The following is a 57274-nucleotide window of genomic DNA, read 5'->3' as shown; positions in this document are numbered from 1 at the left end:
TGCGGTTCGTGCAGCGCACCCCGGCCAACGCCGGGCAGTTCCCGGACTTCGTCCGGTTCGTGTCGGGCGGCGGCTGTTCGTCGTTCGTGGGCCGGCAGGGCGGGTCGCAGGACATCACCCTCGGCGGCGGCTGCACGACGGGCAACTGCATCCATGAGATCGGGCACGCGGTCGGGCTCTGGCACGAGCAGAGCCGCGAGGACCGGGACCACTTCGTGACGATCGTCTGGGCCAACATCACGGCGGGTTTCGAGCACAACTTCGACCAGCACATCAGTGACGGCGACGACGTCGGCCCGTACGACTACGGCTCGATCATGCACTACCCGCGCGACGCCTTCTCCTCGAACGGCCAGGACACCATCGTGCCGACCGTGCAGGGCGTCACCATCGGCCAGCGCACCGGCCTGAGCACGGACGACATCGCCGCCGTGCACGCGATGTACGGGCCTTCGGCGGCGTCCGGGCCTGTCGTGTCGTGGGAGTCGGACCGGCTCGACGTGTTCGGGATCGGCACCGACTCGGCCATGTTCCACAAGTGGTGGGACGGCAAGACGTGGGGGCCCGGGGTGAAGGGCTGGGAGTCCCTCGGCGGCATCTGCACGAGCCCGCCGACGACCGTCTCCTGGGCGCACGACCGGCTGGACGCCTTCGTCGTCGGCACCGACTCCGCCCTGTTCCACAAGTGGTGGAACGGGAGCTCCTGGGGTCCGAGCGTCAAGGGCTGGGAGTCCCTCGGCGGCATCTGCACGAGCCCGCCCGAGGCGGTCTCCTGGGGTCCTGACCGGCTCGATCTCTTCGTCGTCGGGACGGACTCGGCCACGTACCACAAGTGGTGGAACGGCAGTTCCTGGGGCCCGAGCGTCAAGGGCTGGGAATCCCTCGGCGGTATCTGCATGACCAAGCCGAAAGCCGTGTCATGGGGTGGCAATCGCCTTGATCTCTTCGTGGTCGGGACGGATTCCGCGCTTTACCACAAGTGGTGGGACGGGAATTCCTGGGGCCCGAGCGTCAAGGGCTGGGAATCCCTGGGCGGCATCTGCATGAGTGAGCCCGTCGCCGTTTCGTGGGGGCAGAACCGGCTGGACCTGTTCGTGGTCGGGACGGATTCCGCGCTTTACCACAAGTGGTGGGACGGGAATTCCTGGGGCCCGAGCGTCAAGGGCTGGGAATCCCTCGGCGGCATCTGTGAGCGGACGCCCGCCGCCGTGTCCTGGGGGCCCGACCGGCTCGACCTGTTCGTGGTCGGCACGGACTCGGCGCTGTTCCACAAGTGGTGGGACGGGAAGGCGTGGGGGCCGAGCGTCAAGGGCTGGGAATCCCTCGGTGGCATCTGCACGGGCTCGCCCGCGGCGGTCTCGTGGGAGCAGAACCGGCTCGACGTGTTCGTCCGGGGCACGGACTCGGCGCTGTTCCACAAGTGGTGGGACGGGAAGGCGTGGGGGCCGAGCGTCACCGGTTACGAGTCCCTCGGCGGCATCCTGACCGCCTTCACCGACTGACCGTCCCTCCGCCTCCCCGCTGCCGGGTCAGGTCCCGTGCCTGGCCCGGCTCGGCTGCACCCGCTTGGGCTCCCCCGGCATCTTCGGGTACTCGGGCGGGTACGGCAGGTCGGTGTGGCCGCGGTCCTTCTCGTCCTTGTCGGCGAGTTCGAGGAGCGCGTCCAGTGTGTAGCGCTCCTCGTCCATGTCCGCGTGCACGTCGCCGAGTTCGGCGAACCGCTTCGGCATGGTGACGATGTCGAAGTCGCCGGGTACCGCGTCGTCGAGCTCGTCCCAGGTGAGCGGGGCGGAGACGGGTGCGGCGGGGCGGGCGCGGACGGAGTAGGCGGAGGCGATGGTGCGGTCGCGGGCCGTCTGGTTGTAGTCGACGAAGATGCGCTCGCCGCGCTCCTCCTTCCACCAGGCGGTGGTGACGGCCTTCGGCATGCGGCGCTCCAGCTCCCGGCCGCAGGCGATGGCCGCGCGGCGCACCTGGGTGAAGGTCCAGCGCGGCTCGATGGGCACGAAGACGTGCAGCCCACGGCCGCCGGAGGTCTTGGGCCAGCCGCGAAGCGAGCCGAACTCCGCCAGCACGTGGCGCAGTTCGTGCGCGGCGCGGACGGCGTCGGCGTAGTCGGTGCCGGGCTGCGGGTCGAGGTCGATGCGGAGTTCGTCGGGGTGGTCGAGGTCGGCGCGGCGCACGGGCCACGGGTGGAAGGTGAGCGTGCCGTACTGCGCGGCCCACAGGACGGCGCCGACCTCGGTGGGGCACATCTCGTCGGCGGTGCGCCCGGAGGGGAAGCCGATGGTGGCGGTGGGGGTCCAGTCGGGCAGGTTCTTGGGGGCCCGCTTCTGGTAGAAGAACTCGCCGGTGATGCCCTCGGGGTAGCGCTCCAGGGTCGTGGGGCGGTCGCGCAGCGCACGCAGGATGCCGTCGCCGACGGCCAGGAAGTAGCGCGCGACGTCCAGCTTGGTGTACCCGCGCGAGCCGCCCTCGGGGAAGTACACCTTGTCGGGGCTGGACAGCCGCACCGTCCGGCCACCCGCTTCCAGTTCCACTGCCGCGCCCTTGCTGCCCATGGACCCACGCTAGGCCGAAGGGGCAAGACGCGCATACCGGGCGATGTCGCTCCCTACGGGACAGAATCGGCGTATGGATCTTCCCGTGATGCCGCCGGTCCGCCCGATGCTCGCCAAGTCCGCCGCCAAGCTCCCCGCCGGGATGCACTACGAGGCGAAGTGGGACGGCTTCCGGGCGATCGTCTTTCGCGACGGCGCGGAGATCGAGCTGGGCAGCCGCTCCACCAAGTCGCTGACCAGGTACTTTCCCGATCTGGTGGCGGCCCTCGCCGAGCGGCTTCCCCAGCGCTGCGTCCTGGACGGGGAGATCGTCGTCGCGCGCGACGGGCGGCTCGACTTCGACGCGCTCAGCGAGCGGATCCATCCGGCCGCGTCCCGCGTGCGGACCCTGGCGGAGCGCACCCCGGCATCGTTCGTGGCGTTCGACGTCCTGGCCCTCGGCGACGAGTCGCTGCTCGCCGCGCCGCTGACCGAGCGGCGGCGCCGACTGGAGGAGGCCCTCGCGGACGTCACGGCGCCGGTGCACGTGGCACCCGCGACGACCGATGCCGGGCTGGCGCGGCGCTGGTTCGACCAGTACGAGGGGGCGGGCCTGGACGGCGTCGTGGCCAAGCCCCTTGACCTGCGCTACCGGCAGGACGAACGCGCCATGATCAAGGTCAAGCACGAGCGGACGGCGGACTGCGTGGTCGCCGGGTACCGCCTGCACAAGAGCGGCCCCGTCGTCGGCTCGCTGCTGCTCGGGCTGTACGACGACGCGGGCACCCTCCAGCACGTCGGGGTCTGCGCGGCGTTCACCATGAAGCGGCGCGCCGAGCTGATCGCCGAGCTCGAACCGCTGCGCATGGACTCCGCCGAGGACCATCCGTGGGCGGCGTGGACGGACGGCGCCGCACACGAGGCGTCCCGGATGCCGGGCGCGCCCAGCCGCTGGACCGGCAAGAAGGACCTGTCGTGGGTGGCGCTGCGCCCGGAGCTGGTGGCCGAGGTGGCGTACGACCACATGGAGAACGGGACACGCTTCCGGCACACCGCGCGTTTTCGCCGCTGGCGCCCGGACCGGGAGGCCGAGAGCTGTACGTACGCGCAGTTGGCGGAGCCGATGAAGTTCGACCTGGCGGACGTCCTGCGCTGAGTGTGCGCACCGCGCGCGCCGGCGCGGGAGTTGAGGGGGGCGCCGGGCGGGTATGCAGGGGCCGTGGACAGCAACGGAATGCGTAGGCGTGGGTTCGTCGCCGGTGTGCTCGCGGTGGCCGCCGCGGCCTGCAAGCCCGGCGTGGCGCCCGACGCGAAGGACTCCGGGCCCGCGGGCGCCGCGGTGCTGGCGGTGAAGATCGACAACGTGGGGGCGGCGCGGCCCCAGACGGGGATCGAGGACGCGGACATCGTCTACGCGGAGCAGGTGGAGGGCGGGCTCAGTCGGCTGATGGCGGTCTTCGGTTCGCGGCTGCCCGACGTCGTCGGGCCGGTGCGCAGCGCGCGCGAGACCGATCTGGAGCTCCTGGGCCAGTTCCACCGGCCGACGCTCGCGTACTCGGGCGCCCAGGGCAGACTGCGGCCCCTGATCGACGCGGCGCCGCTGCGGGCGAAGCCGGCGGGCGAGGGCGGCAGGGCCTACTTCCGGGGCGGCGGGAAGCCCGCCCCGCACAACCTCTTCCTGCGGCCCGCGGCCCTGGGCGGGGTGCGGGCAGGTGCGGGCGCCGGGGCGGCGGCCGGGTTCCGGTTCGCCGCGCGGGTGCCCGCGGGCGGACGGCCCGAGACGGCGCGGACGGTGCGCTTCCCCTCGGCCCGGTTCACCTTCGACTGGTCGGCGGGGCGGCGGCGTTGGCTGGTGAGCATGGACGGGAACGCGGCGGTGACGGCGGGCGGGACGCGGCTCGCGGCGGCGACGGTCGTCGTGCAGTACGTCGACGTCCAGGCCTCCCGCTTCCACGACAAGCTGGGCAACACGTCCCCGCTGTCGCGCACCGTCGGTGCGGGGAAGGCGGTGGTGCTGCGGGACGGGCGGGCCTACGAGGCGCGGTGGGAGCGGCCGGGCGCCGCGGACGGCACCGCCTTCACGGTGGACGGGCAGCCTCTGCCGTTCGCGCCGGGACCGGTGTGGGTGGTGTTCGCGAAGAAGTAGCCTCCGGCCCTGACCGGCTCAGGCGTGCGGGGCCACCACCGGTTCGCCGGGGTTGCGCAGCCCCTCCGCCGCGTCGGCGACCCGCTGGATCAGGTCGAAGAAGACCTGCTGCTCGTCGCTGGTCAGCGGGGCCAGGAAGATCTGGTTCATCCGCGCGGTGCGCACCGTCAGCTTCTTGTGCGTGCGCAGACCCTCGGGGGTCAGCCGCAGCAGCCAGCGGCGGCCGTCGTCGGGGTCCCTGGCCTTGTCGACCAGGTCGCGCCGGGTGAGGCGGCTGATCACCTCGGCGATGGTGGACCGGTCGAGGCCGACGCGCTCGCCGACCGTGCGCTGGTCGAGGCCCGGCTCGGCCACGAGGGTGTTGAGGACCGCGAACTGCGGCGACGTGATCTCCTCGGAGACCATGGTGTTCCACAGCAGGTAGTGCGCCTGCTGGAGTCGCCGGGCGAGGTGCCCGGGATGGGTGGTCAGATCCACCGCGGCCATCACGGTCCTCCGGTCTGTGTACGCAGGTGTTACGTAGGTGTACTGAGCGATATTAGACCCTTGACGACCCGGTTGACTGGTGGCAACGTGAAGGCCGCTCAACAAATGCTCAGTGCGCTGAGCAATTCCTAGAGACGGGTCCCGGACACATGGACAAGGTGGTCGCCACGGCCGCGCAGGCGGTCGCCGACGTGGGGGACGGCGCGTCCCTCGCGGTCGGCGGCTTCGGACTCAGCGGTGTGCCGAACGTACTGATCGAGGCGTTGTACGCGCAGGGGACCACCGGCCTGTCCGTGGTGTCGAACAACTGCGGCGCCCTGGAGTCGGGGCTCGCGGTCCTGCTCTCCGCGGGCCGCATCGCCCGGGTCACCGGCTCGTACATCGGGGCGAACAAGGAGTTCGCCCGGCAGTACCTGGCCGGTGAGATCGAGGTCGAGATGATCCCGCAGGGCACGCTCGCCGAGCGGCTGCGGGCCGGTGGCGCCGGCATCCCCGCGTTCTACACCCCGGCCGGTGTGGGCACTCAGGTCGCGGACGGCGGGCTGCCGTGGCGCTACGACGGCTCCGGTGGGGTCGCGAAGGCGTCGCCGCCCAAGGAGGTCCGGGAGTTCGACGGTGTCGAGTACGTCCTGGAGCGCGCTATCCGCACCGACTTCGCCCTGGTCAGGGCCGCCAGGGGCGACCGGCACGGGAACCTGGTGTTCAACAAGTCGGCCCGGAACTTCAACCCCCTCGCGGCGACGGCCGGAAGGATCACCGTCGCCGAGGTGGAGGAGCTGGTGGAGCCCGGCGAGATCGAGCCGGACCAGGTGCACCTGCCGGGCGTCTTCGTGCAGCGCGTCGTCGCCCTCACCCCCGAGCAGGCCGCCCACAAGCAGATCGAGAAGCGGACGGTGAGCTCCTGATGTCCTGGACCCGCGAGGAGATGGCCGCACGCGCGGCGCGTGAGCTGCGCGACGGCCAGTACGTCAACCTCGGCATCGGCCTGCCGACGCTGATCCCCAACTACCTCCCCCGCGACGTGGAGGTGATCCTGGAGTCGGAGAACGGCATCCTGGGCACCGGCCCGTACCCGGCGGAGGAGGCCGTCGACCCGGATCTGATCAACGCGGGCAAGGAGACGGTGACCGTCCTGCCCGGCGCCGCGTTCTTCGACTCGGCGCTCTCCTTCGGGATGATCCGCGGCGGCCACATCGACGTCGCCGTCCTCGGCGCCATGCAGGTCTCCGCCCGCGGCGACCTCGCCAACTGGGCGGTGCCCGGCAAGATGATCACGGGGATCGGCGGTGCCATGGACCTCGTCCACGGCGCCCGGACCGTCCTCGTCACCATGACCCACACCGCGAAGGACGGCTCGCCGAAGCTGGTCGAGGAGTGCGATCTGCCGCTGACCGGAAAGGGCTGCGTCGACCGGGTCATCACCGACCTCGCGGTCCTCGACATCACCGAACAGGGCCTGGAGCTCGTCGAGTTGGCGCCCGGTGTCGAGGTCGGGGAACTGATCGCCAAGACCGCGGCGAAGGTCCGCATCCCGGAGGCCGGACGATGACCCAGGTCAGGGACGTCTACATCGTCGACGCCGTACGCACCCCGGTCGGCCGCTACGGCGGCGCGCTCGCCGCCGTCCGCCCGGACGACCTCGCCGCGCACGCCATCCGCGCACTCATGGCCCGCACCCCCGGGCTCGACCCCGCGCGGGTGGACGACGTCTACTTCGGCAACGCCAACGGCGCGGGCGAGGAGAACCGCAACGTGGCCCGCATGGCCGCTCTCCTCGCGGGCCTGCCGACCTCCGTGCCCGGCGTGACCGTGAACCGGCTGTGCGCCTCCGGCCTCGAAGCCGTCGTCCAGGCGGCCCGCGCCGTCGCGCTCGGCGACGCCTCCGTGGCGGTGGCGGGCGGCGTCGAGTCCATGACCCGCGCCCCCTATGTGCTGCCCAAGAACGACAGGCCCTTCCCCGCCGCGCACACCGAGCTGTACTCCACCACCCTGGGCTGGCGCATGGTCAACCCGCGGATGGAGCCGCAGTGGACGGTGCCGCTCGGCGAATCGGCCGAGCTGATCGCCGACAAGCACGGCATCACGCGCGAGCAGCAGGACGCGTACGCCCTGGACAGCCACCGCAAGGCCGCCGCCGCCCAGAAGGACGGGCTGTTCGACGCGGAGATCGTGCCGGTCACGATCCCGCGGCGCAAGGGCGGCCCGCTCGTCGTCGACACCGACGAGAGTGTGCGCCCCACGGCGTCCCTGGAGGCGATGGCCCAGCTCAAGCCCTCGTTCAGGACGGACGGCGGCACGGTGACCGCGGGGAACGCCTCGCCGCTCAACGACGGCGCCGCCGCGCTGCTCCTCGTCGACGAGGAGGGCCTGAGGGCCACGGGCCGTGAACCGCTCGCCCGGATCTCCGCCTCCGGCGTCTGCGCGCTCGACCCGCACTACTTCGGGCTCGCGCCCGTCGAGGCCGTCCACCGGGCCCTCGCCAAGGCAGGCAGGGGATTTGACGATCTGTCGACTCTGGAGCTGAACGAGGCGTTCGCCGCCCAGGTCCTCGGCTGCGTCGCCGAATGGCCCGAGTTCGACCCGGCCGTCCTCAACCCGCAGGGCGGTGCCATCGCCCTCGGCCACCCGCTCGGCGCGTCCGGCGCCCGGCTCGCCGGCACCGTCGCGCACCAACTCGCCCGCAAGGGCTCCGGCGTCGGCGTCGCCACGCTCTGCATCGGCGTGGGCCAGGGCCTCGCCCTCGTCCTGGAACGATAGGGAAACGGTAGAAGGACCATGACTCTCACCCAGCACGACATCGACGCGGAGATGGCCGCCGCGCGCGCCGCGTACGAGAAGCGGCTCGCCGACGGCGCGCCCGCCGAGCACCACCCGCGCCGCGACTACGCGCCCTACCGCTCGTCCGTCCTGCGCCACCCCAAGCAGCCGCCGGTCAACATCGACGTGACCAAGGACCCGGAGCTGGTGGAGCTGGCCTCGCCCGCCTTCGGCGAGCGGGACATCACCGAGGTCGACAACGACCTCACCAGGCAGCACGTCGGTGAGCCCCTCGGCGAGCGGATCACCGTCTCCGGCCGCCTCCTCGACCGCGCCGGGCGCCCGGTGCGCGGCCAGCTCATCGAGATATGGCAGGCCAACGCGGCGGGCCGCTACGCGCACCGGCGCGAGCAGCACGACGCCCCGCTGGACCCCAACTTCACCGGGGTGGGGCGGACGCTGACCGACGCCGAGGGCCGCTACCGCTTCACCACGATCCAGCCGGGCCCCTACCCGTGGGGCCAGCACGTCAACGCCTGGCGCCCCGCGCACATCCACTTCTCGATGTTCGGCTCGGCGTTCACCCAGCGCCTGGTGACGCAGATGTACTTCCCCGCCGACCCGCTGTTCCCGTACGACCCGATCATCCAGTCCGTCACCGACGACGCCGCCCGGCAGCGGCTGGTCGCGACCTACGACCACAGCCTGTCCGTGCCTGAGTTCTCGATGGGCTACCACTGGGACATCGTGCTCGACGGGCCGTCCGCCACCTGGCTCGAAGAAGGGCGCTGACCAGCCATGACGAAGATCGACACGAGCAGCCCCGAGAGCGTGCTGCCCACCCCGTCGCACACGGTCGGGCCGTTCTACGGGTACGCGCTGCCGTTCCCCGGCGGCGGTGACATCGCGCCCGTCGGCCACCCGGACACCGTCACCGTGCGCGGGTACGTGTACGACGGCGCGGGCAACCCGGTCCCCGACGCGTTCGTCGAGGTGTGGGGCGCCGGTCCCGACGGCGCGATCCCACGGGTCGACGGTTCCATCCGGCGCGATCCGGCGAACGGCGGCTATCTCGGCCGCAACGGCGTGGAGTTCACCGGCTGGGGCCGCGTCCAGACCGACGCGAACGGCCATTGGTACGTGCGCACGCTACGGCCCGGCGCGCGCGGGGCGGCGGCGCCGTACCTCAGTCTCTGCGTGTTCGCGCGCGGCCTGCTCGTCCATCTCTTCACCCGGATCTACCTGCCCGGCGACGACGCGGCCCTCGCCGCGGACCCGCTCCTGTCGGAGCTGGCGCCCGCGCGCCGCGACACGCTGGTCGCACGGGAGGAGCCGGGCGGCACGTACCGTTTCGACATCCGCCTTCAGGGCGAGGGCGAGACGGTCTTCCTGGAGTACACGTGAGTCTGTTCGACCCCGGCAGTGCGGACGCGCCCACCGAGCGCACCACGTCCGAAGAGGCCTTCCTCCAGGCCCTGTTGGACGCGGAGGCGGGCCTGACCCGGGCCCAGGCGGCGCTCGGGCTCGCCCCCGCCGCCGCGGCCGACGCCGTGACGGCCGCGGCGGACGCGGGGTCCTTCGACGTGAGGAACCTCGCCCGGCGGGCCCGCGCCGGCGGCAATCCGGTGATCCCGCTGGTCGCCGACCTGACAGCGGCCGTATCCCCGGAGCACCAGCCGTACGTCCACCGGGGCGCGACCAGTCAGGACATCCTGGACTCGGCGCTGATGCTGATGGCGGCGCGCACACTGGACGCGACCCTTGCCGAACTTGCGCGCATCGAGAGCGAGTTGGCGCGGATCGCCGCCGCACACCGGGACACCGTGCTGCCCGGGCGCACGCTCACGCAGCACGCGGTGCCGACGACGTTCGGCCTGAAGGCGGCCGGCTGGCGCGCGCTCGTGCTCGACGCGCGCGACCGTCTGCGGGCCGTCCGGGAAACGCTGCCCGCGCAACTGGGCGGCGCGGCCGGGACGCTGGCGGCCTTCGAGGCGTACGGGGCGAGCGACCCCTTGGCGCTGGCGGCGGCGTACGCGCGGGAACTCGGCCTGGCCGAACCCGCGTTGCCGTGGCACGTGCTGCGGACACCGGTGGCGGATCTGGCGGGGGCGTCGGCGTTCACGGCCGGGGCGCTCGGCAAGCTCGCCACCGACGTGCTGACGCTCTCCCGGACCGAGATCGGCGAGGTGGCGGAGGGCGCGGGCGGCGGCTCGTCCGCCATGCCGCACAAGGCCAATCCGGTGCGGGCCACGCTCATCGACGCGGCGGCCCGTCGCGCGCCCGGACTCGCGGCGACGCTGTACGGGTCGATGTGCGCGCAGGACGAGCGGCCCGCCGGGGCCTGGCACGCCGAATGGACCACGCTGCGGGAGCTGCTGCGGCTGGTCGGCGGCGCGGCCAGGGACGCCGCGGAGCTGACCGGAGGCCTGGTGGTGCGCGCCGACGTGATGCGCGAGCACCTGGCGCTGACCGGCGGGGCGATCGTCTCGGAGCGGCTGTCGGCGGAGCTGGCCGGAGTGCTCGGGCGCGCCCGCGCCAAGGAACTGCTCGGCTCGGCGACGCGCCGCGCGCTCTCCGAGGGCCGCTCGCCGGCCGACGTCCTGTCCGAGGAACCGGAACTGAAGAACACCGACCTGATCGACCTGTCCGACCTGACGGACCCGGAGCGGTACACGGGTGCGGCCGGGGCCCTGACGGACCGGGCCCTCGCCCGCCGGTAGCGCCTCCTCCCGACCCGGCCACCACGGCACCTGCCCCTCCCCCTTGCGACCGTCACCCCCAGGAGCCCTCATGACCTCCTCCTCGCCCCTCCTCCACCACCGCGTCGAGGGGTCCCCGTCCGCTCCCCCGCTGCTGCTCGGGCCCTCCCTCGGCACCTCGATGGCCCTGTGGGACCAGGTCGCTCCCGAGGTGTCGAGCGCGCACCGGGTCGTGCGCTGGGACCTGCCGGGGCACGGGGGCTCCGCGCCGGAACTGATCGCCGAGGGGGCCACCGTGGCGGACCTCGCCGCGCTGGTCCTCGACCTCGCCGACGCGCTCGGCATCGAACGGTTCGCGTACGCGGGGGTGTCCTTGGGCGGCGCCGTCGGCCTGCATCTGGCCGTGCACCACCCGGAGCGGATCGACCGCCTCGCCGTCCTGTGCTCCTCCGCCCACTTCGGCGGCGACCGGCCGTGGCGGGAGCGGGCCGCGCGCGTGCGCGAGGAAGGGACGGGGGGTGTCGCGGATTCGGCGCCCACCCGCTGGTTCACACCCGGCTTCACCGTGCCGCGGCTGGTCCGGGACCACCGGGCGGCCGACGCGGGGGCGTACGCCGCGTGCTGCGACGCGCTCGCCGCCTTCGACCTGCGCGACCGCCTCGGCGAGATCACCGCGCCCACCCTCCTGGTCGCCGGACGCGACGACCCCGCGACACCGCCCGCGCATCTGCGGGAGATCGCCGACGCCGTGCCGGGCGCCGAACTCGTCGAACTGGCCGGCGCCTCCCACCTGGCCGTCGCCGAACGGCCGGAGGCGGTGCTCGCACTGCTGCGGACCCACCTCGGGCAGGGCGCCCGGCGCGGCATGGAGGTGCGGCGGCAGGTGCTCGGCGACGCGCACGTGGACCGGGCGCAGGAGCGGCAGACACCGTTCACCGCCCGGTTCCAGGACTTCATCTCCCGGTACGCGTGGGGCGAGATCTGGACCGACCCGACCCTGTCCCGGCGCGAGCGCAGCATGGTGACGCTCACCGCGCTCGTCGCCCACGGCCACCTCGACGAACTGGCCATGCACGTACGGGCGGCCCGCCGCAACGGCCTGACCCCCGACGAGATCGGCGCGGTGCTGCACCAGTGCGCCGTGTACGTGGGCGTGCCCGCCGCCAACTCCGCGTTCGCCGTCGCGCAGCGCGTCCTCGCCGAGGAGGACCAGGCCCGGTGAGGGGCTAACGCAGGCCGCGCCCCGTGTCCAGGACCTCCCTGGCGCGCGCCGCGAGGCCGTCGGCGCCGCAGGCGCGGGCCAGGGTGAGGCCGCGGTTGAGCTCGGAGATCGAGCGGGCCGCCATGCCGTACTCGACGCGGGCGAGGGCGTGTTCGTACGCGCAGGGCGACGCTTCGAGGTAGGTGACCGCCTTCGCGTACAGGGTGAGCTGCTTCTGGCCGGTCTCCAGGGCGGCCGCGCAGCGCAGTGCCTCACCGATCGCCGTGTCCGTGCCGAAGCGCTCGGCCTGGACGCGGGCTTCGGCGACGAGTTCGGCCGCGCGGCGCGGGTCGGTGGGGGCGAGGGCGCGGGCCAGGTCGCAGGCCCACGGCGCCATGATCGTGTTGTGCCCGCCGCGGGCCGTGGCGGCCTTGGCGGCGGTCTCCAGCTCGTTGATCCCCTCCTCGACGCGGCCGGTCGCCAGAAGCAGACGGCCGCGGACCGAGTGGGCGTCGGGCAGCACGATCGTGGAGGGGTAGGGCGGGCCGAACGCGTACCGGTCGGCGATCGTCTCCGCCTCCTCGGCCTTGCCGCGGGCGAGCAGCGTCTCGATGAGCATGCAGGCCGCGTCCCAGTGCATGGGCAGTCCGTGTCCGACGCGGTCGGCGAGGCGCAGCGACTCACGCAGGAACGCCTCGGCGTCGGTGAGCCGCCCGCGCCTGCGGTGCACGTAGCCGACGAAGGCGTGGGCGATGGCGAGGTGGCCGCCGCTCCAGCCGGCCGTCTCGTACTCGCGGACCGCCCCGGCGAACAGGGACTCGGCGCGGTCGAGCCGGTCGGCGAAGAGGTAGGCGCTGCCGAGCATGGCCAGCACCTCGAAGCCCCACTCGGGGTCGCGCCAGCCGAGCCCGGGCGCGAGGCGGCCGTTGACCAGGGCGCGGTCGCAGCGCTCGACGACCTCCTCCGCGTTCTCCCCGCGGGCCATCGCGTCGAACGCCCGCAGGATCAGCAGGACCCGCTCGGGATTGTCCCGGCCGGTGAGCTGGTCGGCGATCGCCGCCAGGTTGCGGGAGCGGCCCGGGGAGTCCTCCTCGCCCGCGTGGATGCCCTCCCACATGAAGTGGACGGCTTGCAGGCGCAGCCGGGCGGGGCCGGGGTCGAGGAGGTCGGCCTCGGAGTCGATGAGGCGCAGCGCCTCCTCCAGTTGGTCGTTGTGGACGAGCGCCTGAGAGAGCCGGCACACCGCGTCGACGCGCAGGTCGCCGACGAGTCCGGGCGTCGTGTCGAGCGCGGCGTCCAGGTGCTTGATGGTGGTGGCGGGCGAGGTGAGCAGTGTGGCGCAGCCCAGCTCGTAGAGGAGCTGCGGGCGGATGTCGGGCAGCGGCGGTTCCTGGAGGGCGCGCTCCAGGCAGCGCCGGGCGGCGTCGGGCGCGCCGACGGCCAGGTGTTCGCGGGCGGCGGCGCGCATCTGCTCGACGAGTTCCGGATCGTCGTCCGGGTGCACCTCCAGGAGGTGCCGGGAGGCGGCGGCCGGGCCGTGTCCCGACGCGGTGACGGCCCAGGCGGCCTGGCCGTGCATGGCGGTGCGGGTGGCCGGCGGGATCGCGTCGTAGACGGCGGAGGCGATCAGCGGGTGGACGAACTCCAGGGCGGTCTCGGCGCCGTAGCCGCCGTCGGTGAGGATGCGGGCGGCGCGCAGTCGCTCGGCGCAGCGGCCGGCCTGCTCGGGGTTGAGTCCGGCGAGCAGCGCGGCGAGTCCGGGGTCGATCCGGGTGCCGAGGATGGCGGCGGCCCAGGCGAACCTGGTCGCCTCGCTGCCGAGTCCTTCGAGGCGGGCGACGAGGCCGCGGCCGCGCGCCGACTTGTTCAGTGCGCGCAGTTCGGCGGCCGATTCCTCCTCGGGGCTCAGGTCGCTGTCCTGCACCTTGGCGAGCAACTCGACGGTCTCGTAGGGGTTTCCGCCGGTGACCGCCCACACCTCGCGGCAGAACGGGTCGTCGGCGTGCTCGCCGAGCGTGGCGCGGGTCAGGCCCGCGGTGGCGTCGGGGGTGAGGGCGCGCAGCCGGGCGGTGCCGGGCCTGGCGGCGGCGGCGACGGCCTCCAGGCAGACGGCGGCGGCCTCCTGCTCGGGGTCGCGCTGTGCCACGACGACGAGCACCGGCAGGTCGTCGAGGCGTTCGGCGAACGCGGCCAGCCACTCCAGGGTCTCCAGGTCGGCCCAGTGCGCGTCGTCGATGAGGATGACCAACGGCCAGTGCAGGCGGGCCAGTCGGGACACGGCGGCGACGAGTCCGTCGCGCACGCCCTGCGGGTCGGCCTGGCGTCCGGTGGGCTCGGATATGCCGAGTGCGGGGCCCGCGATGTCGTACCAGTCGCCGAAGTACTCGCGGGTCTCCTCCTCGGAGAGGGCGAGCAGGGCGGGGTGCAGGAGTTGGCGTACGACGTTGAAGGGGACGGAGGTGACGGTCTCGCCGCCGCGCGCGGACCACACGGTGGCGCGGCCCGACGCGATCTCGCGCACCCGGCCGAGCAGGGCGGTCTTGCCGATGCCCGCCTCGCCCTTGTACACGACGAGACTCCCCGACGAGGCGGCGTCGCCGCACAGGTCGTCCAACGCCCGCAGGGACACGTCGAGTTCGGACTCGCGCTCCCACAGCGGCGGGCCGGCGGAGGCGGCGTCGGTGTGCCGTCCCTGAGTCATCCCGCACCCTCCCGGTGTCGTTCTCCTCGGTCCATCGATGTGCTGGTCACGAGAGTAGTGCGCCGGTGCGCGCCGTGGTGGCGGCTCCCGGGAGCCGGTCACAATCGGCCGCGCCACGAGGGTCACCGGCCAGAGGTGGGCGCGTGGGGCATGGTTGCGTAACGAATCCGACCGCAATGCGGACCCTCTCATGTCCTTTTCAGGCACGCCTCATACTGTTCCGTTCATGACGTCGCAGACTCCCGCAGGCTGGTACCCCGACCCCGGTCAGGTCCCCGACGGCCCGCGCACCGAACGCTGGTGGGACGGCAGCCGCTGGACGGACCAGACCCGGCCCGCCACGACCCCGCCGCCGCAGCCGGCACAGCAGCCGACCACTTCCGGGACGGTTCCGCCGTACCCCGCCCACCCGGGATATCCCGGCTATCCGACCGCGTTGCCGCCGAAGCCGCGCAACCGCGCCAGGATCGCGGTCGCGGCCGGTGTCGCGGTGGTGGTGCTCGCCGGGGTCGCCGGTGGTGTCTACGCGCTGACGACGGACGGCGGCGACGGCAGGAGCGACACCGTGGGCGCCGAGTCGCGGCGGCCCGAGGACCGGCAGCGGTCCGACGGGCCGGGCGGCGGGTCCGCCTCGCCCGAGGCCCCGGACTCGGCGCGGCCCCCGCTCGACGAGGGCTTCGCCACCGACGTGGTGAACGGGGTGGCGCTGCCGGTCCTCGACGGCTGGACGGGCTCGGACGGCGCGGGCATCGCCGGGGTGCAGACCGGGCCGTACAAGTGCCCCGACGACGTGGAGCAGACCTGTGTGAAGGGCGGCGCCTCCACCTCGTCGGCGAAGCGGCTCAAGCTCGACGCGACGACCGCGGAGGCGGCGGCGAAGGAGGACATCCTCAAGAACGCGAAGGCGTCCTACGGCGGCAAGGTCTACGGCGGCATCCTCCAGCACGACGAGTTGCTGTCGGAGAAGGTCACGGTGGCCGGGCAGCCGGGCTACCGGGTCCGCTGGAACGTGGACACCAAGTCGCGGATCGACGCCTGGGTGGAGTCGGTCGTGTTCCCCTCGCCGTCCGACGCCAAGACGCTCGTCGTCATACGGATCGGGGTCGACATCCCGCAGACCGCGAAGGAGAAGGCCGCGGGGCCGGACAACACCGCGATCGACAAGCTCGTCAAGGGCGTCAAGAAGGCCTCGGTCACCGGCGGCTCCGGCAACGGCCAGGACGTCTGAGCCATGGCGGGGCGGCCCGAGGTGGAGGTGGCCGTCGTCGGCGCGGGCTTGATGGGCGCGGCGACGGCCTGGGCGGCGACCCGCGAGGGCCTGGACGTGACGCTCCTCGAACGCTACGAGGTGGGGCATGCGCGGGGCAGTTCGCACGGCAGCGCCCGGATCGTGCGGCGCGCCTACGCCGACCGGCTCTACGTGCGGATGACCGGCGAGGCGCTGCGGCTGTGGCGGGAGCTGGAGGACGACGCGGGGACGCGGCTGCTGCGCATGACGGGCGCCGCCGACCAGGGCGTCGTACGCGCGCCCGAGCGGATCGCCGCGGTCCTCGCGGACCAGGGGGTGCCGCACGAGGTGATCCCCGCGACGGAGGCGGAACGCCGGTGGTCCGGGCTCCGGTTCGAGGGTCCGGTGCTGTACCACCCGGACGCGGGGACGGTCGACGCCGCCGCGGCGGTGAGCGCGTTCGTCGAGCGGGCTCGCGCGCGCGGCGCCGAGGTGCGTGAGCGCACGCCGGTACGCCGGATCGAGGTGCTCGGACCGGAAGCGGTCCGGCTCGTGACGGACGGCGGTTCCGTGACGGCGCGCCGTGCCGTGGTGGCCGCGGGGGCGTGGGCGGGCGAGCTGCTGGGCGGTCTGGTGCCGCTGCCGGAACTGACGGTCACGCAGCAGCAGATCTTTCACTTCCCGCCGCGGGACCGGTCGGTGACCGATGGCTGGCCGGTCCTCGTGCACGACGCGAAGCTGCTGGTGTACGGGCTGCCGGGCGGCGCCGACGGCGGCCCGCGGGGCGGCTGGAAGCTCGCCGAGCACGACGCGGGACGGCGGACGACGGCGCGGACCCGGGACGGTGTCGTGGATCCGGCGGCCCGTGAGCGGATCACCGCGTACGTACGCGACTGGCTGCCGGGCCTCGTCCCGGAGCCCTTCAACGAGGCGACCTGTCTGTACACCTCCGCCCCGCGGGACGACTTCGTGCTCGATCGGCGCGGGCCGCTGGTGGTGTGCTCGCCGTGCTCGGGCCACGGAGCCAAGTTCGCGCCGCTGATCGGGGCGTGGACGGCCGCGCTGGCGACGGGCGGCGCGGCACCGGTCGACCGGTTCCGGCTGCCCTCGACCCCGGCCTGAGACATCCGCCCGGAGACACACACAGGGCCGGGCGGTTCCTCTCCGCTCAAGAGGAACCGCCCGGCCCGGGGGTGCGCGCCGCCCCCGTCCCCACGGTGCGGCGCGGGCAGACCACCGGTCGGTCATCCCTGCGACCGGTGGCCTCCCGTTCAGGTGGCCTGATCCGAAGCGGTCAGGCCGAGCCCCGGAATGAGCACGCTCTCGACGAAGCCGACCAGGTAGTCGGCGTCGGCGTCGCGCCCTTCCAGGAGGGGCCGGCTGCGCATCACTCCGAAGAGCTGCGCGGCCAGATAAGGCAGTGCGGGGTGGTCGGCGGCGATCTCACCGCGCGCCACGGCCCGCTCGATCATGCCGTCGAGCGAGGCGAGCTCGGGCTCGACCAGCGCTTCGCGCAGGGCGACCTTCAGCTCCCCGTCCTCGCGGACCGCGTGCCCGAGGGCCTGCATGAGCGCCGTGTCGGGCAGCGCCTGCGACGCCGCGTTGCGCGCCGCGGCCACGAGGTCCCCGGCGAGGCTCCCCGTGTCGGTGGCGGAGAACTTCGTACAGCGTCCTGCCCGCAGCGCCGCCGCCACGAGCTGGGGTTTCGTCCGCCACTGACGGTACAGGGTGGATTTGCTGCAACAGGCCTGGGCCGCGACGCCCTCCATGGTCACGGCGTCGTACCCGTTCCTGCGCAACTGGTCGAGGACGGCGTCGTAGAACTCCTGGGCGCGCTCGGGAGTGATCTTCGACCGGCGCGCGGCGGTCGGCGCTGTCGCGGTGGCCTGGTCTCGCGTCGTCATGACTCCCCACTCCTCGCTCGGCGGCTCGGCCCGATGAGATCACACCCACTATCGATACGCCAGTGTACCGGTACGCCAGCGTTTCGGTACACTGGCGTATCGGTACACTGTCGTATCGATGAAAACGCGCCACCGGCGCACCAGTACCACCACGCACCACCCAGACGTCACGAAAAGGGGCCGGGGGATGGATTCCCTTACCGAGCCTGTCGAACCGGAGCCGGCCAGCCGTTCTGCCCGACCGCCCCTGGTCCGCGAGCTCCTGCTGGTCGTAGGACTCTTCCTCGTCTACAAGTTCGGCCGCGGTCTCGCCAACGGCCACACCGCCGAGGCGTTCCACAACGCCGACGACGTGTGGAGCTTCGAGCGCGCCGTACACCTGCCGGGTGAGGGCGTCGTCCAGGGCCTGCTGCTGCACAGCGACACCGTCGTGCACCTCGCGAACACCTATTACGCGACCGTGCACTTCCCGGCCACCGTCGCCCTGCTCGTCTTCCTGTACCTGCGCAGGCCGCGCCAGTACGTGTGGACGCGGCGGGTGCTCGCCGTGCTCACGGCCGCGGCGCTCGTACTGCACCTCGGCTTCCCGCTGGCGCCGCCGCGGATGCTGCACGCCGCCCACCTCGTCGACACCGCCCAGGTCTACGGGCCCTCGGTGTACGCGGCGAAGCCGGCCACCGACACGATGGCCAACCAGTTCGCGGCGATGCCGTCGCTGCACTTCGGCTGGGCCCTGATGGTCGCCGTCGCGCTGATCGTCGCCCTGAGGTCCCGCTGGCGCTGGCTCTGGCTGCTGCACCCGCTGTGCACCCTGCTCGTGATCATCGGCACCGCGAACCACTACTGGCTCGACACGATCGTGGTCACCGTCCTGCTCGCTCTCGCGCTCGCGGTGATCCGCATGCCGCGCACCGTGGGCGGCACGGCCGCGATCCGCCGTCACCTGCTGCCCGCCCCCGCGCTCACCACGACGCCCGCCGCGATCCAGGCGCACGGCACGCTGGAACCCGCCCCGTGGACACCGGCCGCCGCCTTCCGCACGCCCCCGGACTCGCTGTCCGCCTCGGACGTCCTGGAGCACATGCCGATCCGGATTCCGTTGCAGGTCTCGCCGACGCCGGGCTCGACCTCGGCGGCGACCGCCCCGCAGCTCGTCACGACAGGGGCCCCGCGATGAGCGCCACCCTGCTCGCCGTCGCGCTCTCCCTCGTCTCCGCGGTGGCCTACGCCGCCGCCGCGGTCGCCCAGGAACGGCTCGCCGCCCGCACCGCGGGCGCCGGGGCGGGCCTGTGGCGGCTGCTCGGCACGGGGGCCTGGTGGTGGTCGGTGGTCCTGAACGCCGGGGCCGCCCTGCTGCACGTCGCCGCCCTCAAGTACGGGCCGCTCACACTGGTGCAGCCGCTCGGCGCACTCACGCTCGTCGCGGCCGTGCCGCTGGGCGCGCGGATCGCCGGACGCCATGTCACCGCCGTGGAGTGGCGGGGCACGGCGCTGACGCTGGCCGGTCTGGGCGCGCTGCTCGTCACGGCGTCGGGGCCCGCCCCCGACGACACGCTCTCCCTGCCGCAGGCGCTCGCGGTGGCGGCGGCCACGGCGGCGCTCATCGGCACCCTCTCGCGGCGCGGCGCGAAGCCCGGCCTGCGGCACGCGACCGCGTCCGGCGTCGCCTCGGGCGTCGCCTCCGCGCTGACCCAGACCGTCACCGTCGCGGCGACCGACCGCTCGGGGCCGCTGCTCGCGCCGCAGGTGATCGTGGTGGCGCTGCTGGTCGCGGTCTTCGCCGCGGGTGGCCTGCTGCTGTCCCAGACCGCGTACCGCGGCGGGCTCGGCGCGCCGCTCGCGATGGTCACCCTGGCCAACCCGGTGGCCGCCGCGCTCATCGGCCTGGCGCTGCTCGGCGAGCGGCTCCAGGGCGGGGTCGCCGGGCTCGCCCTCGCCGGCGCCGGAGCAGTGCTGGCGGCGCGCGGGGTGGTCCTGCTGACCCGCAGTCCGGCGCCGGACACCGGGGCCGAGCTGCCCGTGGTCACGCTGCCGGCCATCCCCGCACAGCCCGAGCCCGAACAGCTCACCCTCCGCGTCTCCTGAGGCCGCCCGCAGCGGGTCCGCTCAGCCGAAGCCGCGCGAGTCCTGCTTGAGCGCGGTGTCCACCGTCAGGGCCGTCGCCACGACGAGGCTGAGCAGCGGCTCGGGCAACTGGAAGTGGATCTGGAGCACGTAGTTGTCGGCGGTCGTGAACATCGTCTTGGCGAGTCCCTCCCACGTCTTCGTGATGCGGGCGACCTCGGTGTCCGCGTGGTCGACGATCGCGAAGTTCCAGGCGCGCCAGTTCTCCGCCTTGATGGCGCCGACCTGCTGGCCGTTGACGTTCATCGCGAAATTGATCTTGCCGATCACGTTCTGCTGGACGATCTCACCGACCGGCGAGCCGTCCGGGCGCTCGACGACGACCCGCGACTTCATGAACTTCGCCGGGCGCGTCAGCACGAGCTGCGGCTGCCCGTAGGCGTCCCTGATCTCCAGCTTGTGGGTCATGAACTGGTCGACGCTGGAGACGAACCGCAGCGCCTTCTTCAGGCTGCTCTGGCCGATCTCGGTGACCGAGCCGAGCTGGTTGCCGTGCTGGTCCATGACGCTGTACTCGTTGGTCAGCTCGATCAGCTTGGCCTTCTGGTTCACCACCAGGACCGGCTCGGTGAACAGCGAGCCGCCACCCCGCGCGGCGGGCGCCTGCGCCTGGGCCGGGGCGGGGGCAGGGGCAGGGGCTTGAGCGGGGGCCTGGGCCTGGGCGTTCGTGTGGTCGGTCCACTGGGCACCGTCCCACCACCGCAGCGTCCGGTCGGCGCCCTGCGGATCCGGGTACCAACCGGCAGGGATGTTCGATTGCGTCGTCACCGGGGCACACTATCGCGGCATTGCGCCCCTCCGGTCCCCGTGCGCACGGGGACCGGAGGGGTGGGCTCAGGCGGTGGCGAGGCCGGGGTCGCTCACGCCGGCCTGCCCGTTCTCGACGTGTCCTGCCAGCCGGCGCAGATATCCGGCGTTGCCCTCGGCGACGATCCTCAGGTCGTACCAGCGCTTGGTGGCGCGCAGGTCGACGGTCTGCTGGGTGGTTGCCCCGGCCCGCACGGTGTACGTCTGCGGCTGTCCGCCGTAGGCGTTGGTGACGGTGAGGTGGACGTCGGTGCCGGTCGGGTTCTTCAGGGTCAGCCTCAGGTTGCCCGTGGTGCCGTCGTGGCGCGCGGTCACCTCCGGCTCGGCGACCTTGTTGTTGCCCTTGAAGGCGCGCAGGAAGCCGTTCGGGCCGTGCGCGGTGAGGTCGTACGTGCCGCCCGAGTACACCGAGTTCCAACTGTCGGAGAGCGACTTGGCGGCCTCGGTCGTGTAGGTCCACGGGCCGTCGGTGCGGTTCTGGGAGCGGACCTGGAAGGCGGCGCCCTTCTGGTCGCCGCCGCTGAACGTCAGCTTGTACTTGCCGGTCACGAGGTCCTGCGCGCCGTCCACGTAGGGCGCGTACGCCAGCGGACGGCTGGGCCGCGAGCCCGGCTCCTGCTTGGGGAGGGTGCCCTGCGCGGGGGGCTTCGGCACGTAGCTGGAGTGGCGTGCGCGGTCCGGCGGCTCGTACCCGGCCGTGTCGGGCAGCTCGGCCGGGGCCGTCACCTGGAGGGAGAAGTCGAAGGCGGAGGTCAGGTCGCCGCAGATCGCGCGGCGCCAGGGCGAGATGTTGGTCTCCCGCACCCCGAAGCGCTTCTCCATGAAGCGGATGATCGAGGTGTGGTCGAAGGTCTCCGAGCACACGTACCCGCCCGTCGACCACGGCGAGACCACGATCATGGGCACCCGCTGGCCGAGGCCGTACGGGCCCGCGGCGCGGGTGCCGCCCGGGTAGTAGTCGAGCTTGGTGTCGACCGTGGAGAGGCCCTGGCTCGCCGAGGCGGGCGCGTAGGGCGGCACGACGTGGTCGAAGTAGCCGTCGTTCTCGTCGTACGTGATGAACAGCGCCGTTCTGCTCCACACCTCGGGGTTGGAGGTGAGGGCGTCCAGCACCTGCGAGATGTACCAGGCGCCGTAGTTGGCGGGCCAGTTGGGGTGTTCGGAGAACGCCTCGGGCGCCGCGATCCAGGAGATCTTCGGCAGCTTCCCGGCCTTCACGTCGGCCTTGAGCAGGTCGAAGTAGCCGTCGCCCGCCTTGGCGTTCGTGCCGGTGCGGGCCTTGTCGTAGAGCGGGTCGCCGGGCTTGGCGTTGCGGTAGTTGTTGAAGTACAGCAGGGAGTTGTCGCCGTAGTTGCCGCGGTAGGCGTCGTCGATCCAGCCCCAGCCGCCGGCCGCGTCCAGGCCGTCGCCGATGTCCTGGTACACCTTCCAGGAGACGCCCGCCTTCTCCAGGCGTTCGGCGTAGGTGGTCCAGCCGTAGCCCGCCTCCTCGTTGCCGAGGACCGGGCCGCCGCCGGTGCCGTCGTTGCCGACGTGGCCGGTGAGCATGTAGTAGCGGTTCGGGTCGGTCGCGCCGATGAACGAGCAGTGGTAGTCGTCGCAGACGGTGAACTTGTCGGCGAGCGCGTAGTGGAACGGGATGTCCTGCCGGGTCAGGTACGCCATCGTGCCGGTGCCCTTGGCGGCGATCCAGTTGTCGTACCTGCCCTTGTTGAAGGCGCTGTGTCCGCCCGCCCAGTCGTGGTCGAGACCGGCGATGAACTGCATGCCGAGGTCGTCGGCGTCCGGGTGGTACGGCAGGGTCACCTTGCCCGCGCTCGACTGGTGCCACACCGGCTTGCCGCTGGGCAGCGTCACCGGGCGGGGGTCGCCGAAGCCGCGTACGCCCCTCATCGTCCCGAAGTAATGGTCGAAGGAACGGTTCTCCTGCATGAGCACGACGATGTGCTCGACATCCTGGACGGTGCCGCTGCGGCGCGCGGCGGGGATGGCGGCGGCGCGGTCGATGGAGCCGGACAGCGCCGTGAAGGCGGCGGTGCCGCCGGCGATCTGGAGGAAGCGGCGCCGATTCAGTTCGGTCATGGGTGTGGGGGTCTCCTGTTGCCTCGGGGGTGATCCGTTCCGCGATGAGGGGCACCGGGGAGTGTTCAAGACGACCGGGGTGAAAAGAAAGGGGACCGAAGTGACAGTCGCGCAAAATGTGGGCGGCCGGTGCGCGACGGCGACAGGGCGGCGCACCGGGCGCCGCCCCTCGGAGCCGGTCTCGGGGCCCTGCTCAGGACCGGATCGCGGGCGGGGGCGTCAGCGCCTGCCCTGCCACATCTTCCGGCGCTCCGCGCGCGGGTCGGACTCGGGGCCGCAGGCGCCGTCGTCGAAGATCATCGTCGTCCGCTCCCCCGCCGGGTCGTACGCGGGCCAGCCCGGGTCGCCGGAGGCGGCGAAGGCGACCCATGCGGCGTGCACCGTCCTGGCCAGTTCGCGCGGCGCCTTCTCCCCCGCCATGGGGAGGTAGTCGGGGTCGTCGAGCAGGTCGAAGACGAAGCCGAGTTCCAGGGCGTGGCAGGCGCCCAGCTCGCCGTCGAACTGCGGGGAGCGCCAGGCGAACTCGTACAGGTGCGTGCCCGGCACGGACTCGGCCAGGCGGACGGCCGGGAGGCGCCAGAACCAGTCGGTGACGATCGCGTCGAGGAGTTCGCCCGGGGACGCGCCGGGGTGGGCCGCGCGGTAGCCGTCGAGATCCGCGCCGTAGGCCTGGGCGGCCCGCAGCACCCGCCGCTCCGTGATGGTGTCGAAGCGGCCCGACGGCACCATGTAGAGGCGGTTCTCCTCGCGGTTGGAGCCGACGAGGAGGTCGACGCCGAGATCCGGCCCCGGCAGCCGGAGCTGTTCCGCGACCGGTTCGAAGACCATGCCGTTGAGCGCCGCGTCGCCCCACACGGCCGGGTCGGGCCTGGTCGCGTAGTCGGCGCGCAACGCGGCCTGAGCGTCGATGAGTTCGGGCAGCGGCAGCGCGGCGAACGCCTCGGCCGTGTGGGGGATGCCGAGCCGCGTGGCCATCCGCTCCCCGATCCGGCGTGCCGTGTCCGGCCGGACGAAGTGGTGGCAGGCCCCGCTCTGGAGCGCGGCCCGCCGGAAGAGGCCCCGGGCGCGCTCGTCCGCGAGCAGGTGCCCGATCGCCACGGCGCCCGCCGACTCGCCGAAGACGGTGACGCGGTCGGGGTCGCCGCCGAACGCGGCGATGTTGTCGCGCACCCATTCCAGGGCGGCGATCTGGTCGAGCAGGCCTCGGTTGTCCGGGGCGCCGGGCAGGTGCAGGAAGCCCTCCACGCCCAGGCGGTAGTTGACGCCGACGAAGACCACGCCGTCGCGGGCGAACGTCTCGCCCCGGTAGCCGGAGGAGTTGGCGGAGCCGTTGGTGAACGCGCCGCCGTGCAGCCACACCATCACGGGCAGCCGCGCGCCGGGACCCGGCTCCGGGGTCCAGATGTTGAGGTTGAGGCACTCCTCGCCGGGCACGGACGTCTCCGGGATGAGGACGTCGAAGGGTGGCGCGTACGGGGCCTTGGGCGCGGTCGGCCCGTACGCGGTGGCGTCCCGCACCCCGGTCCAGGGCTCGGCGGGCGCGGGCGCGGCGAACCGGTGCGGCCCGAACGGCGGCGCGGCGTAGGGCACTCCCAGGAAGGCGGTGACGGTGTGCTCGGTGCGGCCACGCACCACACCCTGCCGGGTGGTGCACTCAGGGAATGCGTCGGTCATGCGGTGGGGCTCCCTCGTTCGGACGGTCCGGCGGGCGGCGCCGCACACCGTACGCCGACCCGTCCGGCGTCCGCCACGGGCGCGCCCGGACGGCCGCGCCGGGCGTGTGCAGCGGCTCGCCCGCCAGCCACTGGGCGACGGCCCGGCCGATGGGCTGGCCCGTCTCGATCTCCACGAAGCCGAACTGGCCGGACTGGTTGCATTCGAGGAACCACCAGATGCCGTCGGCGTCCTCGGCGAAGTCGAATGCCCCGTAGGCGAGTTGGGACCGGGCGAGGTACTGGTGGACGGCGTCGGCGACGCGTCGCGGCACGCTCACGGGGTGCCAGGCCCCGGCGCCGGGGTCGAAGCGGACGTCCACCACGGCGTCGTCGCTGCCGCTCGCCGACCGTGCGGCGAACAGCCGGTCGCCGACGCAGGTGAGGCGGATGTCGGCGGTCTTGCGCACCCTGCGCTGCAACAGCGTCGGGCCGTGCGCCACGTCCCGGTAGTCCTCGTCGGGTCGTACCCGGGTCGTCGGCACGGCGAGCGTCCCGTCGCCGGGGTGCGCCCCGGACACGGGCTTGACGACGAGGTCCGGGTAGCGCTCGGCGAACGCCCGCGCCACTCGCGGGAACGTCGTGATGAGCGTGGCGGGCACCGGCAGTCCGCACTCCCGCGCCAGCCACAACTGCCAGGGCTTGTGCCGGGCCTGGCGGGCGGCGTCCGGATGGTTCATCCACCGCGCGTCGGTGCAGCGCAGCATCCCGTACAGGGCCTGCGAGGACTCCTCCGTGAGCCAGGCGGACGCGGCCTCTGCCCGGGCGGCCGGCGTCCCGGGTCTGCGGACCCAGATGGAGCGCAGTCCGTTCAGGCTCACCACGCGTCCGCCGACGGACAGGTGGCCCTGGAACGCCCCGTGCGCGTACTCCCCCGAGACGTCGACACCGCCGGGCAGTTCGGCCGGGTCGAGCCGGAGGACCGGGATTCCCGCGGCGTTCAATTCGACGACCGCCATGTCGGCCGTCACATCCTGTTCGTTCGTCAGGATCAGCACCGTCATTTCGTGCGGCCGTTCAGTCGTCGAAATGGGTTTTGGATCCCGCTGTCGAGGTGGTGGCAGCGCATTCTCGCAACACTGCGTAGTCGTGTGCGGCCGCTCCGCCGTCGGGCAGCACGTTCAACTGCAGTGCGGAGTCGTATGTGTACACCGCGCTGACCTCGGCCTCTCGCACGGGGCGAGCGTAGTTCAGGGCGAACGGTCGCATCTGTACTCCTAGTTGGGGGGCGCACCAAGTCAAGCGCATGGTGACTCTCCGGCGTCACTCTCCTGAGGAATTTCTCAGATTCTCTCTGTAGAACGCATCACACCCGCGGAGGGGTTGCTTCCGCCACGGGGAGTGATGACACGGCGTCAGAACGCGAAAGGGGCGGCCTTTCGGCCGCCCCTTCCAACTACCGCCTTTACAAGCCTTTACACGTCCTTACGCCGACCTCCACGGGAGAGGTAGGCGAGCCCGGAGTGGGCGCTGAGGTAGCCGTCGACCAGGCGGTCGGCCACGGTCACGGAGTCCACCAGGGGATGCAGGGCGAACGCCTTGACCGCGGTGGCGCGCGAGCCCGACTCGGCGGCGGCCAGCACCTCGCGCTCGACGGCCTTGACCGCGGTGACCAGGCCGGTGGCGTGCAGGGGCAGCGGGTCGACGGCGACCGGGTGAGCGCCATGGGCGTCGACCAGGCAGGGCACCTCGATGACGGCGTCCGCGTCGAGCGCCGCGAGGGTGCCCTGGTTGCGGACGTTCAGGATGAGCGTGGCGCGTTCGTCGCGGGCGATGGCCCGCATGAGGGCGAGCGCCACCTTCTCGTAGCCGCCGGACTCCTCCAGGTCGGCGGCGTCCCGCTCGCCCGCGCCGGACGCCTCCCGGTTGTGCGCCATGTACGTGGCCTCGCGCTCGGCGCGGGTGCGCTCCCAGCTCGCGTAGGAGGGATCGGCGTAGAACGCGGACTGCTGCTCCGCGAGGAACGCGCCGCGCGTGCGCCCGGCCTGCCGGTAGGCGCGGACGGTCTCGCGGTTGAAGTAGTAGTAGTGCAGGTACTCGTTGGGGACGGCGCCGATCGAGCGCAGCCAGTCCGGGCCGAAGAGGCGGCCCTCCTCGAAGGAGCCGAGCAGTTTCTCGTCGGCCAGCAGCCGCGGCAGTTCGTCGCGGCCGCGCACCTTGAGGCCGCGCAGCCAGCCCAGGTGGTTGAGGCCCACGTAGTCGACCCACGCCTCGGCCGGGTCCGCGCCGAGCACCCGGGCCACACGCCGCCCGAGCCCCACGGGCGAGTCGCAGATGCCGATGACGCGGTCGCCCAGGTGCCGGGACATGGCCTCGGTGACCAGGCCGGCGGGGTTGGTGAAGTTGATGACCCAGGCGTCGGGAGCCACCTCCTTGACCCGGCGCGCGATGTGCACGGCGACGGGCACGGTCCGCAACCCGTACGCGATCCCGCCCGCGCCGACCGTCTCCTGCCCCAACACGCCCTCGGCCAGCGCCACTTGCTCGTCGGCGGCACGACCCGCCAACCCCCCGACCCGGATCGCGGAGAACACGAAGTCGGCGCCGCGCAGCGCCTCGTCGAGATCGGTCGTGGCCCGCACGGCGGGGGCGTCGGGGACGCCGGTGGCTTGTTCTGTCAGTACGCCGGTGATGGCCCGCAGCCGGGCCACGTCGACATCGTGCAGCGTGACCTCGGTGACCCTGCCTGGCGCGTGGTCGGCGAGCAGCGCTCCGTACACGAGGGGCACCCGGAATCCGCCACCGCCGAGAATCGTCAGCCTCATGGCGCGATCGTAGGGCAGCCTGGTCCCCGACCTGATCTTCGACCGGCGGAGGCCCCCCATGAACCGGCGCACGAGACGCCCGCTCCTCACCCTGACCGCGCTGACGGCCGCGCTCACCCTCGGCGCGACCACCGCGCAGGCCGCTGCGGCACCTTCCTGGACCGAGACCGGCACGACGCGGGTGAACTCGCTCACCGGCAGCCAGGGCCTGGCGAGCCGCGCCGACGGTTCGCTCGTCCACCGGGGGCTCGCCTCCATCCCGGTGGCCCTGCGCATAGCCGGCTGGTCGCACGTCGGCGACCCGGACGTGGCGGGCGGCTACACCTTCGACGCGTACCAGGGCGGTGACGACGCGACGGGGAAGATGTTCGCGGCGACGGCCCCTGACGGCAAGCGCACGACGTACGTCCACCCGCTCGACCAGGGCGAGTTGCTGAACAACTCGTTCGCCGCCGTCTCCCCGGACGGGCAGTGGCTGGTGTCCGGCGAGTGGGGCGACATGAACCGGCTCCAGGTCTTTCCCACCCCGGTGCTGAACCCGGCCGCGCCCGCCCCGGACGCGCCCCTGCCGCAGGCCGGGCAGATCACCCTGGACAAGGGAGTCAGCGACATCCAGGGCTGTGACTTCACGGACGCCACGCATCTGCTGTGCTCCTCCGACGACGCGGCGAAGGAGGTGCTGGAGGTCGCCCTCGACCGGCCGCTGGACGGCAAGCCGGTCGCGGGCCGTGTCTCCACGGTGTTCGCGATCCCGCGACGCAGTGTCTGCGCGGGCACGTTCGAGGCGGAGGGCATCGACTACGACGCCGCGCGCGGCACCTTGCGCGTGGCGGTCGTGCCGCCCGCGCCGTGCCTGGTGACGACGGCCGTGATCGCGTACGAGCGGTCCTGAGGTCCGCGGGGGCGGGGCCGCCGCGAGCGGTCCCGCCCCCGCCGTTCGTCACGCGGCCAGGAACGACAGGAGGGCGTCGGTGACCTCCTGGGCGTGGGTCCACAGCAGACCGTGCGGGGCGCCGTCGATGACGACGTACTCGGCCTGCGGCAGCGCGCGGTGGAAGCGCTCCGCGGTGGCCTCGATGGGCAGGATCCGGTCGGCCGTGCCGTGCAGGATCAGCGCCGGGACGTCGATCTTGGGCAGGTCGGCGCGGAAGTCGGTGGTCCAGGTGGCGACGCAGGCCAGGGAGGCGTACCAGGAGGCGCCTGCGGCGACGTTCCAACTGTGGCGGACGGCCTCCTCGCTGATGCGCTTCCCGAGGTTCTCGTCGAGGTTGTAGAAGTCCTCGTAGAACGAGGTGAAGTAGGCGTAGCGGTCGGCGGTGACGGCCTGTTCGATGTCCTTGAAGAGGGTGCCGTCGACGCCGTCGGGGTTGTCGTCGGTCTTGAGGAGGAAGGGTTCGAGGGAGGCGAGGAAGGCGGCCTTGGCGATCCGGGCGGAGCCGTAGGTGCCGAGGTAGCGGCCGACCTCGCCGGTGCCCATCGAGAAGCCGACGAGTACGGCGTCGGTCAGGTCGAGGGTGGTCAGGAGGGTGTTGAGGTCGGCGGCGAAGGTGTCGTAGTCGTAGCCGGTGGTGGGCCGGCCGGAGCGGCCGAAACCGCGCCGGTCGTAGGTGATGACGCGGTAGCCGGCCTTGAGCAGGGCCGCGGACTGCTTCTCCCAGGAGTTCCCGTCGAGCGGGTAGCCGTGGATGAGCACGACGGGCTGTCCGCTGCCGTGGTCCTCGAAGTACAGCTCGATGTCGGTGGAGTTTTCCCGGCCTACGGTGATGAACGACATGGTGTGGTGCTCCTTCTGGTCGGCGGTGAGGTGGGGCGGCGGCGGTCCGGTCAGCGGACGGTGCGGGCGGCGTTCTCGACGACGCGCGCCACCGCGCCGGGGCGGGAGACGGCCACCGCATGCGAGGCGTCGATCTCGGTGGTGCGGGCGTGGGCGCGCGCCGACATGAAGCGCTGGGCGGCGACGGGGATGTTCAGGTCCTCGGTGGTGACGAGGGACCAGGAGGGGATCGTCTTCCAGGCCGCCTTCGTCGACTTCTCCTCCAGCGCCGCCGCGGCGACGGGGCGCTGTCCCGCGGCCATCAGGCGGGCCTTGTCCGCGGGGACGTCCGCGGCGAACTGGTGGCGGAACTTCTCCTGCTCGATGTACACGTCGGCGCCCTGCGCGCCGTCGGGCAGCGTGTAGTTCACGGAGGTGATCGCGTCGCCGAGGGTGCTGCCGGGGAACTTGTTCGTCAGGCCGAGCGAGCTCTCGCCGGTGTCGGGCAGGAACGCGGCGATGTAGACGAGCGCCTTCACCTTGTCCTCCAGGCCCTGGGCGGCCTGGCTGATGACGGTGCCGCCGTAGGAGTGGCCGACCAGGACCACGGGGCCGTCGATGTGGCCGACGACGCTGCGCAGGTAGGCGGCGTCGGTCGCCGGGCCGCGCAGCGGGTTGGCGGCGGCCACGACCGGGTAGCCCGCCCGCTCCAGGCGCCGGACGACGCCGTCCCAGCCGGAGGCGTCCGCGAAGGCGCCGTGCTCCAGCACGATCGTCGGACGGACCGGGGGCCGGGGCGCCGCGCCGGCCGCGCCGGGCAGGGTGACGGCGGCCACCGACAGTCCCACGGCCGCGGCGACGACACCGAGCAGGGAGGATCTGCGGCTGAGAAGGGTGGTACGCATGCGTGAACGTCCTCTTTTCCTGGAGAGCGCCCCGGTCGCCGGGGCGGAGCGTCTTGCGTCCTGTCCTACGAGGGCGGGACGGGGTCGGTTCACCCCGGAAGCGGGGTCAGTCGGTGGATTCCAGGACCTCGTAGACGTGCTTGAGGTAGCTGTGGGTGCGCTCCGAGCCGAGGAGTCCGTCGCCGAGCCGGTTCATCGTGTACGAGAAGGTGACGCGCCGGTCGAGGTCCATCACGACGATCGAACCGCCCCGGCCGACCCAGAAGCAGACCCTCCCGGTCGGCAGGTGCGGCATCGTCCTCGCGTCGGCGAGGGCGAACCCGATGCCCCAGCGCACCGGGACGCCCAGGAACAGGTCGACGCCGTCGGCCTGGACGTCGAGGACCTTGTCGACCGTCTCCGCGGAGAGGAGCCTGCCGCCGTTCACCCGGCCGCGCCGTGAGATCGCGGAGAGGGCGCGGGCCAGGCCGCGCGCGTTGCCGTGTCCGTTGACGGCGCCGAGTTCGGCACGGCGCCACCGCGGGGTGTCGACGTGCTCGTCCCGGGCGGGGCTCCCGAGCAGCGTCCTGACGAAGATCCCCTCCGGGTCGAGGTCCGCGGGCATCTCGGGGAGCTGGGAGGGGGCCACCAGTTCGGCGATCCGGGGCCAGTCGGCCTCCCGCGCGCCGATCTGGACGTCCGCTCCCGACGGCTCGGCGATCTCGGTGGCGACGAACTCGGTCAGGGTCCGGCCGCTGACCCGCCGCACGAGCTCTCCCACCAACTGCCCCTGCGTCTGCACGTGGTAGCCCGAGGCGCTGCCCGGCTCCCACCAGGGCGCCTGCGCGGCCAGCCGGGCACTCGCGGTCGGCCGGTCGTACAGGTCGTCGATCGTGAAGGGCCCCTGCCAGCCGGAGAGCCCCGAGGTGTGGGCCAGGACGTGCCGCACCTCGATGTCCTGCTTGCCCTGCGCGGCGAACTCGGGCCAGTAGTCCGCGACCGGACGGTGCAGGTCCAGTGCGCCCCGGTCGACGAGGACGAGGGCCGCCAGACTGCTGAGGGTCTTGGTGGTCGACCACAGGTTGACCACCGTGTCCCGGTGCCACGGCACGGTCCTCGCCTCGTCGGTGTGCCCGCCCCACAGATCGACCTCCATGACCCCGTCGACGTCGACGGCGATGGACGCCCCCAGCTCCTCTCCCGACTCCAGGTGCGCTGCCAGCGCGGCGCGGACCGGTGCGAACCGGTCGGTGCTCGTTCCCTCGACGAGACCCATGTCTTGCTCTCCACTCCTGATGACGACTGTTCGGCCACTCAACGGCGTGGAGGCCGCGCCGGTTCACGCCGCGTCGCAGGTGAGGGGCGTGCGGGCGGCCCCGGCGCGCGCCGGGGGCCCTGCTAATCTCCTGACCGGTGTGCGGGAAGCGGACGACGGGGTCCTCAGGAGTGTGGTGAAGGTCGCGTCGTCCGGGATGGGTGCGGTGACAGGTGTGGGGCAGGGACTCGACTTCGGACTGCTGGGTCCGCTGGTGGTACGGCGGGCGGGCACGGTCCTGGACCCGGGGCGGCGCAAGCAGCGGCTGCTGCTGATCCGGCTGCTGATCGCCGACGGCCGGGCGGTCGCTCCGCAGACCCTGTGCGAGGAGCTGTGGCCGCAGCAGCCGGGCCGGGCGCCCGATGGAGCGCTGGGCTCCCTGCACGCCCACGTCAGCAAGGTCCGCGCGGTCCTGGAACCCCCGCACCTGCGCCGGCAGGGCGCCTTCGAAATCCTGGTCACCGAGCCGTTGGGGTACGCCCTGCGCGTGCCGCCCGAGAGCCGTGACACCGTGCGCTTCGAGCGGGCCCTCGCCCGGGCGCACCGGTTCATGGACGAGGGGCGGCCCGAGCGGGTCGTGGAAGAGGCCCGGAACGCTCTGGAGATGTGGCGCGGCACCGCGTTCGCCGACGCCGCGCACCACCTGTTCGTCGCGCAGGAGGCGGCCCGCCTGGAGGAACTGCGGCAGACCGCCCGCGAGATCCGCGCCACCGCCCTGCTCATGCGGGGGCGGATCACCGAGGCGCTGGACGCGGCGCAGGAGATGACCGCGGAGCACCCCCTGCGGGAGACCGGCTGGGCCCTGCTCCTGCGCGCCCTGTATCTCGCCGGCCGGCACTCCGAAGCGCTTCAGCGCTACGCCGAGCTGCGCCGGCACCTCGGCGACGAACTCGGCCTGGAACCCGGCCCGCCGCTGCGCGCCCTGCACCAGGGCATCCTCCACCACGACCTGCCGCCTCTCGGCCCGGCCGGCGGGTCGAGCGGATTCGGCGCGCCGTCCGCTCCCGACGAGCCCCCCGCGCCCGTCGGCCCGGCCCCGCACGAACAGACCGACGCCAGTGACGGCCAGGCCCTCGCCGGGGAGGACACGTCACCGCCCCTGACCCGCCCGGCCCAACTCCCGCGCGCCCTCCCGGTGTTCGCCGGGCGGTCGACCGAAGCCGCGTGGCTTTCGGCGGTGGGCGGCGCGCCGGGTCGGCCCGGTCCGGCCGCTGCCCCCGTCATCGTCATCAGCGGTACCCCCGGCGTCGGCAAGACAACCTTCGCCGTCCACCACGCCCACCGCGTCGCCTCCTCCTTCCCCGACGGGCAGCTCTTCGTCGACCTGTGCGGATTCCACCCCCACGCACCCGCCGTCGAACCCGGCCACGCCCTGCACGGCTTCCTCACCGCCCTGGGCGTGCCCGCCCCGCGCATCCCCGAGGACACCCAGGGCCGCAGCACCCTCTTCCGCAGCCTCCTCGCCGACCGGCGGGTCCTCCTCGTCCTGGACAACGCCCGCGACGAGGAGCAAGTACGCCCCCTGATCCCCTCGGGGACGGGCTGCTTCACCCTGGTCACCAGCCGCAACCGGCTTCCCGGCCTGATCACCACCGACGGCGCCAAACCCCTTGTCCTGTCGCTGCCCTCGCAGGCTGAGGCGCACCAAGCCCTCGAACGGCGTCTGGGCAGTGAGCGGCTGGCCGCCGAGCCCGCCGCCACGGCCGACATCATCCGGCTGTGCGGACGCCTCCCCCTGGCCATGGCCGTCGTCGCCGCCCGCGCCGAACTCGACCCCTCCTTCCCCCTGCATGCCATGGTCGAGGACCTGGAGCACACGCAGGGCGACCTCGACGCGTTCACCGGCTCCGACACCGGCACCGACGTGCGCACCGTCTTCTCCTGGTCCTACCGGTCCCTGGACGAGGACGCGGCCCGCCTCTTCCGCCTGATCGCCCTGCACCCGGGCCCCCACATCACGGCGCCCGCGGCCGCCGACCTCGTCGGCCTGCCCCTCGCCCGGACCCGCCGCGCACTCGCCGGCCTGGTCGGTTCCTGCCTCGTGGAACAGCCGCTGCCCGGCCGGTACAGCCTGCACGACCTCCTGCGCAGCTACGCCGCCGAACTCACCCACACCCACGACACCGTCCAGGAACGCCACCACGCCACCCTCCGGACCCTGGACCACTACCTGTTCACCGCCTACGAGGCCAACCAGCTCCTCAAGCAGGACACGTCGTCCGAGCCCGACCTCGGCGCGCCGGGCCCCGGTGTCACCCCGGAGACGTTCAGCGACGTCAAGCAGGCGACCCGCTGGTTCACCGCCGAGCACCGGGTGCTGGCCGGTCTGCTCCACACCGCGGTGGACCAGGGCCTTGACCGGCACACCACCGGACTGGCCTGGTCGCTCAAGGAGCACCTCCAGCGCCAGGAGTTCTGGCCCGAGGCGATCACCGCGCTCACGCCCGCTCTCGACGTGGCCCGGCGCCACGGCGACCGCCTCGAAGAAGGCCGCTGCCTGCGCCATCTCGGCAGCATCCACGGCTACCTGGGCCACCAGGAACAGGCCCTCGACCACCTGCGACGCGCCACCACGATCTTCGAGGAGCTCGACGCCACCGGGGAACAGGCCCGGGCCCACTACGTCATGGCGTGCGCGCTGTTCCTGTTCGGCCGGGTCCGTGAGGCCGTGCACTTCTCCGAGCGGGGCCTCGAACTGTCCCGGGCGACCGGCGAGGAGCTGTGGCTGGCCGAGTGCCTCACCGAACTCGCCTGGTTCCACTCCAACCTGGGGCAGCTCGACAAGAGCCTCGCGTACAGCGAGGAGAGCATCGCCCTGTTCCAGCGCCTGGACGCGCCGTGGCAGTTGGCCCAGGCCTGGGACGTCCTCGGCTACGACCTCCGTCTGCTCGGCCGTCACGAGGATGCGGTGGCGACCTACCGGCGGGCGATGCGGGCGTTCGAGGAACTGGGCGACCACAGGAACGCCATCGGCGCGCTGATGCGCCTGGGCGACGCCCGCCTGGACAAGGGCGACAGGGAAGGCGCGCGAGCGGACTGGGCCCGCGCCCTCGACGAGGCCGTCGAGCGCGCCATGTCCCACAGCGCCCAGCAGATCCGTGACCGGCTCACCGCCCTGGACATGGACGGGGACCCCCTGCCGATCGTGCCGGAGAGGGCGGCCGGGGGCCACGAGCTCCCGGTCCGGCAGGCGCAGCGGGTACGCCAGGGGCTGCCCGGCCGAACGGCGGAAGCACACGGGTCGGAAGCCGTCGGCTCGTCCCGGTGAGGGTGCGCGACGCCGCACGACAAGGAAACGACAAGGTGGGGACAAGAGCGTCCGACGAGTGTGGAGCCACTCGCCCGCGATCGCGGGCGAGCCCGGCACACCCCACGCGAACAGGACTGATCTCCAGCCATGAACGGGATCTTGGAGGCGGGGACGACCACCCCCGCTCCGGTCCGGGCGCCCGCCCGGCACGTCACGTCGGACATCGACTGCGACGCCTTCGTCCGAGACATCTACGACCGGTACGGGCCGCTGCTCCTGCGGTACGCCACGCGGCTGCTGGACGGCGACCGGCACAAGGCGGAGGACATCCTCCAGGAGACGGCGGCCCGCGCCTGGAAACACGCCGGGTTCCTCGGCACCCGCGGCGACCAGGTCCGGCCGTGGCTGTACACGGTGGCGAGGAACCTGGTCATCGACCATCACCGGGCCCGGCGGACCCGGCCGCTGGAGCTCATGCCGGTCGAGGACCTGGACGCCTCCTGGGACAGCACGGAGTCCACGATCGTCTCCCATGCGGTGTCGGAGGCTCTGCGGAAGCTGAACGAGCAGCAGCGGACCGTCATCCGCCTCATGTACTACCTGGAGTGCAGCGTGGCCCAGGCGGCCGAGCACCTCGGCGTCCCGCCCGGCACCGTCAAGAGCCGCGCCTTCTACGCCGTGCGGGCGCTGCGCAAGGCGCTGGAGAACCAGGGCCTTCCCGGGGACCGACCCGGTCCACGCCCGTGACGGTGGCCCGCGTGAGCGGCGGCCCGGCTGGGAATGGGTCAGGATCATGACACAGACCACCACCACCCTCCCGCGCCCCGCCCACCCGGCCCGCCAACTCCTCGCCGCCTCCGTCGGCAACGCGGTGGAGTGGTACGACTGGTACGCGTACACGTTCCTGGCCACGTACATCGCGGGCGAGGTCTTCCCAAGGAGCGCGGACAACTCGCTCGTGCCGCTCCTGTCCACCTTCGCCGTCTTCGCCGTCGGGTTCTTCATGCGCCCGGTGGGCGGGCTGCTGATGGGCGCGGTCGCGGACCGGCACGGGCGGCGTGCCGCGCTGACCGTGACCATCCTGCTGATGGGCGGCAGCAGCCTGCTGGTGGGGCTCACCCCGACCTACGCCGCCGTGGGCGTCCTCGCGCCGGTCGTGCTGGTCATCGCCCGGCTGCTCCAAGGGCTGTCCGTGGGCGGTGAGTTCGCGGCGTCCACGACGTTCCTCGTCGAGTCGGCGGGGCCGGGGCGGCGCGGCCTGTTCTCCTCCTTCCAGTACGTGTCCACGTCCCTCGGCCAGTTGGCGGCGTCGGGGCTCGCCGCGCTCCTGGTGGCCACGCTCGACGACGGGCAGATGGACGGCTGGGGCTGGCGCGTCCTGTTCCTCGTGGGCGCGCTGCTCAGCCTCGTCGGGTTCTGGATCCGGCAGGGCGCGCAGGAGACCCGCAGCAGGGAACTGGCCGCACGGGGCGCGCGGCCCGGCCTGTTCGACGCGTTGCGCCACCATCCGCGCGAGTCGCTCCTGATCTGCGGCATCACGGCGGGCGGCACCCTCGCGTACTACACGTGGACGTCGTACCTGCCGACGTACGCGGAGCTGAACACGGACATCACCAAGTCCGACGCGCTGCTCGTCGGTACGGTCTCGCTCGCCTTCTTCGCGCTGCTCCAGCCGGTCGGCGGGCTGCTCTCCGACCGGCTCGGCCGCAAGCCGCTCCTTCTCTTCTTCGGCATCGGTTTCGCCGTGCTGAGCGTGCCGTTGCTGCACTCGCTGACGGGGTCGGTCGGCTCGCTGCTGCTCGCCCAGTGCGCGGGCATGGTGCTCCTGACCGGCTTCACGTCGATCTCGGCGGCGGTCAACGCGGAGATCTTCCCGGCGCGGGTGCGGGCGGCCGGGATCGGGTTCCCGTACTCGCTGACGGTCGCCCTGTTCGGCGGCACCGCGCCGTACGTCGGCACGCTCTTCAAGGAGTGGGGACACAGCGGACTCTTCCCCTGGTACGTCGCCGCGCTCTGCCTCGTGTCGTCCGTGGTGTACCTGCGCCTGCCCGAGAGCGCGCACCGCGAGCTGGAGCGCTGAGCCCGGCGACGGGGTCTTGTCGGGACCCCGCCGCCCTGGCTACGCTCCGGTGATCGACGCGGTCGAAGCGCTTCGCCTCCTGATGAGCAGCCCGGACGAGCGGCCCGGATGAGCAGCCCTGACGGAAGCAGCCCTGACGGAGAGGTACCGCATGGCAGGCGCACACCCCGTCATCCCCGGCTTCCACCCCGACCCCAGCGTCTGCCGCGTGGGCGACGACTACTACCTCGCGTGCTCCAGCTTCGAGTACGTCCCCGGGGTGCCGCTGTTCCACAGCCGCGACCTGGTGCACTGGACGCAGATCGGCAACGCCCTCGACCGGCCGGGCCAGTTGACCCTGCCGGTGGACACCCCCGCGTCCGCCGGGATCTACGCGCCCACGCTGCGCCACCACGACGGCCGCTTCTGGCTGATCGTCACCAACGTCAGCGAGGGCGGCGGCAACCTCGTGGTGAGCGCCACCGATCCGGCCGGCCCCTGGTCGGACCCCGTGCCGCTGCCGGACCTGGCCGGCATCGACCCGGACCTCGCCTGGGACGACGACGGCACCTGCTGGTGCACGGTCGCCGGGGTCTCGCAGGTCCGCATCGACCCGTCCACCGGGGAGACGTTCGGCGAGCCGCGCCGGATCTGGTCCGGCACGCCGGGCGCCAGGGCCCCGGAGGCGCCGCACCTGTACCGGATCGGTGACCACTGGTACCTGCTCATCGCCGAGGGCGGCACGGAGCGCGGCCACGGCGTCTCGATCGCACGGGGTCCCGCGCCGACGGGCCCGTTCGAGCCGTGCCCGGCCAACCCGATCCTCAGCCACCGCTCCACCGACGACCCCGTGCAGAACACCGGCCACGCCGACCTCGTCCAGGCGCCCGACGGCTCCTGGTGGTCGGTGCTGCTCGGGGTGCGCCCGCGCGGTGGTTCGCCGGGCTGGCACGTGCTCGGCCGGGAGACCTTTCTCGCGCCGGTGACCTGGGAGGACGGCTGGCCGGTGGTCGGCCCGCTGGTGCCCGGCGACGCCGCGTCCCCCGCACCGTACCGGGACGACTTCGACCTTCCCGCTCTCGCGTACGGCTGGCTCTCGCCCCGCGCCCGGCCCGCCGGGCACGTCACCACCGGGGAGCGGCCCGGGTGGCTGACCCTGCGGGCCGTCGGCGCCTCCATGGACGCGCCGGACGTGGTGTTCGTCGGACGGCGGCAGGACCGGTTGTCGTGCCGGGTACGCACCCGCGTCGACCCGGGGCGGGGTCGCGGCGGCCTGGCCGTGCGGATGGACGAGCGGCACCACTACGAGATCGAGGCGGACGCGGCCGAGGTGCGGGTCATCGCCCGCGTCGGGCCGGTGCGGAGCGTGCTGGCGTCGCGGCCGGTCGCCACCGGGCCCCTGGTGCTCGGCGTCGACATCTCCGCCACCGGGACACCGCGCGACGCGCGCACCGGGCCCGACACGCTGAGCTTCGGGATCGAGGAGGCCGACGGCACGTTCACGACGCTCGCCGGCGACCTCGACGGACGGTACCTGTCCACCGAGGTGGCCGGCGGTTTCACCGGCCGCGTCATCGGTCCGTACGCCGCGGCCGGCACCGTGCGCTTCGACTGGGTCGACTACACCTCCCGCACGCCGCAGGGCGCTCGCGTGCCGGTCGACTGAACCGAGAGCGCCCCGGCGAGTTCGCTGCTGGTGCCGCCGTCGGCCTGCCAGGAGTCGACGCTCCGGCCGTTCTTGACGAAGGGCGTGAAGCGTTCGCCGAGGCCGTAGATGTGTTCGCCGACGCCGAGCGCGAGCTGGGCGATCATGTGGTGGGCGCCGTCGGGGGTCGCCGCGAAGGCGGTGCCCTTGCCCTCGACCGCGGTCAGGCGGCGCCCGGTCGAGGTGTCGTGGAACTGGAGGCCCCACTCGCCCGCGGTGTCCAGGCGCAAGCTCAAGGGGCCCGAGGTCAGTTCGGTGACGGTGCCGTCCTGGGTGAAGCGGACGCCGCTGCCGCCCTCGGCGGGCGAGAAGCAATCGACCGTGATGAGCGGCTGGTTGAGGGTGTCGCCCCGGTCCCTGACGTGTCGTACGGCGGCGTACGCGGTGAAGCTGTCGGCGTCCCGTCGGACGTCGCGGACCTCGGTGGCGTACGCGGCGCGGACCCCTTCGCGCAGCAGCCAGAAGCCGTCGGTGAACTTCATGCGGTGCTCCCCTGCGGGACGAAGGCGATCCGGGCCAGGCGGACCCCGCCGCGCAGGCGGACGCGCAGGTCGCGTACGCCGGTGGCGGTGAAGTCGGCGTCCAGGGTGAGGTAGGCGTACGGGTCGCCGGTCGGCGGGACGGTGATCTCGCATCCGTCCCCGATCTCGACGGTGCCCCCGCCCGCGACCGTGACACGGGCGCCGCTCACGCCGTCGGGGCCGAAGTCGCAGCCGCGGTACAGCAGTTCGCCGCTCTCCTCGTTCGGGGTCACCGCGTCGCCCGAGGTTTTCGTGCGGTCGACGATCTCGGTGCCGCGTTGTTCGTCGAAGCTCGCCGCGTCCAGACCGGCGGTGCGCACCGGGCGTGGCGCGGGCTCGTCCCCCTCGACGGTGAGGCGCGTGGTGTGCCGGATGTCCTCGCTGGAGGCGCCGAGGAGCAGTTCGTAGGTGCCCGAGGTGACGCTCCACCGCTCGCGCGCCACGTCGTGGTGGCCCAGGGCGTCGATCGGCACGGTGAAGGTGACGCGCTCGGACGCCCCGGCGGCGAGGGTCAGCCTGCGGTGCGCGAGGAGCTGGCGGCGGGGGCGCGGCACGGGCATGTCGAGCGGGCGGACGTAGAGCTGGGGCACCTCGTCGGCGGTGCGGGTCCCGGTGTTGGTGACGGTGAAGGTGAACTCCAGGGCCTCGTCGCCGCGGGTCACGAAGGGCGCGTCGTAGCTGAACGAGCTGTAGGACAGGCCGTGCCCGAACGGGTAGAGCGGGGTCCCCTCGAAGTAGAGGTAGGTCTGGCGGGAGCCGATGATGTCGTAGTCGAGCAGCGCGGGCAGGTCGGCGTCGGCCGCGTACCAGGTCTGCGGGAGGCGTCCGGCGGGGCTGACGTCGCCCGCGAGGACCCGGGCGAGGGCGCGGCCCGCGGCCTGGCCGCCGTGGGCGGTCCACAGCAGGGCGGGCAGCGCGGTGTGGGCGTCGGGGACGGCGTACGGATAGGCGGAGACCAGGGCGAGGACGGTGTTCGGGTTCGCCGCGCGGGCCACGCGCCACAGGCGGTCCTGGTGCGCGGGCAGGTCGAGCGTCGTGCGGTCCTCGGTCTCGCGGCCGTTGATGTGCGGGTCGTTGCCCGCGACGACGATCACGACGTCGGCCTCGGCGGCGGCCCGGGCCACCGCTTCCTCGCCGCGCTCCACGAACTCCACGGCGAAGACGGTGCCCTCGTCGGCAACCTTCACGCCGTCGGCGGCGACAGACACGTACCGACCCGTTCCCGTGTGCCGTAGGAGGTGACCGTCTTCATGGGGTCGCAGCTCGAACGTCTCCTGGACGATCCAGCCTCCGGGCTGCTCGGCGGAGGCCCGTACCCGGCCGTCCTCGGCGACCGACAGGTAGCGGCCGTCCGGTGCGCGCAGGGTGAGGACGCCCGCGCCCCAGTCGACCAGGGCGAGTTCGGTGCCGGTGTCGTGGGTGGTGGTGAGCGGCGGCAGGTCGGTGCGGCCGGCGAGGAGTGCGGGGTCGAGGGCGGCCCCGGCGCCCTGTGCCGGTACGTCCTCGGGGGCGTCGGGCACGGACAGCCAGCCCTGCGCGCAGCGCAGGCGCACGCGGTCGACGCCCTCCGCGAAGGTGATCCGCTCGGCGCCGAACCTCTCGTGGAGCCCGTCCAGCGGGGTGGAGCGGTGCAGGAGGGTGCCGCTGTACCAGTCCGTCTTGCACTCGTCGGCGAGCAGTCCGACCAGCGCGATGCGGGTGGTCCCGGGCAGGGGCAGCAGTCCGTCGTTCTTGAGCAGCACGACGGCCTGCTCGGCGGCTTCCTCGGCGAGGGCGCGATGGGCCTCGGTGTCGAAGTCCCGTACGTCCGCGAAGGGGTCGCTCTCCTCGAACTCGCCGAGGCGCAGGCGGACGTCGAGCTGGCGGCGGGCGGCGGTGTCGATGTCGGACTCGCGGATCAGGCCCTGGTCGAGGGCGCGGCGGAGCCGTCCGACGACGGTCGTGGAGTCGGTGCCGTGGTCGGTGAAGCTGTCGACGCCCGCGACGAGCGCGGCGGCGGTGGCCTCCTCGTGGGTGTCGAAGTAGTGCTCGGAGTCGACGAGGTTGCTGGGCGCGCCCGCGTCGGAGCAGACGAGGAGTTCCTGGTCGGTCCAGGTCCGCAACTGCTCGCGCAGGTAGGGCGATACGTGGTTGGGGCGGCCGTTGACGAGGTTGTAGGCGGGCATGACACCGGCCACGGCGCCCGCCTCGACCGGGGCGCGGAAGGCCTTGAGGTCGTACTCGTGCAGGACGCGGGGGCGTACCGAGGAGTTCGTGGTGTCCCGGCGGGTCTCGTTGTTGTGGGCGAGCCAGTGCTTGAGGACGGGCGCGGTGCGCCAGTACGTGGGGTGGGTGCCGCGCAGGCCGCGGGTGTAGGCGGTGGCGATCGCGGCGGTGAGGCAGGGGTCCTCGGAGTAGCCCTCCTCGTTCCTGCCCCACAGCGGGTGGCGGAGCAGATTGACCGTGGGCGCCCAGACGTTGAGGCCGACGCGGTCGTCGTGGGCGCGCATGGCGCGGACCTCGGCGGAGACGGCGTCGCCGACGCGACGCACCAGGTCCTCGTTCCAGGTGGCGCCGAGCCCGAGCGCCTGCGGGAAGACGGTGGCCGGGCCCATCCACGCGACGCCGTGCAGCGCTTCCTGTCCGGTGCGGAACGCGGCGAGGCCGACCCGCTCGACGGCGGGCGTGAACTGGTGCAACAGCGCGATGCGTTCGTCGAGCGTCAGCCGGGCGATGAGCTCGTCGACGCGGTTGTCCGCGGGCGGCGCGGAGTCGGAGCGGAACAGGGGGCTCTCGGTCACGTGCGGGTCCCTTGGCAGAGAAGCAGAGAGGATGGCAGAGAAATCTTCGAAGCGCTTCGATGCTCGGCACTGGTCCGGCAGGTGTCAAGTGTGGTGCGGAGAAAGTCAGTTGAGGAATTCCGTGCATCCACCTTGTGACCCCGGAAACGTTCCCTTAGCCTCGCTGCAACATCGAAGCGCTTCGACACACAGATGCGAAGCGTTCCTTGAAGGGTTGCCGCAATGACGCCGAACTCGCCCTCCGCCTCAGCTCCCAGCCGGAGAAGTTTCCTCGCCTCCACCGCCGTGGCCGCCGCGGCCGTGGCCGGCGGGGCGCCGCTGCTCACCGCCTGCGGCGGGTCGGACAGCAAGGACCGGGAAGGCACCACGTCAGGGAAGGACGCGGCCAGACTGCTGCCGACCTTCGTGGCCGGCAAGTTCGCCGATCCGGACCTCCCCTCGAAGAACGGTTCGGCGGCCGGATACACCGGCAAGGTGGAGCTCTCGGCCCTCGCCGCCTCGGCCCCCGAGAAGCTGGGCACCGGCGCACCCATCAAGATCATGTCCCCGTTCTGGGGCTCCCCGCCCAAGGGCGGCTGCGCCTACTACAAGGCGCTCGACGCGGCGGCCGGCACCAAGGTCATCTGGCAGAACCAGGACGGCAACACCTACGGGCAGAAGCTCGGTGCCGTCCTCGCCTCCAGCTCCCTACCGGACATGGTGGTGGTGCCGAGCTGGGAGCTGGTGGGCAAGATCTCCAACGCGGTCACCGCGAAGTTCATGGACCTCGGCCCGTACCTGGCCGGCGACAAGGTGAAGAAGTACCCGAACCTGGCCGCCATCCCCTCGGACTCCTGGCGCATGGGCATCTTCGGCGGCGCCCTGCGGGGCATCCCGATGCCGACCGCCGCAGCGACGTTCAACATCGCGTACTACCGCAAGGACATCTTCGACAAGAAGGGCTACGAGGTCCCCAAGTCTCCTGCTGAGTTCATCAGTTGGGCCAAGGAGGCGACCAGCGCCAAGGCCAAGGTGTACGCCTGCGGCGACATGTCCTGGACCGGCTTCAACATCTTCGGCGTCCGCCCCTCCGGCACGCTCGGCTGGCACATCGAGGACAACGGCAAGCTGACGTACCGCATCGAGCAGCCCGAGTACCTCGAAGCGCTGGAGTGGACCCGCAAACTGTTCGACGCGGGCGTCGTCCACCCCGACGACAAGGCCCGCTCCGGGGACGCGGGGCAGCGCTTCGGAGCCGGTCAGATCCTCATGTACAACATGGACATGTCCGCCTGGTACGGCAAGACGGCCGAGCAGGCCAAGTCCAACCCGGACTTCGCGATCGACGCCATGGACATCTTCGGCCCCGACGGCGGCGACCCGCGGCTCTGGGCGAGCCAGCCCGCCAACGTCTGGTCGCTGATCCGCAAGGGCGCCTCCAAGGAGACGGTCGAGAACGCGCTGGCCGCCGCCAACTTCGCGGCCGCCCCGTACGGCACCAAGGAGCGCGTCCTCGTCGACTACGGCATCGAGGGCACCCACTACACGGTCAAGGACGGCGTCCCGGTCAAGACCGACCAGGGCAACCAGGAGGTCATCAACGCCTGGGGGATGCTGGCCGCCCCCGCCCCCTACTTCGCGCACCCCGACTACCCGGACGTGGCACGCAAGCAGGTCGAGTGGGAGCAGCGGATGGGCGCCTTCATGAAGAAGACGTCGACGTACGGCATGAACATCGTCGAGCCCACCCGCTACGCCAACCTCTCCAGCCAGTTCGAGCAGTTGGAGATCGACTACGTACGCGGCAACAAGAAGCTCTCCGACGTGCAGCAGTCCATCGCCACCTGGAAGTCGTCCGGCGGCGACAAGCTGCGCGACTGGTACAAGAAGCTCATCGACAAGAACGGCAGCGGCAACTGATGTCTCTCACCGCCGGGAGCAGGCCCGACGGGACACGGCCCGCGACCGCCGTCGAGGAACCGGTGGCCGCGCTCGTCCCGAAGGCGACTGCGAGCAAGAACCGCGCGGACGCCCGGGTCCCCTGGCGGGTCCGGCTGCGCCGCGACCGCGCGCTCATCCTGATGACGCTGCCCGCCATCTCCCTGCTCCTCCTGTTCAACTACATCCCGCTGCTCGGCAACGTCGTCGCGTTCCAGGACTACGACCCCTACGCGGCGAGCAACGGCGTCACGGCGATCTTCCACAGCCCGTGGCTCGGCGTCGAACAGTTCTCCCGGATGGTCGACGACCCGCTGTTCTGGAGCGCCGCACAGAACACGGTCGTGCTGTTCCTGCTCCAGCTCGTGCTGTTCTTCCCCGTCCCCATCGCGCTCGCGCTGCTCATCAACAGCGTGATCCGGCCCCGGGTGCGGGCCGTCGCCCAGGCGATCATGTACCTGCCGCACTTCTTCTCGTGGGTCCTCGTCGTCACCGTCTTCCAGCAGGTCTTCGGCGGGGCGGGCATCATCGCCCAGACCCTGGAGGACCACGGCTGGGGCGGCTTCGACCTGATGACGAACGCGGACTTCTTCAAGTTCCTGGTCACCGCGCAGTCCGTGTGGAAGGACGCCGGCTGGGGGATCATCGTCTTCCTCGCCGCCCTCGCCGCCGTCTCCACCGACCTGTACGAGGCCGCCGCCATGGACGGCGCGGGCCGCCGGCGCCGCATGTGGCACGTGACGCTGCCGGCGCTGCGACCGGTCATCGCGCTGCTGCTCGTCCTGCGGGTGGGGGACGCGCTCAGCGTCGGCTTCGAGCAGTTCCTGCTCCAGCGGGACGCCGTCGGGGTGGGCGCCAGCGAAGTGCTCGACACCTATGTCTGGAACATGGGCATCCAGAACGGCGACTTCAGCTACGCGGCGGCGGTCGGCCTGGTCAAGGGCGTCATCGGGGTCTGCCTCGTGCTCGCCGCCAACCGGTTCGCGCATCTGCTCGGCGAGCAGGGGGTGTACAAGAAATGAGCCTGAACACGCAGCTCGTCCGCAGCCTGAGGGCGCCGGCCCGCCCCGCGTGGGAGGAGGAGCCCAAGAAGGCCGGGCTCACCGCGAAGGGCGGCTTCCTCCTCCTGTGCTGCCTGGGCGTGCTCGCCCCGCTGTGGATCGTCGTCGTCACCAGCCTCTCCCCGAAGCCGGTGATCGACCGGGTCGGCGGACTCGTCGTCGTCCCCCGGGACATCACCTTCATCAACTACACGGAGCTGCTCAGCGGCGGCCAGGTCAGCCGGGCGATCCTCGTCTCGGTCGGGGTCACGCTCGTCGGCACCGTCTTCTCCATGGCGGTGTCGGTGCTCGCTGCCTACGGCCTGTCACGGCCCGGCAGCCTCGGCCACCGGCTCCTCCTGATGACCCTGATGGCGACCATGTTCTTCGGCGCCGGTCTCATCCCGACCTACCTGCTGGTGCAGTCGCTCGGCCTCACCGACACCTATCTGTCGCTGATCCTGCCGAGCGCGGTCAGTGTCTTCAACATCCTGGTCCTGCGCGGCTTCTTCATGGGGATCTCCCCGGAGCTGACCGAGTCCGCGCGCATCGACGGGGCGAGCGACCTGCGCATCCTTGCGACCATCATCATGCCGCTGTCGCGGGCCGTGCTCGCCGTCATCTCGCTGTTCTACGCGGTCGGCTACTGGAGCGCCTGGTTCAACGCCTCGATCTACCTCAGCGACCAGGACATGATGCCGCTCCAGAACGTGCTCATCCAGCTCGTGCAGAAGAACACCGCGGCGCCGACCGGCCTCCAGCAGGCGGTCCGCACCGGTGAACTGTCCACGCTGGGACTCCAGATGGCCGTCATGGTCCTCGCCCTGATCCCGGTCGCCGTGGCCGCGCCGTTCGTCCAGCGCCACTTCAAGAAGGGCATGCTGACCGGGGCGGTGAAGGGATGACCTTCGCAGCCGACGGCCGTCTCCTCTTCGGCGGCGACTACAACCCGGAGCAGTGGCCCGAGGAGGTGTGGGCCGAGGACGTGACCCTGATGAAGGAGGCGGGCGTCACCTCCGTCACGCTCGGCGTCTTCTCCTGGGCGAAGCTCGAACCACGCCCCGGCGCCCGGGAGTTCGGCTGGCTCGACCGGCTGATGGACCTGATGCACGCGCACGGCATCGGCGTCGTCCTCGCCACCCCGACCGCCTCCCCGCCGCCCTGGCTCGGCCGCCTGCACCCGGAGACGCTGCCGCGCGACGAGAACGGGCGGACCGTCTGGTGGGGCTCGCGCCAGCAGTTCGCGCACTCCTCCAGCGCCTACCGCCGCTACGCCGCCGCGATCACCGAGGACCTCGCGATCCGCTACGGGCACCACCCGGCGCTGCGGATGTGGCACATCAACAACGAGTACTGCACGTTCGACTACGGCGACGAGGCGGCCCGCGCGTTCCGTGACTGGCTGCGCGCGAAGTACCACACCCTCGACGCGCTCAACGAGGCCTGGGGCACCGCCTTCTGGAGCCAGCACCTGGACACCTGGGAGGACGTGATCCCGCCGCGCCGCGCCCAGTACCTGCGCAACCCCACCCAGCTCCTCGACTTCCGCCGCTTCACCTCGGACGCGCTCATGGAGTGCTACGTCGCCGAGCGCGACCTGGTCCGCCGCCACTCCCCCGCGCACACCCCGGTCACCACCAACTTCATGCCGCTGTGGACGGGCCAGGACGCCTGGGCGTGGGCGGAGCAGGAGGACGTCGTCTCCGTGGACGTCTATCCCGATCCGCGCGATCCGCTGGGCGGCCAGTACAACGCGATGATCGCCGACATGACGCGCGGCCAGGCCCGGGGCCCGTGGATGCTCATGGAGCAGGCGGCCGGGCCGGTGAACTGGCGCGGGGTCAACCACCCCAAGCCGGCCGGACTCAACCGCCTCTGGTCGCTCCAGGCGGTGGCCAGGGGCGCGGACGCGGTCTGCTACTTCCAGTGGCGGCAGTCCCGGCAGGGCGCGGAGAAGTTCCACTCCGGGATGGTCGGCCACGCGGGCGCGGAGGGCCGGGTGTTCGCCGAGGTGAAGCGGATCGGCGCGGAGCTCGCGCGCCTCGGCCCCGAGGTGGCCGGGCAACACGTCCCCGCCGATGTCGCCGTGCTGCACGACTGGCACTCCTGGTGGGCGGGCGGCCAGGACGGCAGACCGTCGACGAAGGTCGCCTACGAGGAGGTCGTGCGGGCCTGGCACCGGGCCCTGTGGGAGGCCCACCTCACCGCCGACTTCGCGCACCCCGAGCACGACCTGTCCGCGTACAAGGTCGTCGTCGTGCCGCAGCTCTACCTGCTGACGGACGCGGCGATCGAGAACCTGCTGGCGTACGTGCGCGGCGGCGGGACGCTCCTGTGCGGGTTCTTCACCGGGGTCGCCGACGCCGACGACCGGATACGGCCCGGCGGCATGGACGCCCGGCTGCGGGAACTGTTCGGTATCCGCACGGTGCACGAGTGGTGGCCGCTGGAGGAGCGGGAGAGCGTGGACTGCGGCGCGTTCCGCGGCACCCTGTGGTCGGAGGAGCTGGCGGCGGGCGCGGACGCCGAGGTGGTGGCCGCGTACCGCGGCGGCGATCTCGACGGGCTGCCCGCCGTGCTGCGCCGCGGCCGTGCCTGGTACCTCTCCACCCTCCCCGAACCCCCGGCCCTGTGCTCGTTGCTCGCGGACGCGGCTGCCGGGGCCGGCGTACGGCCTCCTCTGGCCGGCCTCCCCGCGGGTGTGGAGGCCGTACGCCGCGGCGGACTGCTGTTCCTGCTGCACCACGGGCGCGGCGAGGTCGGTGTCGCGCTGCCGGACGGGGCGACGTACCGGGACGTGCTGAGCGGCACCGAGCACACGGGGTCCGTGCGGCTCGGCCGGTTCGGTGTCGCCGTACTCGCGCACGGCACACGGGGGCGCGGTGCTGCCTGAGCATCCGCACGGCACCTGGGAGCCGACGCCGGCCGAGCGCTGGGAGGACGCGTTCCTCGGCGGCAACGGCCGGCACGGCACCCTCGCGTTCGGCGACCCGCACGACGACCGGGTGATCGTCACCCATCACGCGCTGGTCCGCCCGGACGGCGGCCCGCCGCCACGACCGCCCGCCCTCGCCGCTCGTCTGCCCGTGCTCCAGGACCGGTTGCTGGCCGGTGAGGTGGACGCCGCCGAGCAGTTCACCGACGGCCGGGCACTGCGCTGGGTCCGGGCGTTCCATCCCGCGTTCCAGGTGCGGTTCGTGCGCGGCGGCGTGGTGTGGCGCGGCTACCGGCGCGCGGTCGACTTCGCGACGGGGGTGGCCGAGGCCCGGTGCGGCGGATGGCACAGCCGGGTGTTCGTCTCACGCGCGGACGACGTCGTCGTGCAGTACGTCACCGGGCCCGCCCTCGACGGGGACCTCTCCCTCGACCACCGGCTGGCGGGGGTGCCGGACCGGCTCGGCGTCGGGCGCGCGGTCGTCCTGACGCCGCGGGGCGCCCAGTTGACGCTGCGCTGCCGCTACCCGGACAGCGATCTGGCGTTCACCGGGGTGACGCTGGCGCGCACGCACGGCGGGCGTATGGCGGTGGGCGCCACGGGGCTGCGCGTCGAGGGCGCGAGCGGGCTGCTGCTGCTCACCCGGGTGCACCGGCACACCGGTGAGCTGGACGCGGGCACCGAGGCCGCCGGGCTGACGGCGCTGGTGAGCGGGGAGGCGGCGGTGACCTACGCGGACCTGCTCGCCCGGCACGAGGAGCGGCACCGGAGCGCGTACGAGCGGGTGACGTTCGACCTGAACGCGCCGCGCACCGAACGCGGCCTGCCCGGCAGCGCGCTCCTCCAGCGCCCCGAGAGCCACGCCCTGCTGGAGCGCTTGTTCGCGGCGGGCCGGTACCACCTGCTCAGCGCCTCGGGCGCGCTGCCGCCCCGGCTCACGGGGGTGTGGACCGGCGCGTGGGACACGGCCTGGTCGGGCGCGTTCACCACCGACGCCAACCTGAACCTCCAGACCGCGTCCGCCGCCGCCTGTGCGCTGCCCGAGGTGAGCGAGGCCCAGGGCGCGCTGATCCGGGCGCAGTCGGCGGACTGGCGGGACAACGCGCGGGAGATCTTCGGGGCGCGCGGCATCGTCGCGCCCGCGCACACCGACGGGGAGTCGGGGCACGCCTACCACTTCCAGCGCCGGTGGCCGATGCACCTGTGGACGGCGGGCGCCGACTGGCTCCTCACCCCCCTGGTCGAACAGGCCGAGACGACGGGGAAGCGGCCCGCCTGGCTGGCGGCGGCCCTCGCCGACGTCGCCGTGTTCTACGAGGACTTCCTCTCCCGGACCGGCCCCGACGGGCGCGTGGTGATCGTGCCGTCGTACTCCCCCGAGAACCGCCCGGCGAACGCGGGCTGGGGCACGCTGAACGCCACGATGGACATCGCGGCGGCCCGGCACGCCCTGCGCACCGCCGCCGCCTGGCACCCGGGACCCGACGGCGACCGCTGGACCGCGCTCGCCGACCGGCTGCCCGACTACCGGGTCAACCCGGACGGGGCGCTGGCCGAATGGGCCTGGCCCGACCTCGACGACTCCTACGACCACCGCCACCTCAGCCACCTGTATCCGGTGTGGCCGCACCACGACATCAACCCCTACGACACCCCCGAGTGGGCGAAGGCGGCACACCGGGCCCTCGAACTGCGCGGCGCCGAGAACGACTCCGCGCACGGGCATCTCCACCACGCGCTGATCGCGGCCCGGCTGCGCGATCCGGAACGGGTCGGGGACGCGCTGCGCCAGGTGCTGACCGGCGACTACTTCCACCCCTCGCTGATGAGCGCGCACTACCCGGGCCGCGACGTCTACAACGCGGACGCCGCGCACACCCTGCCCGCGCTGCTCACCGAGTCGCTCCTCCAGTCCACGCCGGACCGGCTCGTCCTGCTGCCCGCGCTGCCGCCCGGCTGGCGGCGCGGCGCCGTGACCGGCCTGCGCACCCGGTTCGGCGCGCGCGTCGATCTGAGCTGGGGCGGCGGCATCTGCACCGCCCGCGTCAGCGCGGACCGGGACACGGACGTGGACCTCAAGACCCCCACCGGCGGACCCGCGCGACTGTGCCTGTCCGCCGGCGAGGACCGCGAACTCAGCTTGAGAACGCGGTAGTTCCCTCCCCCCACCGACCATGGAAAGGGACACCATGGCACTCTCGGCACACCGCTTCGTATCGCGCCGCACCCTGCTCGGGGCCGCGCTGGCGGCCTCGGCCTCGCTCGCCCTCGCCGCCGCCCCCGCGCAGGCGGCGATCTGGTCGTCGTCCGACCAGTGGGGCAACTACACCACCTCGGACGGCTACACCCTCTACAACAACATCTGGGGCTCGGGCGCGGGCTCCCAGTCGATCTGGGCCAACTCCTCCTCCAACTGGGGTGTGCGGGCCGACCACCCGAACACGGGCGGCATCAAGTCCTACCCGAACGCCAAGAAGGTCGTGAACAAGCCGATCGGCTCACTGACCTCGCTCACCAGCAGCTACAACGTGACGGTTCCGTCGTCGGGCGCGTACAACACCTCGTACGACATCTGGGACAGCGACTACGACTACGAGGTCATGCTGTGGGTCAACTACAACGGAGCGGTCGGCCCGCTCGGCACCTCGCAGGGCAACGTCACGCTCGGCGGGCACACCTGGACCGTCTACAAGGGGAACAACGGCGCCAACGAGGTCTTCTCGTTCCTGCGGACCTCGGACTCGACGTCCGGCACGGTGAACATCCTGCCGATCCTCAAGTGGATCAAGGACACCAAGGGCTGGTGGGGCAACGAGACGATCGGTGACGTTCAGTTCGGCTACGAGATCACCTCGTCGTCGGGCGGCCTGGACTTCACGACGAACGGCTTCAAGGTCTCCAGTAGCTGACCGGCCGGTAGCCGACCGGAGGGCGACGGGCGCGGTTCAGGCTCCGGCGGGGGCCTGGGCCGCGCTCTCACGTGCCGTCAACTCCGGTGCGAGCAGCACGACTTCGCTCTCCGTGCCGCGCCCCTCGACCTGCGCGACGACCTGCTCGACGGCGCGCCGCCCCATCTCCTGCGCGGGCACCGCGACCGAGGTGAGCGGCACCGAGGCGTGCGCGGCGACCTGCTCGGGGCAGACGGCGACGACCGACACGTCCTCGGGCACGGCGCGGCCCGACTGGCGCAGCAGGGCGAGCAGCGGGTCGGTGGCGGCCTCGTTCTGCACGACGAAGGCGGTGGTGCCGGGGCGCTCGTCGAAGATCCGGGACAACGTCGCCGACACGGAGGCGTACGAACCCTCGCACGGGCGGTGCAGCAGCCGCAGGCCCAGCTCGGCGCTGCGCTCGCGCAGGCCCGTCAGGGTGCGCTCGGCGAAGCCGGTGCGCCGCTCGTAGACCGCGGCGGCCTCGCCGATGACGGCGATCTCGCGGTGTCCGAGGTCGGCCAGGTGCTGGGCGCACAGGGCGCCCGCCGCGGTGAAGTCGAGGTCCACGCAGGTGAGTCCGGTGGGGTCGGACGGCAGCCCGATGAGGACGGCGGGCCGGCTCGCGGTGCGCAGCAGCGGCAGCCGCTCGTCGTCCAGCTCGACGTCCATCAGGATCATGGCGTCGGCGAGTGCCGCCCCCTCGATGCGGCGCACCGCCTGGGCGCCCTCCTCGCCGGTGAGGAGCAGGATGTCGTAGCCGTGGCTGCGGGCGGCCGTGGCGACGGCCATGGCGATCTCCATCATCACGGGGACGTACATGTCGGTGCGCAGCGGCACCATGAGCGCGATGATGTTCGACTTGCTGCTGGCCAGGGCGCGGGCCCCGGCGTTCGGGTGGTAGCCGAGCTGGCGGACGCTGCTCTCGACGCGCTCGCGGGTGGCGGCGGAGATGGACCGCTTCCCGCTGAGGACGTAGCTCACGGTGCTGGCGGAGACTCCGGCGTGCCGGGCGACCTCTGCGAGCGTGACCATGTCGTTCTCCTGGACCGTGACGAGGGGGGCGCCGACGCTGAGCGCTTCGACGGGCCGGACAGCCGTGGGTACGTTCGGCAGATCGACCCTATGGGGCCGACCCGCACCTGTCCAGAAGTGCGTCGAAGCGCTTCGACAGCGTGGACCTGCCCCATTGCCGCCTCCCAGGGTAATGACAGCGGGCGGGTTCCGTCGGCACCAGCGGTGAGGTCAGGCCAGTTCGCCCAGCACCTCCCACGTCCGCAGCCGGGACGCGTCGCCGTCGGCCCCGGTGCTGCCGACGACGACCTCGGTGGCGCCCGCGTCGCGGTACCGGCGTACGGCGTCCGCCAGGTCCTTCTCGTCGCCGACGACGGCGAGTTCGGCCGGGTGCCGATGTCCCGACAGCTCGACGACGCGGGCGTAGGACGGGATCTGCGCGTAGAAGGAGAGCTGCTCGTGCAGGATCGGGCGCAGCGCCTCCGCGTCCCGGGTGACGACCCCGGGCACGAACGCGACGATGCGCGGCGCGGGCCGGCCCGCCTCCGCGGCGGCCCGGGTGACCTCCGGGACGATGTGCTCCTCCAGGGCGCGCGGGCCCGCGAGGTACGGCAGGATCCCGTCGGCGAGACGGCCGCTGACCCGCAGCGCCTGCGGACCCATCGCGGCGACGAGCAGCGGCACGGGCGGTTCGGCGCCTGGCACGCGGGCGGGCAGCGGCGTCCTCGCCGTGACCAGTTCGCCCTCGAAGTCGGCCTCCCCGCTCAGAAGCAACTGCCGGGTGGCGGTGAGGAATTCGCGGAGCCGGGCGACCGGCCGCTCGAAGGGCAGGCCGAGGGCGCCCTCGGTGATCAGTCGGGTGCCGAGCGCGAGCCCGAGGTGGTAGCGGCCCCCGGTGGCCGCCTGGGCCGTCCTGGCCTGGCTCGCCACGAACAGCGGATGGCGGCCGAAGACGGGGATCGCGGAGGTGCCCACGTGGATGTCGGGGACGGCGCTGCCGACGAGCGCCGCGAGCATCGGGGAGTCGTGGCCGAGGGTCTGGCCGAACCACAGGGACGTCAGGCCGCTGGCGCGGGCCTCACGTGCCTGGCGCACGGCGTCGTCGATGAGGAAGTCGGTACCGGTCGTGTCGAGTGTCACTCCCACTGTCATGACGGGGAGAACACGGGCGCGCGGGGACCGGATTCCCCCTGGAACATGAACAGTTCGTGTCGGCCCGTGCCGCACCGCGGGCGGCTGCCGGAAACCTGCACAGCGATTACGCAGGGCAGTCACGAGGGTCCACAAAAATCCACCGCACACCATGGACAAGGAAACCCATTGATGCGCGAGTGTCCATTTTGCTGAAACTGGTCCCGCCCTTCGCGCAATTCCGGCGGTGAAGGTTGTGAAGGAGCTGCCAGCGGCCCGTGAAAAAGCCTGCACCATGCGGTAATTGACCTCGCACATCCCCCCTGACCGGGGACCTTCCGATTGGCTGTGCGAAGCATCGGCGTGCTTTGATCCTCCGCACCGCTGGACCTCACGGATTCGGTCATGCCGAATCCCGTGGAGCGTTCCGCGTTATTTCGAATTACCCAGATACCACTGAGAAGGGCGGCTCTCCTCATGAGCAACACCCCCCAGGTCCAGACCCTCGAGATCTCCGACGCCGAGCTGGACAACGTCTCCGGCGGCCTCGTCGGCGGCCTCGTCTCCAACGTGACCGGCACCGTCGACTCGATCGCCCCCGTCTCGGGCGTCGTCGCGGGCGTCACCGGCACGGTGGAGAACCTGACCGGCGTCAACACCGGTGCCGTCACGGGTCTGGCCACCGGTCTGGTCGCCGGCCTCTGAGTCGGATCCCCAGCGGATCACCCCACCGCCGACCTGACCGGCGGCGGCCCCCAAGGCCTCGGGACCTCCTGTCCCGGGGCCTTCGGGCGCGTCCGGGCCCCTGTCCGCCCGGCCTTGAGCAACGTAAGGGAAACACCCCGTGCAGTTCCGCCAACAGGCCCTCAGCAAGCTCCAGTCACCGGAGGATCTCGACCTGCCGGTGCGCCTCGCGCGACCGCACGGTGTGCTCGCCCTCGCCGTGACCGTCGTCGTCATGGCCGCCTCCTGCGTGTGGGCCGTGACCGGTTCGGTGGCCTCCACGCTCAGGGCGAGCGGCATCCTCACCTACGGACAGGGCAGTTACGTCCTCCAGACGCCGGTCACCGGGCAGGTCACCGGCCTGTACGTGAAGGAGGGGCAGCGCGTCGCCGCGCACGCGCCGCTGCTCAAGGTCCGCACCGAGCAGGGGACCGAGGTCGTGCGCGCCATCGACGCGGGCCGGGTCACCGCGCTCGTCGCCCGGCTCGGCTCGGTCGTCACCACGGGCGCGGACGTCGCGACCCTGGAGAAGACCGCGTCGGCGCGTGACCCCCTGCTGGCCGTGCTGTACGTGCCCGCGACCGGCGCGGCGAACGTGCCCGCCGGCGCCCCCGTCGATCTCACCGTGCCCGCCGCGCAGAGCTACGGCGTGCTGCGCGGCAAGGTCAAGGCCGTGGGACGCGCCGCGCAGACGCGACGGCAGGTCACCGACTTCCTCGGCGACGGCGAACTGGCCGCGCGGTTCGCGAAGGGCGGGACCCGCGTCCCGGTGCTCGTCCAGCTCACCGAGGACACGTCCACGACATCCGGTTACGCCTGGTCGACGGCGGACGGGCCGCCCTACCCCCTCACCTCCATGACCCTCACCACCGGCGCCGTGCACCTCGCCGAGCAGCGCCCGATCGATTGGCTGCTGCCATGACCACCACGTCCCTGCCGCCCGCCGGGCACGGCCGTCGCCGGGCCCGGCCCGCTCCCCCGCCGCCCAAGCGCCGCGGGCGGGTGCGCACGCCCACCGTGCTCCAGATGGAGGCCGTCGAGTGCGGCGCCGCCGCGCTCGGCATGGTGCTCGCCCACCACGGCCGGCACGTCCCGCTGGAGGAGCTGCGCATCGCGTGCGGTGTCTCGCGCGACGGCTCGCGCGCCAGCAACCTGCTGAAGGCGGCCCGCGGTTACGGCATGACCGCCAAGGGCATGCAGATGGAACCCGCGGCGCTCGCCGACGTCCAGGGCCCCGCGATCCTCTTCTGGGAGTTCAACCACTACGTCGTCTACGACGGCATGGGGAGGCGCTTCGGGCGGCGCGGCGTGCACCTGAACGATCCGGACAAGGGCCGCAGGTTCGTCGCCATGGAGGACTTCGACACCAGCTTCACGGGGGTGGTCCTCGTCCTGGAGCCGGGCGACGGGTTCCGCACGGGCGGACGCCGACCGGGCGTCCTGCGGGCCCTGCCGGGCCGGCTGCGCGGGACGACCGGCACGATGCTCGCCGCCCTGCTCGCGAGCCTGCTGCTGGTGGCCGTGGGCGCGGCGCTGCCCGCGCTCAGCCGCACGTACATCGACCTGTTCCTCATCGGCGACCAGACCTCGCTGCTCGGCGCGCTGTTCGCGTCGATGGGCGCCATGGTGGCCCTCACCGGTGTCCTCACCTGGCTGCAACAGGCGAACCTGCTGCGCGGCCGGATCATCTCCTCGACGCTGAGCAGCGCCCGCTTCTTCCGCCACCTGCTGCGGCTGCCCGTCACGTTCTTCGCGCAGCGCAGCCCGGCCGACCTGGTGCAGCGGCTCCAGTCGAACGACGCGGTCGCCGAGACCCTGGCCCGCGATCTCACGGCGGCCGGGGTCGACGGCGTCGTGGTGCTGCTGTACGCGGCGCTGCTGTGGACGTACGACCCGCAGCTCACCATGGTCGGGGTCGGTATCGCGCTGCTGAACGTGGTGGCCATGCGGATCGTCGTGCGGCTGCGCGCGACCCGTACGCAGAAGCTGCGGGCGGACACGGCGCGGCTCACCAACACCTCGTACACCGGTCTTCAGCTCATCGAGACGATGAAGGCGACCGGGGGCGAGAACGGGTACTTCCGGCGGTGGGCGGGGCAGCACGCGACGACGCTGGAGGAGCAGCAGCGGCTCGGGGTGCCGAGCGCGTGGCTCGGTGTCGTCGCGCCGACGCTCGCGACGCTGAACAGCGCGCTGATCCTGTGGATCGGCGGGCTGCGCGCCGTGGAGGGGCATCTCTCGGTCGGTCTGCTGGTCGCCTTCCAGGCACTGGTGGCCCGCTTCACCGCGCCGATCACGCGGCTCAACGGGGTCGCGGGCCGCGTCCAGGACTTCGCCGCCGACGTGGCACGTCTGAAGGATGTCGAGAACTTTCCCGTCGACACCCTGTACGCGCGCCCGGAGGCGGTGCACAGCACACGGCGGCTCAGGGGCAATGTCGAGATCGACTCCGTCACGTTCGGTTACAGCCCGCTCGACAAGCCGCTCCTGTCCGGGTTCTCGCTGACGGTCGGCCCCGGGCAGCAGGTGGCGCTCGTCGGTGGCTCCGGCAGCGGCAAGTCGACGGTCTCCCGGCTGATCTCGGGCCTCTACACGCCCTGGGAGGGCGTCATCCGGATCGACGACCGGCGCCTGGACGACATCCCGCGCGGCGCCCTCGCCTCGTCCGTGTCCTTCGTCGACCAGGACGTCTTCCTCTTCGAGGGCACCGTCCGCGACAACGTGGCGCTGTGGGACCCGTCGATCTCCGACGAGGCCGTCGCCGACGCGCTGCGCGACGCGTGCCTGTACGACGTGGTGGCCAGGCGGCCCGGTGGGCTGCACAGCCGCGTCGAGCAGGACGGCCGCAACTTCTCGGGTGGGCAGCGGCAGCGTCTGGAGATCGCGCGGGCGCTCGTGCGGCGTCCCAGCATCCTCGTCCTCGACGAGGTGACGAGCGCGCTCGACGCCGAGACCGAGAGCGTCGTCATGGACAACATCCGGCGGCGCGGCTGCGCCTGCGTGGTCATCGCGCACCGGCTGAGCACCGTGCGCGACAGCGACGAGATCGTCGTCCTCGACCACGGGCAGGTCGTCGAGCGGGGCCGCCACGAGCAACTCGTCGCGGCCGGCGGACCCTACGCCGAGCTGGTCAGGGAGCACTGACGTGACCTATACGCAACCGGAGTTCGTTCCGCACGCCGCCTCGGACCAGGTGGTGGCGGCGTTCGGCGCGCTCGGCGCCCCCGTCGACTGCGCGGGCCTGCGCAGCCTGTCCCTCGAAGGGCCGCAGGTCCTGTGGCTCGTCGTGGACGGCGCGCTCGACCTGTTCGCGGTGGACGCCCACGCCCAGGGGCACTGGCACTTCCTGGGCCGACTGGAGCCGGGCACGCTGCTGCTCGGCCCGGTCGAGGGCACCCAGCACACCTTGGTCGGCAGGCCGCTCCCGGGTTGTGCGCTGCGCCGGATCCCGCTGCGCGAACTGCCGTACACGCCGCCCGCGCACGAGGGCGCGTACGACATGGCGTGGAGCCTGCTGGAGGAGGCGTTCGCGCTCGGTGTCGGGCGCGGGCAGCGGGTGCTGTTCGAGGCGCCCCTCAACCAGCAGGGCGACCGGGCCGGGCGGTCCGCGGACGAGGACGTCGCCGGTGACGACGACGTGCTGTGGCCCCAACTCGCGCCGGGCAGCGTGCGGTACGGCTCCGCGTACGCCGCCGACGCCGCCGCCGATCTGCTGATGGACGGCGCGCTGTGGCAGCGGATGGTGAACCAGCAGTACCGGCTCCTGGCCACGCTCGACCGGTGGATCGAACGCCTGGAGAGCGCGCACGAGGACCGGGCGGCGGCCGGGATCCGCGCGGGCGAGGCCGTCCGCGAGCAGGCCGACCGCACCCTGCTCGCCTCGATCGGTCCGCGCGGGCGGCGGACGCGTGGAACGCGGGGCGAGGTCGACGCGACGTACGCCGCGTGCAAGCTGGTGGCGGACGCCTGCGGCATCGATCTGGTGGAGCCGGGGCGCGGCGGAGCGGTCAGCGACCGGATCGACCCGGTCGACAGAATCGCGGTCGCCTCGCGGATCCGTACCCGGCCCGTCCGGCTCGTCGGGGCCTGGTGGCGTCAGGACACGGGCCCGCTGGTCGGCTTCCGCGCCGCGTCGGGGGCGCCGGTGGCGCTGCTGTGGCGGCGCGGC

The 57274-nt window shown here is 72.6% G+C and carries 45 protein-coding genes and 1 pseudogene (2 of these 46 cut by a window edge); 29 read left to right on the top strand and 17 right to left on the bottom strand.

Annotation, left to right across the window (positions count from 1 at the left end):
• Positions 1 to 1502 carry the 3' portion of a Dot/Icm T4SS effector Zinc-dependent metalloprotease LegP gene (legP, locus tag ACIRF8_RS17850; RefSeq protein ID WP_404215819.1) on the top strand. 361 nt of this gene lie to the left of the window's left edge, so only the last 1502 of its 1863 coding nucleotides appear in the window; its start codon lies off the left edge, out of view; it ends in the stop codon at positions 1500 to 1502.
• Positions 1503 to 1529: 27 nt separating this feature from the next.
• Here legP and ligD read toward each other — a convergent pair whose 3' ends face one another.
• On the bottom strand, positions 1530 to 2561 hold the full coding sequence (gene ligD, locus ACIRF8_RS17845; protein WP_404215817.1) for a non-homologous end-joining DNA ligase: 1032 nt from the start codon (positions 2559 to 2561) through the stop codon (positions 1530 to 1532).
• Between the two features lie 73 nt (positions 2562 to 2634).
• On the opposite strand from ligD, the gene ACIRF8_RS17840 reads away from it, so the two are divergent.
• Both ACIRF8_RS17840 and ACIRF8_RS17835 read left to right on the top strand, forming a co-directional pair.
• Positions 2635 to 3696, top strand: a complete 1062-nt coding sequence (locus ACIRF8_RS17840) for an ATP-dependent DNA ligase (protein ID WP_404215815.1) — start codon at positions 2635 to 2637, stop codon at positions 3694 to 3696.
• 78 nt (positions 3697 to 3774) lie between these two features.
• On the top strand, positions 3775 to 4686 hold the full coding sequence (locus ACIRF8_RS17835; protein ID WP_404215931.1) for a DUF3048 domain-containing protein: 912 nt from the start codon (positions 3775 to 3777) through the stop codon (positions 4684 to 4686).
• Between the two features lie 18 nt (positions 4687 to 4704).
• On the opposite strand, the gene ACIRF8_RS17830 is transcribed toward ACIRF8_RS17835, so the two are convergent.
• The gene (locus ACIRF8_RS17830) at positions 4705 to 5172 is read right to left on the bottom strand and encodes a MarR family winged helix-turn-helix transcriptional regulator (protein WP_404215813.1); all 468 of its coding nucleotides are present in this window, start codon (positions 5170 to 5172) and stop codon (positions 4705 to 4707) included.
• Positions 5173 to 5321: 149 nt separating this feature from the next.
• Here ACIRF8_RS17830 and ACIRF8_RS17825 point away from each other — a divergent pair, with 149 nt between their 5' ends.
• The 7 genes from ACIRF8_RS17825 to pcaD all read left to right on the top strand — a co-directional run bounded on the left by ACIRF8_RS17825 (position 5322) and on the right by pcaD (position 11850).
• Positions 5322 to 6077: a CoA transferase subunit A gene (locus ACIRF8_RS17825; protein WP_404215811.1), complete on the top strand. Its 756-nt coding sequence runs from the start codon at positions 5322 to 5324 to the stop codon at positions 6075 to 6077.
• Positions 6077 to 6721 (top strand): CoA transferase subunit B, encoded by a 645-nt coding sequence (locus tag ACIRF8_RS17820; RefSeq protein WP_404215809.1) that lies wholly within the window; start codon positions 6077 to 6079, stop codon positions 6719 to 6721. The genes ACIRF8_RS17825 and ACIRF8_RS17820 overlap by 1 nt, the downstream gene beginning before the upstream one ends.
• On the top strand, positions 6718 to 7929 hold the full coding sequence (locus tag ACIRF8_RS17815) for a thiolase family protein (RefSeq protein ID WP_404215807.1): 1212 nt from the start codon (positions 6718 to 6720) through the stop codon (positions 7927 to 7929). Before ACIRF8_RS17820 ends, ACIRF8_RS17815 begins: the two co-directional genes overlap by 4 nt.
• 18 nt (positions 7930 to 7947) lie before the next feature.
• Complete coding sequence (gene pcaH, locus ACIRF8_RS17810; RefSeq protein WP_404215805.1) at positions 7948 to 8721, top strand: protocatechuate 3,4-dioxygenase subunit beta; 774 nt, start codon at positions 7948 to 7950, stop codon at positions 8719 to 8721.
• A 6-nt stretch (positions 8722 to 8727) separates the two neighbouring features.
• A complete protein-coding gene (pcaG, locus tag ACIRF8_RS17805; RefSeq protein ID WP_404215803.1) occupies positions 8728 to 9333 on the top strand; it encodes a protocatechuate 3,4-dioxygenase subunit alpha in 606 nt (201 codons plus the stop codon).
• The gene (pcaB, locus tag ACIRF8_RS17800; protein ID WP_404215801.1) at positions 9330 to 10649 is read left to right on the top strand and encodes a 3-carboxy-cis,cis-muconate cycloisomerase; all 1320 of its coding nucleotides are present in this window, start codon (positions 9330 to 9332) and stop codon (positions 10647 to 10649) included. Before pcaG ends, pcaB begins: the two co-directional genes overlap by 4 nt.
• A gap of 70 nt (positions 10650 to 10719) precedes the next feature.
• A complete protein-coding gene (gene pcaD / locus ACIRF8_RS17795; protein ID WP_404215799.1) occupies positions 10720 to 11850 on the top strand; it encodes a 3-oxoadipate enol-lactonase in 1131 nt (376 codons plus the stop codon).
• Positions 11851 to 11854: 4 nt separating this feature from the next.
• Here pcaD and ACIRF8_RS17790 read toward each other — a convergent pair whose 3' ends face one another.
• Positions 11855 to 14530, bottom strand: coding sequence for an ATP-binding protein (locus ACIRF8_RS17790; protein WP_404215797.1), 2676 nt, complete (start codon positions 14528 to 14530; stop codon positions 11855 to 11857).
• A 226-nt stretch (positions 14531 to 14756) separates the two neighbouring features.
• On the opposite strand from ACIRF8_RS17790, the gene ACIRF8_RS17785 reads away from it, so the two are divergent.
• Both ACIRF8_RS17785 and ACIRF8_RS17780 read left to right on the top strand, forming a co-directional pair.
• A complete protein-coding gene (locus ACIRF8_RS17785) occupies positions 14757 to 15758 on the top strand; it encodes a DUF2510 domain-containing protein (protein ID WP_404215795.1) in 1002 nt (333 codons plus the stop codon).
• 3 nt (positions 15759 to 15761) lie between these two features.
• Positions 15762 to 16880: an FAD-dependent oxidoreductase gene (locus tag ACIRF8_RS17780; RefSeq protein WP_404215793.1), complete on the top strand. Its 1119-nt coding sequence runs from the start codon at positions 15762 to 15764 to the stop codon at positions 16878 to 16880.
• A 149-nt stretch (positions 16881 to 17029) separates the two neighbouring features.
• Here ACIRF8_RS17780 and ACIRF8_RS17775 read toward each other — a convergent pair whose 3' ends face one another.
• Positions 17030 to 17662, bottom strand: a complete 633-nt coding sequence (locus ACIRF8_RS17775; protein WP_404215791.1) for a TetR/AcrR family transcriptional regulator — start codon at positions 17660 to 17662, stop codon at positions 17030 to 17032.
• A 187-nt stretch (positions 17663 to 17849) separates the two neighbouring features.
• Here ACIRF8_RS17775 and ACIRF8_RS17770 point away from each other — a divergent pair, with 187 nt between their 5' ends.
• Both ACIRF8_RS17770 and ACIRF8_RS17765 read left to right on the top strand, forming a co-directional pair.
• Positions 17850 to 18839 (top strand): phosphatase PAP2 family protein, encoded by a 990-nt coding sequence (locus ACIRF8_RS17770; RefSeq protein ID WP_404215789.1) that lies wholly within the window; start codon positions 17850 to 17852, stop codon positions 18837 to 18839.
• Positions 18836 to 19747: a hypothetical protein gene (locus ACIRF8_RS17765; protein ID WP_404215787.1), complete on the top strand. Its 912-nt coding sequence runs from the start codon at positions 18836 to 18838 to the stop codon at positions 19745 to 19747. Before ACIRF8_RS17770 ends, ACIRF8_RS17765 begins: the two co-directional genes overlap by 4 nt.
• A 21-nt stretch (positions 19748 to 19768) precedes the next feature.
• Here ACIRF8_RS17765 and ACIRF8_RS17760 read toward each other — a convergent pair whose 3' ends face one another.
• The 6 genes from ACIRF8_RS17760 to ACIRF8_RS17735 all read right to left on the bottom strand — a co-directional run bounded on the left by ACIRF8_RS17760 (position 19769) and on the right by ACIRF8_RS17735 (position 27152).
• Positions 19769 to 20554, bottom strand: a complete 786-nt coding sequence (locus ACIRF8_RS17760; protein WP_404215785.1) for a phospholipid scramblase-related protein — start codon at positions 20552 to 20554, stop codon at positions 19769 to 19771.
• 66 nt (positions 20555 to 20620) lie between these two features.
• Entirely contained in the window at positions 20621 to 22675 is a 2055-nt protein-coding gene (locus tag ACIRF8_RS17755) for a phosphocholine-specific phospholipase C (RefSeq protein ID WP_404215783.1), read from the bottom strand.
• A gap of 219 nt (positions 22676 to 22894) precedes the next feature.
• A complete protein-coding gene (locus ACIRF8_RS17750; RefSeq protein WP_404215781.1) occupies positions 22895 to 24349 on the bottom strand; it encodes a carboxylesterase/lipase family protein in 1455 nt (484 codons plus the stop codon).
• Positions 24330 to 25391, bottom strand: coding sequence for an ATP-grasp ribosomal peptide maturase (tgmB, locus tag ACIRF8_RS17745; RefSeq protein WP_404215779.1), 1062 nt, complete (start codon positions 25389 to 25391; stop codon positions 24330 to 24332). Before tgmB ends, ACIRF8_RS17750 begins: the two co-directional genes overlap by 20 nt.
• Before the next feature lie 13 nt (positions 25392 to 25404).
• Positions 25405 to 25596 (bottom strand): putative ATP-grasp-modified RiPP, encoded by a 192-nt coding sequence (gene tgmA / locus ACIRF8_RS17740; protein WP_404215777.1) that lies wholly within the window; start codon positions 25594 to 25596, stop codon positions 25405 to 25407.
• A 206-nt stretch (positions 25597 to 25802) separates the two neighbouring features.
• Entirely contained in the window at positions 25803 to 27152 is a 1350-nt protein-coding gene (locus tag ACIRF8_RS17735; protein ID WP_404215775.1) for a 6-phospho-beta-glucosidase, read from the bottom strand.
• A gap of 58 nt (positions 27153 to 27210) precedes the next feature.
• Here ACIRF8_RS17735 and ACIRF8_RS17730 point away from each other — a divergent pair, with 58 nt between their 5' ends.
• Complete coding sequence (locus tag ACIRF8_RS17730; RefSeq protein WP_404215773.1) at positions 27211 to 28044, top strand: hypothetical protein; 834 nt, start codon at positions 27211 to 27213, stop codon at positions 28042 to 28044.
• Positions 28045 to 28092: 48 nt separating this feature from the next.
• Here the strand turns inward: ACIRF8_RS17730 and ACIRF8_RS17725 are convergent, their stop codons facing one another.
• The 3 genes from ACIRF8_RS17725 to ACIRF8_RS17715 form a co-directional block, all read right to left on the bottom strand.
• Positions 28093 to 28926 (bottom strand): alpha/beta fold hydrolase, encoded by an 834-nt coding sequence (locus ACIRF8_RS17725; protein ID WP_404215771.1) that lies wholly within the window; start codon positions 28924 to 28926, stop codon positions 28093 to 28095.
• A 50-nt stretch (positions 28927 to 28976) separates the two neighbouring features.
• On the bottom strand, positions 28977 to 29810 hold the full coding sequence (locus tag ACIRF8_RS17720) for an alpha/beta fold hydrolase (protein ID WP_404215769.1): 834 nt from the start codon (positions 29808 to 29810) through the stop codon (positions 28977 to 28979).
• Positions 29811 to 29916: 106 nt separating this feature from the next.
• Positions 29917 to 31065 (bottom strand): serine hydrolase domain-containing protein, encoded by a 1149-nt coding sequence (locus tag ACIRF8_RS17715; protein ID WP_404215767.1) that lies wholly within the window; start codon positions 31063 to 31065, stop codon positions 29917 to 29919.
• 139 nt (positions 31066 to 31204) lie between these two features.
• Between ACIRF8_RS17715 and ACIRF8_RS17710 the strand changes: the two genes are divergently transcribed.
• The 4 genes from ACIRF8_RS17710 (at position 31205) to ACIRF8_RS17695 (ending at position 38079) form a co-directional block, all read left to right on the top strand.
• Positions 31205 to 34372 carry an AfsR/SARP family transcriptional regulator gene (locus ACIRF8_RS17710; RefSeq protein WP_404215765.1) on the top strand — a complete coding sequence of 1056 codons (3168 nt, stop codon included), beginning with the start codon at positions 31205 to 31207 and terminating at the stop codon, positions 34370 to 34372.
• 129 nt (positions 34373 to 34501) lie between these two features.
• Positions 34502 to 35101, top strand: coding sequence for a sigma-70 family RNA polymerase sigma factor (locus ACIRF8_RS17705; RefSeq protein WP_404215763.1), 600 nt, complete (start codon positions 34502 to 34504; stop codon positions 35099 to 35101).
• A gap of 46 nt (positions 35102 to 35147) precedes the next feature.
• The gene (locus ACIRF8_RS17700; protein WP_404215761.1) at positions 35148 to 36434 is read left to right on the top strand and encodes an MFS transporter; all 1287 of its coding nucleotides are present in this window, start codon (positions 35148 to 35150) and stop codon (positions 36432 to 36434) included.
• Between the two features lie 151 nt (positions 36435 to 36585).
• Entirely contained in the window at positions 36586 to 38079 is a 1494-nt protein-coding gene (locus tag ACIRF8_RS17695; protein WP_404215759.1) for a glycoside hydrolase family 43 protein, read from the top strand.
• A 14-nt stretch (positions 38080 to 38093) separates the two neighbouring features.
• On the opposite strand, the pseudogene ACIRF8_RS17690 reads toward ACIRF8_RS17695, so the two are convergent.
• A pseudogene (locus ACIRF8_RS17690) lies at positions 38094 to 38600 on the bottom strand (alpha-xylosidase); the annotation flags it as partial.
• Positions 38597 to 41419, bottom strand: a complete 2823-nt coding sequence (locus ACIRF8_RS17685; RefSeq protein WP_404215757.1) for a glycoside hydrolase family 3 C-terminal domain-containing protein — start codon at positions 41417 to 41419, stop codon at positions 38597 to 38599. The gene ACIRF8_RS17685 and the pseudogene ACIRF8_RS17690, both read right to left, overlap by 4 nt.
• A gap of 222 nt (positions 41420 to 41641) precedes the next feature.
• Here ACIRF8_RS17685 and ACIRF8_RS17680 point away from each other — a divergent pair, with 222 nt between their 5' ends.
• Genes ACIRF8_RS17680 through ACIRF8_RS17655 form a run of 6 tightly spaced genes read left to right on the top strand, consistent with a single transcriptional unit; the run spans position 41642 to position 50220 of the window.
• Entirely contained in the window at positions 41642 to 43318 is a 1677-nt protein-coding gene (locus ACIRF8_RS17680; RefSeq protein ID WP_404215755.1) for an extracellular solute-binding protein, read from the top strand.
• Complete coding sequence (locus tag ACIRF8_RS17675) at positions 43318 to 44358, top strand: ABC transporter permease (protein ID WP_404215753.1); 1041 nt, start codon at positions 43318 to 43320, stop codon at positions 44356 to 44358. The genes ACIRF8_RS17680 and ACIRF8_RS17675 overlap by 1 nt, the downstream gene beginning before the upstream one ends.
• A complete protein-coding gene (locus tag ACIRF8_RS17670) occupies positions 44355 to 45281 on the top strand; it encodes a carbohydrate ABC transporter permease (protein ID WP_404215751.1) in 927 nt (308 codons plus the stop codon). Before ACIRF8_RS17675 ends, ACIRF8_RS17670 begins: the two co-directional genes overlap by 4 nt.
• Positions 45278 to 47269: a beta-galactosidase gene (locus ACIRF8_RS17665; RefSeq protein ID WP_404215749.1), complete on the top strand. Its 1992-nt coding sequence runs from the start codon at positions 45278 to 45280 to the stop codon at positions 47267 to 47269. The genes ACIRF8_RS17670 and ACIRF8_RS17665 overlap by 4 nt, the downstream gene beginning before the upstream one ends.
• Positions 47259 to 49466 carry a glycosyl hydrolase family 95 catalytic domain-containing protein gene (locus ACIRF8_RS17660; RefSeq protein ID WP_404215747.1) on the top strand — a complete coding sequence of 736 codons (2208 nt, stop codon included), beginning with the start codon at positions 47259 to 47261 and terminating at the stop codon, positions 49464 to 49466. Before ACIRF8_RS17665 ends, ACIRF8_RS17660 begins: the two co-directional genes overlap by 11 nt.
• A gap of 34 nt (positions 49467 to 49500) precedes the next feature.
• Complete coding sequence (locus ACIRF8_RS17655) at positions 49501 to 50220, top strand: hypothetical protein (RefSeq protein WP_404215745.1); 720 nt, start codon at positions 49501 to 49503, stop codon at positions 50218 to 50220.
• A 36-nt stretch (positions 50221 to 50256) separates the two neighbouring features.
• On the opposite strand, the gene ACIRF8_RS17650 is transcribed toward ACIRF8_RS17655, so the two are convergent.
• Positions 50257 to 51273, bottom strand: coding sequence for a LacI family DNA-binding transcriptional regulator (locus ACIRF8_RS17650; protein ID WP_404215743.1), 1017 nt, complete (start codon positions 51271 to 51273; stop codon positions 50257 to 50259).
• 210 nt (positions 51274 to 51483) lie between these two features.
• Positions 51484 to 52404 carry a TIGR03564 family F420-dependent LLM class oxidoreductase gene (locus tag ACIRF8_RS17645; RefSeq protein ID WP_404215741.1) on the bottom strand — a complete coding sequence of 307 codons (921 nt, stop codon included), beginning with the start codon at positions 52402 to 52404 and terminating at the stop codon, positions 51484 to 51486.
• Between the two features lie 456 nt (positions 52405 to 52860).
• Here ACIRF8_RS17645 and ACIRF8_RS17640 point away from each other — a divergent pair, with 456 nt between their 5' ends.
• The 4 genes from ACIRF8_RS17640 to ACIRF8_RS17625 all read left to right on the top strand — a co-directional run.
• The gene (locus ACIRF8_RS17640; RefSeq protein ID WP_404215739.1) at positions 52861 to 53088 is read left to right on the top strand and encodes a type A2 lantipeptide; all 228 of its coding nucleotides are present in this window, start codon (positions 52861 to 52863) and stop codon (positions 53086 to 53088) included.
• A gap of 139 nt (positions 53089 to 53227) precedes the next feature.
• Positions 53228 to 54028, top strand: coding sequence for an HlyD family efflux transporter periplasmic adaptor subunit (locus ACIRF8_RS17635; RefSeq protein ID WP_404215737.1), 801 nt, complete (start codon positions 53228 to 53230; stop codon positions 54026 to 54028).
• Entirely contained in the window at positions 54025 to 56250 is a 2226-nt protein-coding gene (locus tag ACIRF8_RS17630) for an NHLP family bacteriocin export ABC transporter peptidase/permease/ATPase subunit (RefSeq protein WP_404215735.1), read from the top strand. Before ACIRF8_RS17635 ends, ACIRF8_RS17630 begins: the two co-directional genes overlap by 4 nt.
• A gap of 1 nt (position 56251) precedes the next feature.
• Positions 56252 to 57274: the 5' end (the start) of an NHLP bacteriocin export ABC transporter permease/ATPase subunit gene (locus tag ACIRF8_RS17625; RefSeq protein WP_404215733.1), read on the top strand. It continues 1815 nt past the right edge of the window; only the first 1023 of its 2838 coding nucleotides appear in the window; its start codon is at positions 56252 to 56254; its stop codon lies off the right edge, out of view.

Source organism: Streptomyces sp. NPDC102406 (genome assembly GCF_044765725.1).
Taxonomy (GTDB): domain Bacteria; phylum Actinomycetota; class Actinomycetes; order Streptomycetales; family Streptomycetaceae; genus Streptomyces.
This window is presented reverse-complemented; position numbering and strand designations above follow the sequence as displayed.

Bases quoted from the DNA above. Each gene is read 5' to 3' on its own strand.
- ligD (WP_404215817.1), bottom strand. From the start codon at position 2,561: ATGGGCAGCAAGGGCGCGGCAGTGGAACTGGAAGCGGGTGGCCGGACG.
- ACIRF8_RS17840 (WP_404215815.1), top strand. From the start codon at position 2,635: ATGGATCTTCCCGTGATGCCGCCGGTCCGCCCGATGCTCGCCAAGTCC.
- ACIRF8_RS17835 (WP_404215931.1), top strand. From the start codon at position 3,775: ATGCGTAGGCGTGGGTTCGTCGCCGGTGTGCTCGCGGTGGCCGCCGCG.
- ACIRF8_RS17830 (WP_404215813.1), bottom strand. From the start codon at position 5,172: ATGGCCGCGGTGGATCTGACCACCCATCCCGGGCACCTCGCCCGGCGA.
- ACIRF8_RS17825 (WP_404215811.1), top strand. From the start codon at position 5,322: ATGGACAAGGTGGTCGCCACGGCCGCGCAGGCGGTCGCCGACGTGGGG.
- ACIRF8_RS17820 (WP_404215809.1), top strand. From the start codon at position 6,077: ATGTCCTGGACCCGCGAGGAGATGGCCGCACGCGCGGCGCGTGAGCTG.
- ACIRF8_RS17815 (WP_404215807.1), top strand. From the start codon at position 6,718: ATGACCCAGGTCAGGGACGTCTACATCGTCGACGCCGTACGCACCCCG.
- pcaH (WP_404215805.1), top strand. From the start codon at position 7,948: ATGACTCTCACCCAGCACGACATCGACGCGGAGATGGCCGCCGCGCGC.
- pcaG (WP_404215803.1), top strand. From the start codon at position 8,728: ATGACGAAGATCGACACGAGCAGCCCCGAGAGCGTGCTGCCCACCCCG.
- pcaD (WP_404215799.1), top strand. From the start codon at position 10,720: ATGACCTCCTCCTCGCCCCTCCTCCACCACCGCGTCGAGGGGTCCCCG.
- ACIRF8_RS17790 (WP_404215797.1), bottom strand. From the start codon at position 14,530: ATGACTCAGGGACGGCACACCGACGCCGCCTCCGCCGGCCCGCCGCTG.
- ACIRF8_RS17785 (WP_404215795.1), top strand. From the start codon at position 14,757: ATGACGTCGCAGACTCCCGCAGGCTGGTACCCCGACCCCGGTCAGGTC.
- ACIRF8_RS17780 (WP_404215793.1), top strand. From the start codon at position 15,762: ATGGCGGGGCGGCCCGAGGTGGAGGTGGCCGTCGTCGGCGCGGGCTTG.
- ACIRF8_RS17775 (WP_404215791.1), bottom strand. From the start codon at position 17,662: ATGACGACGCGAGACCAGGCCACCGCGACAGCGCCGACCGCCGCGCGC.
- ACIRF8_RS17770 (WP_404215789.1), top strand. From the start codon at position 17,850: ATGGATTCCCTTACCGAGCCTGTCGAACCGGAGCCGGCCAGCCGTTCT.
- ACIRF8_RS17765 (WP_404215787.1), top strand. From the start codon at position 18,836: ATGAGCGCCACCCTGCTCGCCGTCGCGCTCTCCCTCGTCTCCGCGGTG.
- ACIRF8_RS17755 (WP_404215783.1), bottom strand. From the start codon at position 22,675: ATGACCGAACTGAATCGGCGCCGCTTCCTCCAGATCGCCGGCGGCACC.
- ACIRF8_RS17750 (WP_404215781.1), bottom strand. From the start codon at position 24,349: ATGACCGACGCATTCCCTGAGTGCACCACCCGGCAGGGTGTGGTGCGT.
- tgmB (WP_404215779.1), bottom strand. From the start codon at position 25,391: ATGACGGTGCTGATCCTGACGAACGAACAGGATGTGACGGCCGACATG.
- tgmA (WP_404215777.1), bottom strand. From the start codon at position 25,596: ATGCGACCGTTCGCCCTGAACTACGCTCGCCCCGTGCGAGAGGCCGAG.
- ACIRF8_RS17735 (WP_404215775.1), bottom strand. From the start codon at position 27,152: ATGAGGCTGACGATTCTCGGCGGTGGCGGATTCCGGGTGCCCCTCGTG.
- ACIRF8_RS17730 (WP_404215773.1), top strand. From the start codon at position 27,211: ATGAACCGGCGCACGAGACGCCCGCTCCTCACCCTGACCGCGCTGACG.
- ACIRF8_RS17725 (WP_404215771.1), bottom strand. From the start codon at position 28,926: ATGTCGTTCATCACCGTAGGCCGGGAAAACTCCACCGACATCGAGCTG.
- ACIRF8_RS17720 (WP_404215769.1), bottom strand. From the start codon at position 29,810: ATGCGTACCACCCTTCTCAGCCGCAGATCCTCCCTGCTCGGTGTCGTC.
- ACIRF8_RS17715 (WP_404215767.1), bottom strand. From the start codon at position 31,065: ATGGGTCTCGTCGAGGGAACGAGCACCGACCGGTTCGCACCGGTCCGC.
- ACIRF8_RS17705 (WP_404215763.1), top strand. From the start codon at position 34,502: ATGAACGGGATCTTGGAGGCGGGGACGACCACCCCCGCTCCGGTCCGG.
- ACIRF8_RS17700 (WP_404215761.1), top strand. From the start codon at position 35,148: ATGACACAGACCACCACCACCCTCCCGCGCCCCGCCCACCCGGCCCGC.
- ACIRF8_RS17695 (WP_404215759.1), top strand. From the start codon at position 36,586: ATGGCAGGCGCACACCCCGTCATCCCCGGCTTCCACCCCGACCCCAGC.
- ACIRF8_RS17680 (WP_404215755.1), top strand. From the start codon at position 41,642: ATGACGCCGAACTCGCCCTCCGCCTCAGCTCCCAGCCGGAGAAGTTTC.
- ACIRF8_RS17675 (WP_404215753.1), top strand. From the start codon at position 43,318: ATGTCTCTCACCGCCGGGAGCAGGCCCGACGGGACACGGCCCGCGACC.
- ACIRF8_RS17670 (WP_404215751.1), top strand. From the start codon at position 44,355: ATGAGCCTGAACACGCAGCTCGTCCGCAGCCTGAGGGCGCCGGCCCGC.
- ACIRF8_RS17665 (WP_404215749.1), top strand. From the start codon at position 45,278: ATGACCTTCGCAGCCGACGGCCGTCTCCTCTTCGGCGGCGACTACAAC.
- ACIRF8_RS17655 (WP_404215745.1), top strand. From the start codon at position 49,501: ATGGCACTCTCGGCACACCGCTTCGTATCGCGCCGCACCCTGCTCGGG.
- ACIRF8_RS17650 (WP_404215743.1), bottom strand. From the start codon at position 51,273: ATGGTCACGCTCGCAGAGGTCGCCCGGCACGCCGGAGTCTCCGCCAGC.
- ACIRF8_RS17645 (WP_404215741.1), bottom strand. From the start codon at position 52,404: ATGACAGTGGGAGTGACACTCGACACGACCGGTACCGACTTCCTCATC.
- ACIRF8_RS17640 (WP_404215739.1), top strand. From the start codon at position 52,861: ATGAGCAACACCCCCCAGGTCCAGACCCTCGAGATCTCCGACGCCGAG.
- ACIRF8_RS17630 (WP_404215735.1), top strand. From the start codon at position 54,025: ATGACCACCACGTCCCTGCCGCCCGCCGGGCACGGCCGTCGCCGGGCC.